Source organism: Okeania sp. SIO2B3 (genome assembly GCF_010672525.1).
Classification (GTDB): Bacteria; Cyanobacteriota; Cyanobacteriia; order Cyanobacteriales; family Microcoleaceae; genus Okeania.
On record NZ_JAAHGH010000039.1, the window covers coordinates 1 to 57,671 of the forward strand.

Annotated in this window: 41 protein-coding genes (1 of these 41 running past the window's edge); 25 read left to right on the forward strand and 16 right to left on the reverse strand. The window is 36.6% G+C overall.

All coding sequences use genetic code 11. From position 1 onward, the window contains the following. The 5 genes from F6K15_RS21895 to F6K15_RS21915 all read right to left on the reverse strand — a co-directional run. A partial coding sequence (locus F6K15_RS21895; RefSeq protein WP_293064264.1) for an amino acid adenylation domain-containing protein occupies positions 1-3,121 on the reverse strand: 3,121 nt, incomplete at its 3' end. Then, on the reverse strand, positions 3,118-9,102 hold the full coding sequence (locus F6K15_RS21900; RefSeq protein ID WP_293064267.1) for an SDR family NAD(P)-dependent oxidoreductase: 5,985 nt from the start codon (positions 9,100-9,102) through the stop codon (positions 3,118-3,120). The genes F6K15_RS21900 and F6K15_RS21895, both read right to left, overlap by 4 nt. Positions 9,103-10,639: 1,537 nt before the next feature. Further along, complete coding sequence (locus tag F6K15_RS21905) at positions 10,640-11,662, reverse strand: DUF3179 domain-containing protein (RefSeq protein WP_293064269.1); 1,023 nt, start codon at positions 11,660-11,662, stop codon at positions 10,640-10,642. Between the two features lie 1,063 nt (positions 11,663-12,725). Beyond that, positions 12,726-14,903, reverse strand: a complete 2,178-nt coding sequence (locus F6K15_RS21910; protein ID WP_293064272.1) for a hypothetical protein — start codon at positions 14,901-14,903, stop codon at positions 12,726-12,728. A gap of 435 nt (positions 14,904-15,338) precedes the next feature. After that, complete coding sequence (locus F6K15_RS21915) at positions 15,339-18,350, reverse strand: GAF domain-containing protein (RefSeq protein WP_293064275.1); 3,012 nt, start codon at positions 18,348-18,350, stop codon at positions 15,339-15,341. Between the two features lie 503 nt (positions 18,351-18,853). On the opposite strand from F6K15_RS21915, the gene F6K15_RS21920 reads away from it, so the two are divergent. The 3 genes from F6K15_RS21920 (at position 18,854) to F6K15_RS21930 (ending at position 21,934) form a co-directional block, all read left to right on the forward strand. Continuing rightward, entirely contained in the window at positions 18,854-20,056 is a 1,203-nt protein-coding gene (locus F6K15_RS21920; protein WP_363268461.1) for a quinone-dependent dihydroorotate dehydrogenase, read from the forward strand. Between the two features lie 478 nt (positions 20,057-20,534). Further along, positions 20,535-21,194, forward strand: coding sequence for a vancomycin high temperature exclusion protein (locus F6K15_RS21925; protein WP_293064277.1), 660 nt, complete (start codon positions 20,535-20,537; stop codon positions 21,192-21,194). A gap of 101 nt (positions 21,195-21,295) precedes the next feature. Beyond that, a complete protein-coding gene (locus F6K15_RS21930; protein WP_293064280.1) occupies positions 21,296-21,934 on the forward strand; it encodes a transaldolase family protein in 639 nt (212 codons plus the stop codon). A 425-nt stretch (positions 21,935-22,359) separates the two neighbouring features. Here F6K15_RS21930 and F6K15_RS21935 read toward each other — a convergent pair whose 3' ends face one another. Continuing rightward, positions 22,360-22,914, reverse strand: a complete 555-nt coding sequence (locus F6K15_RS21935; RefSeq protein ID WP_293064283.1) for a carboxymuconolactone decarboxylase family protein — start codon at positions 22,912-22,914, stop codon at positions 22,360-22,362. A gap of 739 nt (positions 22,915-23,653) precedes the next feature. Between F6K15_RS21935 and F6K15_RS21940 the strand changes: the two genes are divergently transcribed. From F6K15_RS21940 to hisA, 3 genes are all read left to right on the forward strand, one after another. After that, positions 23,654-24,325, forward strand: a complete 672-nt coding sequence (locus F6K15_RS21940; protein ID WP_293064286.1) for a TetR/AcrR family transcriptional regulator — start codon at positions 23,654-23,656, stop codon at positions 24,323-24,325. A 199-nt stretch (positions 24,326-24,524) separates the two neighbouring features. After that, positions 24,525-25,169, forward strand: coding sequence for a DUF2459 domain-containing protein (locus F6K15_RS21945; RefSeq protein ID WP_293064288.1), 645 nt, complete (start codon positions 24,525-24,527; stop codon positions 25,167-25,169). 35 nt (positions 25,170-25,204) lie between these two features. Next, positions 25,205-25,978 (forward strand): 1-(5-phosphoribosyl)-5-[(5-phosphoribosylamino)methylideneamino]imidazole-4-carboxamide isomerase, encoded by a 774-nt coding sequence (gene hisA / locus F6K15_RS21950; RefSeq protein ID WP_293064290.1) that lies wholly within the window; start codon positions 25,205-25,207, stop codon positions 25,976-25,978. A 392-nt stretch (positions 25,979-26,370) separates the two neighbouring features. On the opposite strand, the gene F6K15_RS21955 is transcribed toward hisA, so the two are convergent. The 4 genes from F6K15_RS21955 to F6K15_RS21970 all read right to left on the reverse strand — a co-directional run bounded on the left by F6K15_RS21955 (position 26,371) and on the right by F6K15_RS21970 (position 30,899). Continuing rightward, positions 26,371-26,997, reverse strand: a complete 627-nt coding sequence (locus F6K15_RS21955; protein ID WP_293064292.1) for a class I SAM-dependent methyltransferase — start codon at positions 26,995-26,997, stop codon at positions 26,371-26,373. A 36-nt stretch (positions 26,998-27,033) separates the two neighbouring features. Continuing rightward, positions 27,034-27,666, reverse strand: coding sequence for a uracil phosphoribosyltransferase (gene upp, locus F6K15_RS21960; RefSeq protein WP_293064295.1), 633 nt, complete (start codon positions 27,664-27,666; stop codon positions 27,034-27,036). Positions 27,667-29,126: 1,460 nt separating this feature from the next. After that, on the reverse strand, positions 29,127-29,501 hold the full coding sequence (folB, locus tag F6K15_RS21965; protein WP_293064297.1) for a dihydroneopterin aldolase: 375 nt from the start codon (positions 29,499-29,501) through the stop codon (positions 29,127-29,129). A gap of 9 nt (positions 29,502-29,510) precedes the next feature. Next, positions 29,511-30,899: a URC4/urg3 family protein gene (locus F6K15_RS21970; protein ID WP_293064300.1), complete on the reverse strand. Its 1,389-nt coding sequence runs from the start codon at positions 30,897-30,899 to the stop codon at positions 29,511-29,513. Positions 30,900-31,063: 164 nt separating this feature from the next. Between F6K15_RS21970 and folK the strand changes: the two genes are divergently transcribed. The 7 genes from folK (at position 31,064) to F6K15_RS22005 (ending at position 38,479) form a co-directional block, all read left to right on the forward strand. Then, positions 31,064-31,579, forward strand: coding sequence for a 2-amino-4-hydroxy-6-hydroxymethyldihydropteridine diphosphokinase (folK, locus tag F6K15_RS21975; protein WP_293064303.1), 516 nt, complete (start codon positions 31,064-31,066; stop codon positions 31,577-31,579). 29 nt (positions 31,580-31,608) lie between these two features. Then, on the forward strand, positions 31,609-32,331 hold the full coding sequence (gene tmpR, locus F6K15_RS21980; protein ID WP_293064306.1) for a bifunctional dihydropteridine reductase/dihydrofolate reductase TmpR: 723 nt from the start codon (positions 31,609-31,611) through the stop codon (positions 32,329-32,331). Between the two features lie 205 nt (positions 32,332-32,536). Next, positions 32,537-33,409 carry a dihydropteroate synthase gene (locus tag F6K15_RS21985; RefSeq protein ID WP_293064308.1) on the forward strand — a complete coding sequence of 291 codons (873 nt, stop codon included), beginning with the start codon at positions 32,537-32,539 and terminating at the stop codon, positions 33,407-33,409. An 818-nt stretch (positions 33,410-34,227) separates the two neighbouring features. After that, positions 34,228-34,791 (forward strand): SDR family NAD(P)-dependent oxidoreductase, encoded by a 564-nt coding sequence (locus F6K15_RS21990; protein WP_293064311.1) that lies wholly within the window; start codon positions 34,228-34,230, stop codon positions 34,789-34,791. Positions 34,792-35,011: 220 nt separating this feature from the next. Beyond that, entirely contained in the window at positions 35,012-35,419 is a 408-nt protein-coding gene (gene queD, locus F6K15_RS21995) for a 6-carboxytetrahydropterin synthase QueD (protein WP_293064314.1), read from the forward strand. A 350-nt stretch (positions 35,420-35,769) separates the two neighbouring features. Continuing rightward, positions 35,770-37,107 (forward strand): cytochrome P450, encoded by a 1,338-nt coding sequence (locus F6K15_RS22000; RefSeq protein WP_293064317.1) that lies wholly within the window; start codon positions 35,770-35,772, stop codon positions 37,105-37,107. Positions 37,108-37,879: 772 nt separating this feature from the next. Then, positions 37,880-38,479: a hypothetical protein gene (locus tag F6K15_RS22005; RefSeq protein ID WP_293064320.1), complete on the forward strand. Its 600-nt coding sequence runs from the start codon at positions 37,880-37,882 to the stop codon at positions 38,477-38,479. Between the two features lie 5 nt (positions 38,480-38,484). On the opposite strand, the gene F6K15_RS22010 is transcribed toward F6K15_RS22005, so the two are convergent. Genes F6K15_RS22010 through F6K15_RS22025 form a run of 4 tightly spaced genes read right to left on the reverse strand, consistent with a single transcriptional unit; the run spans position 38,485 to position 43,043 of the window. Beyond that, on the reverse strand, positions 38,485-39,981 hold the full coding sequence (locus F6K15_RS22010) for a P-loop ATPase, Sll1717 family (RefSeq protein ID WP_293064322.1): 1,497 nt from the start codon (positions 39,979-39,981) through the stop codon (positions 38,485-38,487). Between the two features lie 14 nt (positions 39,982-39,995). Next, positions 39,996-41,366 carry a KGGVGR-motif variant AAA ATPase gene (locus tag F6K15_RS22015; protein WP_293064324.1) on the reverse strand — a complete coding sequence of 457 codons (1,371 nt, stop codon included), beginning with the start codon at positions 41,364-41,366 and terminating at the stop codon, positions 39,996-39,998. After that, positions 41,367-41,792 (reverse strand): HEPN domain-containing protein, encoded by a 426-nt coding sequence (locus F6K15_RS22020; RefSeq protein WP_293064327.1) that lies wholly within the window; start codon positions 41,790-41,792, stop codon positions 41,367-41,369. It lies immediately after the preceding gene. Between the two features lie 3 nt (positions 41,793-41,795). After that, complete coding sequence (locus F6K15_RS22025) at positions 41,796-43,043, reverse strand: GTP cyclohydrolase II (protein WP_293064330.1); 1,248 nt, start codon at positions 43,041-43,043, stop codon at positions 41,796-41,798. A gap of 269 nt (positions 43,044-43,312) precedes the next feature. Between F6K15_RS22025 and F6K15_RS22030 the strand changes: the two genes are divergently transcribed. The 7 genes from F6K15_RS22030 (at position 43,313) to F6K15_RS22060 (ending at position 49,216) form a co-directional block, all read left to right on the forward strand. After that, positions 43,313-43,633, forward strand: a complete 321-nt coding sequence (locus F6K15_RS22030; RefSeq protein ID WP_293064332.1) for an ABC transporter substrate-binding protein — start codon at positions 43,313-43,315, stop codon at positions 43,631-43,633. Continuing rightward, positions 43,596-43,841, forward strand: a complete 246-nt coding sequence (locus tag F6K15_RS22035) for a hypothetical protein (RefSeq protein WP_293064335.1) — start codon at positions 43,596-43,598, stop codon at positions 43,839-43,841. The genes F6K15_RS22030 and F6K15_RS22035 overlap by 38 nt, the downstream gene beginning before the upstream one ends. A 75-nt stretch (positions 43,842-43,916) precedes the next feature. Continuing rightward, complete coding sequence (locus F6K15_RS22040; protein ID WP_293064378.1) at positions 43,917-44,129, forward strand: ABC transporter substrate-binding protein; 213 nt, start codon at positions 43,917-43,919, stop codon at positions 44,127-44,129. 705 nt (positions 44,130-44,834) lie between these two features. Further along, positions 44,835-45,407, forward strand: coding sequence for a TerD family protein (locus tag F6K15_RS22045; RefSeq protein WP_293064338.1), 573 nt, complete (start codon positions 44,835-44,837; stop codon positions 45,405-45,407). A 516-nt stretch (positions 45,408-45,923) separates the two neighbouring features. Continuing rightward, positions 45,924-46,673: a class I SAM-dependent methyltransferase gene (locus tag F6K15_RS22050; protein WP_293064341.1), complete on the forward strand. Its 750-nt coding sequence runs from the start codon at positions 45,924-45,926 to the stop codon at positions 46,671-46,673. A gap of 105 nt (positions 46,674-46,778) precedes the next feature. Next, positions 46,779-47,921 carry an aminotransferase class I/II-fold pyridoxal phosphate-dependent enzyme gene (locus tag F6K15_RS22055; protein ID WP_293064343.1) on the forward strand — a complete coding sequence of 381 codons (1,143 nt, stop codon included), beginning with the start codon at positions 46,779-46,781 and terminating at the stop codon, positions 47,919-47,921. Between the two features lie 503 nt (positions 47,922-48,424). Beyond that, on the forward strand, positions 48,425-49,216 hold the full coding sequence (locus F6K15_RS22060) for a class I SAM-dependent methyltransferase (RefSeq protein ID WP_293064345.1): 792 nt from the start codon (positions 48,425-48,427) through the stop codon (positions 49,214-49,216). Positions 49,217-50,260: 1,044 nt separating this feature from the next. Here F6K15_RS22060 and F6K15_RS22065 read toward each other — a convergent pair. Then, on the reverse strand, positions 50,261-50,578 hold the full coding sequence (locus F6K15_RS22065; protein WP_293064348.1) for an STAS domain-containing protein: 318 nt from the start codon (positions 50,576-50,578) through the stop codon (positions 50,261-50,263). 1,839 nt (positions 50,579-52,417) lie between these two features. On the opposite strand from F6K15_RS22065, the gene F6K15_RS22070 reads away from it, so the two are divergent. Further along, the gene (locus tag F6K15_RS22070; RefSeq protein ID WP_293064351.1) at positions 52,418-52,900 is read left to right on the forward strand and encodes a TerB family tellurite resistance protein; all 483 of its coding nucleotides are present in this window, start codon (positions 52,418-52,420) and stop codon (positions 52,898-52,900) included. Between the two features lie 31 nt (positions 52,901-52,931). Next, complete coding sequence (locus F6K15_RS22075; RefSeq protein WP_293064353.1) at positions 52,932-53,348, forward strand: hypothetical protein; 417 nt, start codon at positions 52,932-52,934, stop codon at positions 53,346-53,348. Between the two features lie 460 nt (positions 53,349-53,808). Here F6K15_RS22075 and F6K15_RS22080 read toward each other — a convergent pair whose 3' ends face one another. Continuing rightward, entirely contained in the window at positions 53,809-54,360 is a 552-nt protein-coding gene (locus F6K15_RS22080) for a 3-isopropylmalate dehydratase (protein ID WP_293064356.1), read from the reverse strand. A gap of 1,069 nt (positions 54,361-55,429) precedes the next feature. On the opposite strand from F6K15_RS22080, the gene F6K15_RS22085 reads away from it, so the two are divergent. The 3 genes from F6K15_RS22085 to F6K15_RS22095 all read left to right on the forward strand — a co-directional run. After that, the gene (locus F6K15_RS22085; protein ID WP_293064359.1) at positions 55,430-56,293 is read left to right on the forward strand and encodes a hypothetical protein; all 864 of its coding nucleotides are present in this window, start codon (positions 55,430-55,432) and stop codon (positions 56,291-56,293) included. Between the two features lie 165 nt (positions 56,294-56,458). Next, positions 56,459-56,875, forward strand: a complete 417-nt coding sequence (locus tag F6K15_RS22090; RefSeq protein WP_363268474.1) for an RNA-guided endonuclease TnpB family protein — start codon at positions 56,459-56,461, stop codon at positions 56,873-56,875. A 786-nt stretch (positions 56,876-57,661) separates the two neighbouring features. Continuing rightward, positions 57,662-57,671, forward strand: partial view of an AarF/ABC1/UbiB kinase family protein gene (locus F6K15_RS22095; protein ID WP_293064361.1) — the 5' end (the start) only. 1,670 nt of this gene lie beyond the right edge of the window; only the first 10 of its 1,680 coding nucleotides appear in the window; its start codon is at positions 57,662-57,664; its stop codon lies beyond the right edge, outside the window.

Here is a 57,671-nt window from a genome sequence, read left to right on the forward strand (position 1 = left end):
CTGGTATAGCCTGGTTATCGTAGTTGCTAATCCATCCCCTAGTGTTAAATAAGGGGTCAATTACTTCACTGAGCTGTTCGTATATTTGTTGGTTGAATATATCTTGCCAGCTTTCTACTTGAGTTTCTGATATTTCTGGGTCATAATTATTACTGGTTTGGCTTTCCGTTACTATATATGCAACTAAGCGTTTTTCCCCTAAATTGTCAATCTGTGCTTTGACTGCTGTTTCTTTGACAAACGAATTTTGATTGAGAATTGTTTCTATTTCTGCTGTTTCTATTCGATATCCTCTGATTTTTACTTGGTTGTCAATGCGACCCAAAAATTCTATGTTCCCATCTGGCAAATAACGTACTAAGTCTCCCGTTTTATATAATTTGGTAGTGTTTGAGTCATCAAAGGGGTTAGCTATGAATTTGGCCGCTGTTAACTCTGGGCGGTTGTGATACCCTGTTGCTAGTCCATCCCCTCCTATGTGTAGTTCTCCTGGCACTCCTATGGGAACTGGTTGATTATTGGCATCCAGGATGTATACTTGAGTATTAGATATTGGCTTACCAATAGGTACTGATTTTTCTATCTGGCTGTTAGCTTTGACTGGAAAACAGCAAGTGAATGTTGTATTTTCTGTAGGACCATAACCATTTATTAGTTGACATCCTTCCAGTTGTTCTACTACTTTCTGCACATGGGTTATGGATAATACGTCTCCTCCTGCCAATAGTTGCTTCAATGGTTTTAAGTTTTCTAGTTGCTCTTCTACCATCAACTGGAATAACCCTGCTGTTAACCATAAGGTTGTCACTTGGTTTTCCCTGATAGCTGCTCCTATTTCTGCTAGGGATGGCTGATGGGGTGGCATTAATACTAATGTGCCTCCATTGAGCAGGCTCCCCCAAATTTCTAAGGTGGCTGCATCAAAAGATATAGGTGCTAGTTGTAAAAATACGTCTTCTTTTGTGAGGTTAATATAGTTGGTATTTTTTACCAGTCGTACTACCCCTTGATGTCTGATGTTAACTCCTTTCGGTTCACCTGTCGAGCCGGAGGTGTACATTACATATGCGTGATGTTTTGCTGTTATTGATACTGTTAAGTTTTCTGAATTTGCTGTAGCTAATGTTTGTTGCTCTGTGTCTAGATATATTAATTGAGTTACTGTTTCTGGTAGGTGATGTTGCCATTTCTCTTGAGTCAATATGATGGATAGTTGAGTGTCTTCCACCATATAATTCAGCCGCGACTTAGGATAATTCGGGTCTAATGGCACATAAGCTCCTCCAGCTTTGAGTATGGCTAATAAACCAATTACCATCTCCAAGGAACGCTCATAGCAAACACCCACTAGCACTTCTGCTCCCACTCCCAACTTTTGTAAATAATGAGCCAGTTGGTTGGCTTTGCTATTCAACTGGCAGTAAGTTAGCTCTTGTCCTTCAAATACTACTGCTATTGCATCCGGTGTTTTTTCTACCTGTTCGGCAAATATCTCATGGATACACTTTTCTCTGGGATAATCTGTTTTCGTGTTATTCCATTCCACCAATAACTGTTGCTGTTCGCCGTCACTCATCAAAGGTAGTAGACTAATAGGTTGTTCTGGAGTCCTAACTATTGCCTCTAGTAAAGTTTCATAGTGCGACAACATTCGGCTAATAGTTTCCGCCTCAAACAAGTCTTTGTTGTAAGCACACCATACCTTTAATTCTTCTTTTTCCTGCCATAGATGAAATTCTAAGTCCATCCGCACTGTCATCTCAATTCCAGTCATGGAAAATAAACTCATTTCTAAGTTAGGCAGACTAAAGTTTGACATGAATGCCTCAGCTTGCTGAACGGCAAATGCTACTTGAAATAGAGGGTTATGCTGCAAAGAACGCTCTGGTTGCAATTCATCTACCAATTTCTCAAAAGGTAAGTCTTGGTTAGCATAAGCTTCTATTGCTGTCTCTCGAACTCTATTCAATACCTCCAGGAAACTAGGTTTTCCTTCAAGGTTTGTATACATGACTAGAGAATTAACAAAAAAACCAATCAAACCCTCAATTTCTTGGCGGTTGCGGTTAGCACTAGGCGAACCAACTACTATCTTTTCCTGACCACTATAACGATACAGTAACACTTTAAAAGCTGCTAACAGAGTGATAAATGGAGTTACACCTTGCTGCTGGCTAAGTTGGTTCAATTTGGCTGTCAGTTCTGTAGAGAAACTGTAAACCTGCTCTTCACCCCGGAATGTTTCGATGGCAGGTCGGGGATGGTCTGTTGGCAGTTGCAGTTGGGGGAGTTCTTTGAGTTTTTCCTTCCAGTAGTTAAGTTGTGTTTCTAGGACAGAACCTTGCAACATATCGCGTTGCCAGACTGCAAAGTCAGCATACTGCACTGGTAATTCTGGCAATGCTAAAGGTTGGTTGGTAACTCCAGTTTCATAACAAGCTGCAAGTTCTTCTGCTAATACTGTCATGGACCAGCCATCTGCAGCAATATGGTGTAACACCACTAGCAAGAAATTTTCCTTTTCCCCCAACTTAAATAACTTAGCTCGTATTGGTGGGTCTTGTTCTAGATTAAACTGTTGCTGATTTTCCTGTTGCAGCAACTCTAGGAGTTTTGCTTTCTGTGGAGATGATGTCAACCCACTCAAGTCTACTATTGGCAGTTCTAGTTCATAAGAAGATTGGATTACTTGTACGGGTGCATCATCAATTTCCTTAAATGTAGTTCTGAGAGTTTCGTGACGAGCTATTAGCTGGTTAAGACTCTGCTGTAGAGCTTCTAGCTGTAGTTCACCTTTTAGATGCAACGTCAATGGTATATTATAAGCGTTGCTAACTATGCCTAATTGCTCTAGAACCCACAGTCGTTGTTGAGCAAATGATAATGGTAGTAAATTGTCATTTCGCTCAATAGGTATAAGTGGAGGTTCCTCGTTATCTAGATCCTCTAAATTAGCTTGCTGTAAAAAAGTAATAATTTCTTGCTTATACTCAGTTAGTTGAGTCCGTAGTTCTGAGGTCAAAACTCCTTCTGGTGCTTTACAGCGTAATTTCCCATCCTCAACCCAGAGCTTAATATCTTGATTAACTAGCTCTAATAAAAAGTTCTCTAGTGTTTTCACAGCTCAATTTCCTCCCATTTTTCTTGATTGTTAGAAGCAGTTTGTAGTTGTTTGGCCAAAGATAATTGATTCTTGCTATTTGCCTCAATTTCAATGCTTAACTCAGCTACAGTAGGTTTTTCAAACAACTTACCTACAGGTAGCTTTACCTTCAAAGTTTCCTGCACTCTGGAAACCACTTGAATCATCTTCAGAGAATCACCTCTCAACTCAAAGAAGTTATCGTGAATACCCACACTAGACAAGCCCAAAACTTCCTGGAAAATACCTACAAGCTTGCTTTCAGTATCATTTCTGGGCTGAGTTTGTCGGCGATCGCCAGAACTACGACCACCTACTAACTGTTCTCGATCTATTTCTCCAGTCTCAGTCTGTGGCATTTGTTCCAGTTGCACCCACTGACAATGAGTTGGTTGACCAAAGCGATCGCTCACCTGCCATTCTGGTAATTTCACTTTAGCCAATTCACCAGTCTTTTTAGCTGTAAAGTACCCAGTAAACTGTTGCCTGCTTTCACATTTCCCAGAATATTTTTTCATCAGCGGTTTACTATCATCTAAACCCACTATTAGATTATTCTTTCCATGACCTAAAACTGCTAACAAAGAATATATCCCTTGTAATGGTGAAATTTCATAGTAACCCTTGGCACGACTTTGTTCTTTCATTTGATAACCTTGACTCATACCCGTCTCATCCCACATACTCCATGCCAAACAATAGCTTTGTATATTACTATGAATTCTTTGGCGATCGCAGAAAGCTGTTTGAAAACTATTAGCTGCTGCATAAGCACCCACACCTATTCCTCCAAAGAAACCATTGACTGAGGCAAAATGGATGAACAAACCATCACTATTATGCTCTTTTAGTAATTGATGTAACACCCAAGTTCCTAATACTTTTGGTCGTAACACTTTTGCTAGAGTTTCTTTAGTTTCTGTTAATAGCAGTTTATCCTCTAAAACTCCAGCTAGATGAATTACTCCATCTAATTTACCTCCCCATTTTGATAATGCGTCTGTTACTACCTGCTGCAACTCAGACAAATTGCATATATCTACAGCTTGATATGTTACTGTTCCTAGTTGCTGCAATTGTTGATATGCCTGATTTTTTTCTGATGTTACCAGGTCGTTTTTAGCCACGAGGGAACTTCTACCCACTAATATTAGTTTTGCTTGGTAATGCTCTAACAGATATTTAGCAATTTCTCTACCTATTCCTCCTAAACCTCCACTAATTAGATAAATACCACCCTCCTTAAAAGGCAATTGCTTTTGTTCTGCTGATGCAAAGTTCACTGCTTCTATACCAGATACAAGGCGTTTTCCTTCTCGATATGCTACTTCTGCTACTGGAGAAACATCAAACAATTCTTGCCATAAATAATTGCCATTTATTTCTACCTCTTCTATTGGCAAATCAATGTGACGACAACTTAACCAAGGCATTTCCTGGGGAATAGTTTTTAGTAACCCTAAAACTGTCGATTTTTCACAATCAATTTTATCTGTTGGTAAAACTGACTGACTGTAACTGCTAACACACAATAATTGCACTTCATGTTGGCTACCTTGATTTTTTTCTAATTCTTGAACTAAAGATAACAAACTATAAATCTCTTGGCTATAAGAATCTTCTAGACTTTCTATATTGGCTATTTCTGCTGAATATTCTTTGTATTGAACTAGATATATTATTCTGCTAATAGGTGTTTTTCTTGTTGCTATTAACTTGAATAATTCTTGATAACTTTCTTGTTCTCCAGCCACAATTGAGTAGCTATTTTCATTTATTTGTTTAAATTCTGAACCTGTTTCTATTTGAATATAAGGTTGATTAGTTTTATGTGATTTTTTACATAACCAATTTCCTAATCCCAAACCATCAATAAATACTAAAGTTAAACCCTGACTTACATATTGACTAATTAAAGCTTCTTTTCGACCCCAAACTTGTTGGTAAAACCAGTCAGGAATAGTATTACTATTTTCCAGTAATAAATCGACCTGCTTCTGACTAGACCTAAATTCACCAGCTTCAAAACTTTGTTTGAGTTGTGTACGTTGAATTTTTCCAATTGCTGTTTTGGGAATTATTTCTTGGTCTACAGGAATTAAATAATCTGGATTAATACCGATAGATTTGACTACAGTAGAACGCATTTCTTTGAGCAATTCTTTCAATTCATTATCGTCTGTTTTTTTGGTGCTAAAAAATATAGCTAACTTATCTGTATTAGTTTCAGCATCTCGAATTGCACAAGCCGCAGTATAAGAAACTTCTATTCCTGATAATTCTTCGACAACTGCTTCTATTTCATGGCTATAATAGTTGAGACCGTTAATAATAATAACATCTTTTTGTCGTCCAGTAATTGTTAAATGCCCAGCTTTGAGAAATCCTAAATCTCCCGTATTAAACCAGCCATCTTCTGTAAAAGCTTCTTGGGTAGCAACTGCATTTTGATAATAACCTGATGTGACAGATGCTCCTCTAACTTGTAAAAATCCCACAACACCTTCTGCAACTACTTGCTGATTAACATCAACAATTCTCAAACAAGCACCCGAAATTGGTTTCCCAAGCTCCACAAATTTATCCTCATCAGATGAAGCTTCCAGAGAAAAACTATTTGACCAGGTAATACCAGAACAAGTTTCACACATTCCAAAAGCTGGATGAATAGCTTTTGAGGATAAACCATGAGGACTTAAAAGTTTAAGAAAGTTTCTCGCAGTTTTCGTTACTATTGCTTCTCCTGCATTCACTAAAAATCTCATTGAAGACAAATTCCAGTTTCGTTTTTTGACTTCTTGTATCCGATCGCCAATCAGAGTAAAGGCAAAATTAGGAGCCCAACTAATTGTAGCTTGATAATTGTCAATTAAATCTAACCATTTTAAAGGATTTTGTAAAATCAACTCTGTGGGGACATGAATCTGCTGACATCCTAAATCTACGGCCATTATACTCAAAAATACTAAGGCTCCTACATGATCCATTGGCATCCAGTTCAATGTAACATCCTGACTAGAAAATTGGTTCATTTTAATAGTCCCAACAGACATACTCAATAAATTACAGTGCTTGAGCATGACTGCTTTTGGTTTGCCCGTGCTACCAGAAGTCAGTAACAATATTGCCAAATCTTCTGGCCTACTGTTGTAAATATTCCTATCTGGTTCACACTCTTGTAGCCTTTCCAGTGTTTCTAGCTCCAAGTTTTCTAAATTGGATTTTTGAAACCATTCCTTAATTTTTGGTGCTAACTGACTATCTGTCAATATCAATGGCTTTTCCAACATATACCAGATATTTTCCAGTTTACTCAAAGCGTTATTGCCTTGGCCATCACTACGGACAATTGATACTGGTACTGGTATAAATCCTCCTAACAAACATCCCCAAAATGCACTAATAAAATCTGGGATTTCTTGAAGTTGAAAAATTACTTTATCTTGAGGTTTAAGACCTAATTTTCTCAATCCTGCTAAAATTATTTGTGCATCTTTGAGTAAGTCTCCATAAGATTGAATTGATTCTTTCCCATCGCCGTTAATATAAACTATTCCTCGTTCGGAATGCTGTTGTGCTGCTTTTTGTAGTCCTTCTACTAGGGTTTGTGGCTGATTTTCTCCTATGATTAATTTACCACCATCACTCAAAGCTGGTATAAATTCTGCTTGATTTTCGGTTGGAGATGAAACTTCAACCTCAGACTCTACTGTTGCTGATAATATACCTGCCTTCATTGCATCAGGAACTAAATCTAACACATGAACTGGCCGTCGTACTTTGCTTGTCTTCGGCAATAATACCACTGCTGCTTGTTCTACTTCTGGATGAGAGCGTAGTTTTTCCTCCCATTTTTCTCTTAACTGGGAATCTATTACTTCTATACTTGCTAAACTTTTTTCGTCTATTTGTCCTGATGCTGTTAGGGGTAATGCTGATACCTGTACATAAGCATCTGGCTGCATATTCCTTGGGAACTGTAATTTTAGTTGCTCCAGAATTAATTCTGTAGATAAGGCATTTGATACTTCCAAATAAGCTACTAATTGTTCCTCTCTTACTAAGACATAGCAGTCTTTTACTTCTGGATGCGATCGCAAAGCAACTTCAATTTCTTCAAGATTAATTTGCTTCCCTTTTACTCTTACTAACTTATGGATATCACCCCTCCATTCCAGGAAACCATTTGGTAATCTCCTACCCCACTGTTGAGTTGTTCTAATTAGACCTAGTTGAAAATGTTCGTAGAGTCCACTTGAATTTAAAGGTAGTCCCGATGCAGCGACATATATTTCTCCGTCTACACCAACAGGAGCCAATTGTTTGTTACTATCTAGGACATAAATAGGTAAATTATCTAGCGATAGTGGAGAGATACAGTTGTTGTTATCTGAATTCTGACTTATTTCTAATAGCTTTTGTTGTTCTGCTACCGTTAACAATGATAATTGAGCTACTTTTTGTTCTGGATTACTAACAATCGCTTCTAACAGTGTTTTAATATGGTCTAACCAACGCTTAATTGTAGTATCATCAAATAAATCTACATTGTAATCTAAATTGAACAACAACTCATTTTCTGTTTCCGTAATATCCAAAACTATATCGTAGGGAACAAACCGTTTCGGAACCGATATCAACCTAGTTTTCAATCCATACATATTTGGCCTATTTCTGATGCGGTCTAGGTTAAATAATGTTGATACTAAAATAGGTCTACTTGGGTCTCTTTCAAGAGAGAGTTTAGTCATCAATGTAGGAAATGGATAATCTTGATTTTGATAATCACCTAGTAAAATGTCCCTGGTTTTGATTAAAAATTCTGAAAAAGTCAGAGACTCTTCAATATTACTCCTAATAGGCAACACATTATTACAGTAACCTATCATATTTTCACTACCTTCAAAACTGCGCCCTCTTGCTGGAGTACCTACTACTATATCTGTATCACCTGTAAGTTTACTTAAGAAAATATTATAGATTGCCAAAAGTGACATAAATAGTGTACAGCCTTTCTGCCTACTAACTTTTTTTATTTGTTCAAGCAACTCACCATCTAACTTAAGAGTTTGTCTACTACCCCTATAAGTCATTACTGGTGGACGTAGGCGATCGCTAGGCAAATCCAGAACTGGAATTGAACCAGAAAACTTACTTAACCAGTGTAGTTCACTAGCTGCCATTTTCTCTGTCTGGCTAATTTGGTTTTGCCACTCTATATATTCTCTAAATTGCATTGGTTTTTCTAATTGGCAGACTTTCCGTTCACATTGGGCTGAGTAAAAAGCTGCTATCTCCTGCAAAATTATTTCTATGGACAAACCATCATTAATAATATGATGAATTCTTAACACTAGCCAATGCAGTTTCTCTTCCAATTTAAGAATATAAACTCGCCAGAGAGGGGCTTGCTCAAGATTAAAGGGTTTTTTAATTTTTCCCTCCATCCATTCAGTAACTTTCGCCTCGCGATCCTTAGGCGAAACATTAGAGAAGTCAATCAAGGGAATCTTGATTGTGCTCTCTGGCAATACCTCCTGAAAATCTCCCTCAGAACATATTCTTGTCCGTAGAGCTTCATGGCGTTCTAAAATCTTTGGGATTGCTTGTTCCATTGCCTGAAAATCAAATACTCCCTCTAGCTCAAGACACACTTGGTCAACATAAGCTTGTCTGCTGTTTTCATCAAGTTGGTCTAAAAAACAAAATTGTTTTTGGGCTGCACTCAGAGGAAAGACTACTGATGGCCACCGTTCGGTGTCCTGAATCTCACTTTGGGAGTTTTGATTTTGACCATCACGAAGTAGTTCTAAAATTTCCGTTTTGTATTCCTTGAGTATCGCCAATATTGAGTCCATTGAATCGTTATTGGGAGCATCGTAGCATAATTGTCCTTTTTCACTCCACAGTTCCCAACCTTGCTTATAAATCTCTTGTAAAAACTCTACTAAATTATTCATAATAGGCCAGCTTAAAATTGGTAAATAATAATAAAATGATAGCCCTCAGTATAGCAACTGCCAGGGCAGTTAAGTTATTATGCATTTAAATTAAATTAACTCATAGGGTGACAAGCCCCTCAAAACCATTGTTAAATAAGAGTTAAGACTATAATATGGGTGTTGAAAATCCAAGTTTTTTTTGATCGGGACTTACGCAAATACAATATATATAGTGCATGGTAAATAGAGCGATCGCTGAGACAAATCTCTGCTAACGCTATATTAATTTTAATGCGATCCCCCTAAATTTTCTCACCAAAACCCAGAATAACTGGAGTTGAAGGAGAAAGTTTTTTGATCACTAATTAGGGTTTGCTGATTAACTATAAAAGTATTGACATATAAAGGTTTCAACCTAATAAGGCTGAAAAAAGTGCGCCTGTTTTTGGTAAAGATTGCTCAAAAAACTAGCATTTTGTGCAAGAGTTGGGCAGAAAAATTAAGGGACAATTCTTCCAACTACATCCTCTGTAATTCCCATTTCTCCTGTCTCCTGTCTTCCCCTCCCCTCCCAGGAGGGGCCCGCGGGTGGGTTGTCTCCTACCCTCACCCATAAGACTTTTTCAGCAAACCCTAATTATCCGGACATGATATAAGCCTAAAATATAACGATTGCTTTGGGATGTTCAGAGTTGACAACAGTTAATATCATGTCCGTTGGTATAGTCCTGTGTAAAAGTTGGGGAAATATCTACCGCCATATAAGTAAAATTTTTCCTTTTCTTAAAGCTTCTTGCTTCTTGCTTCTTGCTTCTTGCTTCTTGCTTCTTGCTTCTTGCTTACCTTCTCTATACAAGACCGATGCTACCGGACATGATATAACCAGTTATTTTACTGCCAAAATAACAGAGTTTCCCGTCAGTCAATTGCAATATTTGGAGGTTGGCGATCGTTGTGGTACAATAACTTAGATTTTTCCTTCTGCTTTGATTCAGTTGGAGTCATTTCCATTAGATGTAGTGATCAAATTACGGTCAAGCGATCGCTTGTTTCACCAACGTTGCTAAAGGTGATTATCCAGACTTGAGTTGACAGCGCTTTTCATATTGATCAACCACATCGTCACAATCACGCGGCCAGTAGGGATGTTCCATGGAACGTCCCTACTGTGGTCTACCCTGTATGATAACTAGGGCTTGCTGATTAATTCTAAAAGTATTGACTGATATTGGTTTTAGCGTTTTAGAGTTGAAAAAAGTACCAGCTTTGTGGTGGAAAAAGCTCATGCATGCTAGTATTTTGGGACGATTATGGTAGAAAAATTGAGAGACAAAACGCCCGCTCCTACCTCCTCTACATTCCCATTTCTCCTGTCTTCCCCTCCCCTCCTGGGAGGGGTTAGGGGTGGGTTGGGAGGGGCCCGCGGGTGGGTTGTCTCCAGTATAGCTGTCTCCTACAAAAAGCAAAAAGACTTTCCATACGTAAACCCTAATTATCGGGACATGGTATTAAGTCTTAGCTAAAATCAACATTAAAATCTATCATTGATGGATGACTATTCCTGTGCAAAAAATGCTGGATAAACAAAAGCAAAAGCGGTGGAACTAGGAATAGTTGTACCATCGAATTCTTCAACAATCACAGTTTGCATTTGACTGTCCCATTTTGCACGAATTTTTCGCCCATTAAATTCTACAATTTTTTCTTTTAGTTGCTTAATTTCTGAGTGTAGAAACTGAGCGCTACTACCTGAGAAATAATTTTGAGGTGTTTCTCGGTCTGCTTCCCATACATAACTAATAATAGCCTTGGGATGTTGGTTAATTTGGTCTTGATTTCTGACTGGAAAAATCAACATTTTATCAGTATAGTAGCTGCCATAAGGATAGTTAAAATAGTCACGTTTATAACCTGTTTTTGTAGATAAAATTTTACTATTAGGATGGGCTGCTAACCAATTTTCCAGGGTGGTTTTAATGGCAGAAATTCTATTTAAGTTACTGTTAACATTCCGACCAAGAATACCAATAGCCCAAGGTTGAGAATAAAGAGTATCATTGGAGCGGTTGTACATAACTAAACAACTTTGATAAAGTTTTCCAGAAACTCCATAAGTTGTATTGCCTCGTTCAAATCCGATTATTGTGTCACAAAGAGGGCAATAAGAGACAGTAATATTCATTCCTCCTACTGTATCATTAACAATTTCATGCCAATTCATAATGCCAAAAGGATAAGCAACAGCTTCACCGTTTATTTCTATACCAATTACTGTTTCGTTAGTAGAAAAAGGTGTTGTTGTAGCAGTATCAAATTTGGGATTATCAATAGAGGGAATACCATCTTTTGGCGGTCCGCCGTTCAAAAGTTCAGCTAAATTAATTCGACTATATTTTTGAGGGTCGAGATTTTGTGCTTGAATATCTTGGAGTTCTCTATCTTGATTATTTAGATATTGTGTGAGATGAGAATAGCGTAGTTTAAAGTTATCCCAGCTACCTGCTTGTATGACTATAGAACTTAAACCAAAGCTAGCAAATAAAGCAGTATTGAGAATGATTTTAGCTAGTTTTTTCATAATTCAATAAGGAAATAAGAAGGAAGAAGGAAGAAGGAAGAAGTAATACCAGTTTGATAAATCTTTGCTACAAATATTTAGGTTACTGCTTAGGAGTCAACCCACCCCTCGCCCCTCCCCCTCCCCTAACCCCTCCCAGGAGGGGAGGGGAAGACAGGAGTCAGGAGTCAGAATGAATGGATTTGATTCCATTTCTTATCTAGTAATTTATCTTTTTCGTCCAATAGATATTTCCTACAAATTATTTTAATACTGCTTATTATTTGTAACATTCTTTTTTCACGCTTGGTATAAGAAGTAATATCGTCCGCTTGAATACTTATACTTTGGTGGAAGGAAGACAGAGAGGTTTCTTTCAATTGTGACTTGATTCTATACACAAACGATGCTACTGGACATGATATAATCAGGAAAAAATTTTCCTTCTTCCTTCTTCTTTCTTCCTTCTTCCTTCTGCTATAAAATTACAATATTTTCAATTTTAAGAATGGTGTATATACCTTAAATTAAACTGAGTTAAAAATGAAGTTAAGATAAATAATTAGATTGTGTCCATTTGAATACTTATAAATAAATGTTCAACAATTAATAATTGACAATTACCTCTCCTGAAAATGGATAGGATTCGCGAAAAGTATTTTTTATCTTTATTTCTTCTTCAAAGAAGAGGCTTTAAACCTTAATTACTTAGAAATATTCTTTTTTTCAATTGGTATTACACTTTTTGAAAGTCGTTTATCTAATCAAATCGCATCTATCTAGATATGAAAGTAATAGCTTTATCTAAAAATTTATTTGTTATTTTTGTCTGTTGTCAAATAATATCAAATCCATTTAATTAGCTATACAAACATTCTCCTTCTTCACCATTACCTAATCTTTATAACTGTTTTCTATCCTGAGATTATGTCCAGATAATTAGTGATAGAAAACTTTCTCCTTCTCTTCCTCTTTCTTCCCTCCTGACTCGGTCCTTCCCTTCCCCTCCTGGGAGGGTTAGGGGTGGGTTGACTCCTGACTCCTACCTTCAAAATATTTTATACCGATATTACCGGACTTGATATTACATAATATCTCTCTCAAATTCAAATTCAGAAATTGATTTTTCTCCTTCCTGTTTCTGTTCTCGAACTAAAGGAATTAAATAATTATGAGCTAATTGATAGCTATCTTCTGGTAACTCTGGCAGCAATAAAACTAATCCTCGAGCAACTAATACATCTAAAACTAAATCTAGTTTATTGGCTTCCATTAATAATTCTGATGCTAATTCAGCACGAGTTTTTAGAGGGCGAGTACCATGTTCATTTGTTAATAAGTATAAAACAGATATTGCTGTTCGTCCGTTCAGAAAACCACAATCTTTTATTGCTCCATCTACAAAATTTATTGTGAGTTTTTTGATAGGATTATCTCCTAGTTTATGATATGCTTCAAAAGTTGTAATTGCTTCTTCTTGAAGTTCAGTACCTACTACTTGTAATTCCATCGGACTTACTGTATTATCTGCTGAACTTAAATCTTTTACTACTTGATAAATTAAATCTGGCTCCCAATTTAATTGAGCAGGTTCAATTAAGTTTTTGATAATTTCTTGACTATGATTTGGCTCAAAATTACTTATGTAGTAAAGAATTTCCTTAGATAAAATTTCATAGTTAATTACTGTTTCTAAGTTTGTCAGGCGGTCGCATTCTAATAAGTAATGTAAGTAATTTGTTTGGATAGATAAAACTACTTTAACAAAATTTAAGTTTAAACATTCATATAAAAATTGATAAAGTGGTAGTCTTTGAGCTGGTTTAGGACAGACAGTAAATAACTCTTCAAACTGGTCTAAAATTAATACTTTTAAATTATTTTTTTGATGGTTTTTACGCAATGTTTCTAGTACATATTCTAGATTCCAAGTTGCAGAGTCAGAATTTCTCATCCAATCTGTATAAACTCGCAGTAGTATGGGTGAAATTGCTTGATTATCTTCTGAATTTTCTGCGAGTAGAGTAGGTATTAACCCAGAATTAATTAAAGAACTTTTACCCACACCAGAGACACCATGTATAACTATTAGTTTATGATCCTGGCTTTTGATTCTTGCCACTAAATTATTCACGTCTTCTAGACGACCAGAAACTTTAATTTCTCTAGGAATTATCGGACTACTATCAGATTTTTGTTGTGGTTGTAATGGATTTATTCCGATAAAAGCTTTTAATCCATATTGATGCTCAACTCGTAATTGTTCTTCTTTGATTATGGCAGATTTTCCATATTGGTCTTGGTCAAAATAAAGCTTTTTTAATGCTTTTAATATAGAAATATAAGAGTGTAAATCATGATGGGGGCTTGTTTTTCGTCGCGCTTTTTCTAGTTGATTAACAGTAGCTTGCCACTCTTCTAAATTACTTTGAGATTCACTTAAAATTGAGAAATAAGAATTCTGATCTTGTGCAATTTCTAGAGGATTTGCCATAGATTGATTTTGAATGGCAACTGCTAATTCTGCTAATTGACTAGCATGGTCCCATTTTGACTCGTGCATTGCTGCCTCGGCCAAAAATCCGTAATCTTGAGCAATTTGCTCTTCTGTTCCGTAAGTTAAATGTAGTTCTAAAGCGCGTTGAGCAAGCTTGTATAGATGGCTCCATGCTTCTAATTTTTTCAGAACTTCACCTTGCTGAATGATGAATTTAGCTACTAATTCTTGTCGGTCTATTTGAGCAAATAAATCTAAGCTTTGCTTAAAATTCTTTTGTGCTTGTTGCCAATAATTATTTTTTTGTTCTACTGAAATGTTTAAATTACCTTGATGCTCATAACATAATCCGATATGAAAAAGGACAGCTCCTATTTTTTCTAATCTTTCATTGATTTGTGGAGTGACCACTTCCCCGGGTAAAAGTTTTGTACTTTTTTCCCAGATTAATAGGCTATTTTTAAATTTATTTAATGCTTGCTCTATTTGATTTTTAGCATAATCCTCTCGACCAAGAATAAAATCTATATTGGCAATTTGTAATTGTGATATTTGCTGTCTTTTATAATTACTAGATAAATGTTCAATTGCTGCTTTTAGTTGTTGAGTATCTGTTTCATTCAGGATATTTGAATAGCTTTGAAACTGAATAATATGAGAATCTAAAATATTAGAAAAAATTTTACTGGTACAGTCTTCAATTACACTAATAGCTGTATCATAAATAAGTTGAGCTATATTATTTTTTTTGTATTTGTCAGTCATAGCTAATATTTTTTAATTTTTACTAATAGGCCAGGGAGTTTAAATTTATATTTTTCAATTATGGGAATTAGTTTTAAATTTAATTCATTCTAACACTTTTCAGAATTATAAGTAATATCATGTCCGTTGGAATAGTTACACTTTGGAGAAAGGAAGGCAGAGGGCAGCTATGCTGTTTGCGCAGCATTCCGCACCGAAAGGCAGAAGGGAATATTGGCTCAAGGGTAGAAAGTTTTTTGTTTGCTGATTATCCGAACATTATATAAATAGGTAGTCAAGCAAAATTAATTGTATATTTGACGGTTAGCTTAAGTAGGTAGGAAAAAATATTTTTAGATTGATTTATTGTGCACAAAAGTATATTTTTTATGCCCTACTCCCTAATGACAAATCTTAAATTAATTTTGCACAGGTACTTATGAAATTTTGTAGAAATCAAAGGTGAGCTAAGGGTAAAAGTAACTTACTTTCTACTAAACCACTTTCTTGTAAATTTAACTCCAGTTCTCCTCCCATTTGTTGAATTACTCGCCTACAGATAATTAAATGTTTGCCTGGAGGTGAAACCAAGGGAGAAGGTTCTAATACATCTGGGATAGAAGCAGAGTTAAATTCTGCAATTAATTTTGAGCTAATCTTACCTGCATCAAGAATAGAAATTTCTAGCCATTCTTCATCTAAAATTTGGCATTTTATATCAATTTTTCCTCCTGTTTGAGAACGACGACAGGCACTAATCAAAAGCTCGTAAACAACTAATTCTAACTTAATACTATCTCCATAAATATTCAAATTTCCTTCCCGATGAACTTCTAATTGCAGTTGTCTTTTCTTAACTAGGGAATCAATCCGAATTAGCGATCGCCTCAACAAATTAGCTACAGATACAACATCAAAATTTGCTTGTAAACGCCATTTTTCTTGTTTCAATAATGAAGTAGTAGATGATAAAACATTCCCAATTTGTCGTAATAATTGCTGATAACGTAGATTTGTCAACACATTTTTTTGTTGGGCCGGATTTTCTGATGGAGTATAATGCAATTCACTTAACTGTTTAAAACCAGAACCAACAGTACGGTAAAGTTCTTCTAAACGCCTTTGTTTATACCAATTTAACCACTCTAATTCCTCTCGTTGAGATTCCAAAGTAGTCTTGACTATCAAATAGCGACGAGACCATGCAAACTGAGAAACCAAATTAGTCAATAAATTTTTCAGAGTTTCAGTAGGAGAATTTTGTGGTTGTGGCACTTGTGTTTTTTGCCATAAAATTTTGTGAGGGTCTGCAAGTAACAATATACCCGTTGGTTGATGTTCAACAGCAGTACGCAAAGCAGTTGCTATGACCTGACCGCTATCAAGAATATTGAGCCACCTTAGAGTTTTTGCTGGTACATCACTCACACTCAGATGCAACCAACCATTTGTAGAAATTATTTGTTGAATCCAAGAATCAGTGCGAACTGGAATCGAAATTTTCTCAGTGCTAGTAATATGAGACTCAGGATAACTATAGCTCATAACTCTACCTGTTTGTGATACTGGATACCAGGTAATTAAACCAACTAGGGGAATAGTTTGCAGGTTTATCTCTGCTATTTCCACAATTGCTTGAGCAATAAATTCGAGAAAGTTTCGTTCGAGATGGTCTAGGGATAAATTTCCTAATACACTCTGTTCTCCAACTGGTTCCAAATTTTTCACTTCTTGCAATAATAAGGAGTTGGAAGGGTCGATCGATATTTTTGTTGAATTTGCCTGTATTGTAGTTGGTTGTAAAGTAGTTAAACCAGACTGAAGATATTGCATATATTGCTGCTGCTTGTTTATGATCTGATTAATATGTCTTTGATGCAGGAGAAAACCTAACTGTTGACTGGCAATTTGCACTAATTCTCGTTCATTGCGACTCCAGGTGCGAGGAGTTTCATAACCAATAATTACGAGTCCTTCGGGTTGGTTGTATCGATCGCCTTGATTTTTTGTAATAAATTCTTCTTGCTCCTTTTTCCCCGCTCCTATTGTGCTACACAAGAGAAGAGAACGTACTCCAAGTTTTTCAAAATCTTCCTGCCAAGCACCCAATATATGACTTTCTGACCAATTTTCAATTCCTACTACTTCAGCATTTCGCTCTAGCAAGGTCATATCTTCTTTACTGAGGGGGGGGAGAGCAGTTTTGACTGTTCGACTTTGGGTAGAATGATTTTGATAAACAACTTCAAACTGCCCTCCGTTGCGGATAGTCAACATAAAATATTTAGCACCTAAGCGCTGAGATATTTTTTCCGCTGTTGTTTTTAGGGTTTTCTGCCAATCATCATCACCGTAAATAGCGCGAGTTATGCCTGCAGTTAAGGTTTGGTCTAGTTTAGCTTGACGAATTTTGTCCTGCATTTCTGAGAGGGGAGAAGTTAAAGCTAGCAGTTGACCTACTCCTTGCAAATAGTTTTTTTCATCATCTTGCCATGGACGGTTGTGTTGTTCTTCTACGGCAATAAATCCTAATAATTCGTCTTCTAAGATAATTGGTGCTGCTAATACAGAAGAAGCTCTGATTTGTCGGGTCAGTCTGCGAGTAATATCATTGTCTACAGAAGTGTAATATTCTCCGATACAGATAATTTGTCCAGTTAATAGTACATGATAGAATTCACCTAAATCTTGCAGTGTAATACCAGAAACAGGACGTTTAAAGTCACTCCATTCTACTATTACTTGATGATTACTAGCACGACGCCAAAAATAGCGTCCATTGGGATAATACCAGTAAATATTTGTGCGAGATGGTTGTAAAAATTGATGAGTTATTTCTGCAACTGTTTCGAGGCGTTGATCTAGGGTTGTTAATTTTCCTAATTGAGATAGTAATGAGAGTATTGGTTCATCAGGTCGTTTTGCTTGTTGCTGTTGCCATTCTTTTTCTATTTTTTGTAATGTTTGCCCTAGTTCACCCCAAATTAAAGATAGTAGTGCTTTTTCTTCGGACTCTAAAGAGGTTCCCCACTCTTGTGAACCTATTAAGGCAATACCAAAACATTTTTCTTTGTAATGTATAGGAAAAAAAATGGTACCTTTAATCTGATATGTTTGTGCTATTTTTACCCATTCCCCAACTTGCTTTTCCGCCCTTAAGTCAGCAACTTTAATTGCTTTTATTTCCATTAATACTTGTTCTAATATATCGCCATGACTTATTGTAAATTTTTGTTTGAGAGCAGAAATTTCACCATTGGGAGTAATTCCACCTTTGCCTACTATTTTATTTGCTAATCGATCGTACAGGCATACCCAAATCAAACAACAATCAAATTCTGACTGAAGATAATTTATGACTTTTTTGATGAGGAAATCTAAATCTTCTTCTTCTCTAATTGCTCTAATTATGCTTTCTAAAGCAATCAAATTATTATGATTTTTTTTTGATTTATTTTTTTTGAACATCGATAAATTATCCTCATTATTTAATAGTTATTTTGAGAAGAGAAGAAATAGATTATAGTATGTCAGCTTAATTAGTTAGAGGTCAAAAACTTTCTCTTCCTATGGTCTATTGTCTGATTTATGCTCTCATAACCCATATTCGGCATTCCCTATTACTGTTCATTTATAAGTATTCAACTAGACATAATATTATCAATATTTTTTACTCATAGGTATTAATTTTTATCCGCTAAATCTAGTAAATATGGCTTAATATCAACTTTAGATAAGCCGTGATCAATAAAATATCTTGCTTTTGGTGGTGAGAAACAAAAATTGTCTAAAATTTTCCTGTTGAGACGAGTGCATATCTCTACGTCTTATTGATCAATAATATTCAACTTCACTCGATCTAAATGATATATTAACGATCAATAATTAATTAGTGTGCTTTGATTAAAAAGAGTCTTGTCATCTCAAGATTATACTTTATAAAAATTTGAGTTTTCATTTTTAGTTTTTAATTGTCAACTACTATTTACAATCAAGTGTTAAATATTTATCCTTCTGTCATACTTCCGACTCTATTTTCTGTATTAAAATCCGATCCAGAATGGGTACATCATCAAGCCCTAAATATTCTCAGTTTTATGGATACTAACTCCTCCAGTAAACTAATAAGTGGGTTGCAGACAATGATGCAAAAATCTTTATGTTTTGAGGATATTCGCCTAGAACAAACTTTATGGGGATTAAACTTTAAAAATCCCGTGGGTTTAGCTGCAGGATTTGATAAAGATGGTGTGGCCATTAATGCCTGGCCTCAATTAGGTTTTGGGTTTGCTGAACTTGGTACAGTTACTCTTCATCAACAACCGGGAAATCCTCAACCAAGATTGTTTCGTTTGCCAATGGATCGAGCTGCTTTGAATAGAATGGGATTTAATAATCAAGGTGCTGCTGCTTTAGCTATGAGATTACAATCTCAAGGAAAAAATATTCCAGAGGCTCTCAGATTACAGGAGAATAATTATTCTTTTTATCCGAATTTTTTTCCTTATGGTATAAATATTGGTAAATCCAAGATAACATCTTTAGAGGCAGCAGCAACAGATTATTTAGGTAGTTTTAGATTGTTAAAAGATTGGGGTGATTATTTTGTAGTTAATGTTTCTTCTCCTAATACTCCAGGGTTACGTTCCCTGCAAAATGCCGATAATTTAAGTAAAATCTTAGCAGATTTACAAGCCGAAAATCAAGGAATCAAGCCAATTTTAATTAAGATTGCACCAGATTTAGAAAAGGAAGCGATCGCCTCAATACTAGACCTAATTAAAGCATATCAAATATCTGGTATAATTGCCACTAATACAACTATTAGTCGTGAGGGATTAAAAACTAAAATTCTTGCAGCAACAGGTAAAGCTGTAACTGAAGAAGCAGGTGGAATTAGTGGCGCACCATTAACCCAAAGATCGACAGAAATAATTAAATTCATCTGGCAAGAAACAGAGGGAAAATTACCAATAATTGGTGTAGGTGGTATATTTACTGCGGAAGATGCGTGGAATAAAATTACCGCGGGGGCAAGTCTAATTCAAGTTTATACAGGATGGGTATATCAAGGACCGGGAATGGTCAAACAAATTCTTCAGGGACTACTACAAAAGTTAGATGAAGAGGGATTAAATTCTATTTCTGAAGCTGTTGGTTTAGCAAATAAATAGGTTCTAAGCATTTTCGTTCCGGAATGCTGCGCAAACAGCTATTAGCTGTCAGCTCAAGCACAATAAGACCTCACTTTTGTAGTAAGATTTAACTCTGGCTCAATAAAGCTTTTATCTAATACCAAAAGCCATCGCTGAAGTCCGCAGTTCCTCTGCAGGAGACTAGCTAACGGCTAAGTGCTTACGAAAGTATTTCTTTTTTAATTATGGCTTGCTGATTAATTATCAAACCATTTACAGGTAAAGCTTTGATCCTTCTTGTCTTCCCAAAAAGTGTGCTTGTTTTAGTCTAAAACCCTCAAAAAGTTAGCATAAAAGGCAAACCTTCGGACAGAAAAATTGAGGTACAAAACGCCCGCTCCTACCTCCTATAAATTCCCTATTTCTCCTGACTCGGTCCTTCCCCTCCCAGGAGGGGAGGGGTTAGGGATGGGTTGACTCATACTTTCCATACGCAAACCCTAATTAATTATTGCCTATGTTACCTAAATTATTGTTACTCAATCAACGCTTAGTTATGTGGTTATTAGTATTAACAATACTATTAATTCCTCTGGCTTTAAACTTTTACATCAAAGTAGCTACAAGCAAATATCGCTACAAAAATCCAGAAGAAGTGCCAGCTAAACCTATTGCCATAGTTTTTGGGGCAGGAGTTTGGGAAGATGGTACCCCCACACCAATGTTAGCTGACCGAGTACAAGGAGCGGTTAATTTATACAACATTGGTAGTATTAAAAAAATTTTGATGACTGGTGACAATAGCACCCCTGATTATAATGAGGTAAAAGCTATGGAAGAATATGCTATTAATCATGGTGTATCTGTTGAAGATATTACTCTAGATTATGCTGGTTTTAGCACTTATGAAAGTTGTTATCGGGCAAAAGAAATATTTGGTATTACCCAAGCAGTTTTAGTAACTCAAAACTATCATTTACCTCGTGCAGTTTATACCTGTCGTCAACTAGGAGTAGATGCTCTAGGTTTAGGTACACCAGATTGGGGAAAATTTAGAAATGATTCTATGAGACGTTATTCTATCCGTGAATTTTTGGCAGTCTTAAAAGCATTGTTGGAAGTTCATATTACTCGTCCTAAACCAACTTTTTTAGGACCTTTTGAGGGAATTAGTTAATTAATGGGAAAGGCAGAAATAAACAATTAATAATTAATAATTAATAATTAACAATTACCTCTTCTGTATTGATTTTTTGATGATTTTTAATAGGAGGAAAAATGGTTCTTTATCTTGACTCAGCAATAGTAACAGAAGCAAGAGTTGCCAGTAAATTTGGTTGGATATCTGGGGTGACAACTAACCCAACTTTGCTGGCAAAAAGTGATTTGTCTCCAGAAGCAACATTAAAGGAACTTTCAGAAATTGTTTCAGGAGAATTATATTATCAACTTACTGCTACTAACTTTGATGACATGATGGCGGAAGCGAAAGCTGCATCAAAATTAATTGGTCATAAAATAGTTCTGAAAATTCCGGCAACTGCCACTGGTTTTCAATTGGTATCCCATTTGTCTGAAGATATTGACTGTTCGGTAACCGGAATATATCATCCCGCTCAAGCAGTAGTAGCTGCAGAAGCAGGTGCTAAATATGCGATCGCCTACGTCAACCGGGCAACAAGATTATTGGGAGATGGTTTAAAGTTGGTGCGAGAGATGGCTGAGGTAGTTCAGGGTAGCGGTACAGAAATTTTAGCAGCAAGTGTGAAATCTCCTGATGAGGCTGTGGCCACCTTACTGGCAGGTGCTAATCATCTGACATTACCATTTTCTGTGTTACAAGCAATGACGACCCAGGAATTATCAGAGCAAACTTTTAAAGAATTTAATGAAAAAGGAAGAGGAATTATGTATTAATTGACATTGACACTCCACGGACTAAAGTCGTGTGGATTATTAAGGGTCATAAATTTGACGGACTTTCGTCACGTCAAATTTTACCCTTAATGGCATGGCCAAAGATGTCTCTAATCTGTCCGGGGTAAACCCCCATAAGGTTGCTTTTTATTCCAATATTTGCAGCACCATTGACGCTGGTTTCCCACTTACCGAAATTTTACGATGAGAAAATATCTGTAGGAGGAAGCTAATATGGAGGATAAATTATAGAAATTTCCAAACACAGGCAGAATAATTTTACCCTATTAGCCATTTAGTGTGAATTATTCATGTTTTTACTTCTCGGCCACTACCCTGCTCCCCCACTCAAAAACTTTTCTAAATTTTTTTGAGAAATGGTATAATATCGTATTGGTATTATTTTTTAATTCTGAACTTGAATATTATTCAAATAATAATTCTCTGGCTCCAGCATAACCAGATTCTACTATTTGACAAGCCATTTGTTCATAAACTCCGGACTCATTTGGTGTAGTAGTTGCCAAACCATCTACATAGCGATTAAACATACAAAAAGCTGCTGCAATTAATACTGTGTCGTGAATTTCTCTATCTGTTGCACCTATACTTTTTGCCTTTTGAATATCATCCTCAGAAACTTGTTTGCCACCAAGCTGTACTTTTGCTGCTATTTTCAATAGAGCTTTAAGTTTGTCGGTAATATCTGCATTCTCAACGTTGTCGTAAACTGCATCAACTAAATTACTATTGCGTTTGAGAAGTTGTTTTGCAACCGTACCATGAACACCTGTACAAAAGTTACATTCGTTCAAGTGGGATACATAAGCACCTATTAACTCCCGCTCCTCAACTGATAGGGGTGAGTTTCCTCTCAATAAGGTTTCGCTCAATTCCAACAGTAGTTTGCCTGTATCTGGTCGATATTTCATTAAACCTGCAATGCCTGGAAATCCTGATGGTATATCTATATGTGCCATCTGTCGCTCCTCTTCTGTTTTTGTTAACTAAATGTTTAGTTAGTAACTAAGATAAAGCTTTTAAATGTTGCTTGTCAAGAGTTAACGAAGCAAATGCTAATATTAATTAGGGTTTGCTGAAAAAGTCTTATGGGTGAGGGTAGGAGACAGGAGACAACCCACCCCTCGCCCCTCCCCCTCCCAACCCACCCCTAACCCCTCCCAGGAGGGGAGGGGAGAAATGGCTCGGGAGCGATGAGGTAGGAGCGGGCGTTTTGTAAGAATGATTTTTCTGCCCAAATCTTGCCAAAATACTAAATTTTTGAGTGTTTTAGACTGAAACAGGCGCACTGCAATTCGACCCTAAAAAGGCACTTACCTTTATCTGTAAATACTTTGATATTTAATCAGCAAGCCCTAATTCGCTAAGGATTAAGGCCAAAATATGGCCATATAAATTAGTGTAAAGCTTGGCCTTTTCAGAGCAAGGCATTAACGAAGTCAAAAGTCACAAGCGAGTGTGTAATTCTGAGGTCTCCTACGGGGCGCCTACTGTGCGGAAGTAATTCCGCACACAACCCCTCCAGAATGTAAGACACACTTCATTTCAGTCAGAAGTTAACCCACCCGCGGGGCCCTCCCAGGAGGGGAGGGGAAGTAGGGGATTAAAGCAACCCTCCAAAAACATTTTGCCTTAAAAGACGGGGTTGCGCGACCCAATTATTTTGATAAACTTTTTGGGAGTCTATTTATAAAAGTTGTGAACCATCAAGGCAAAAAAAAACCATCGCCTAACAAGAAAGAAAGGTTGCGTGATCGAGAAGCAACAAAAGCAGAAATTTTAGATGCAGCAGAAGAGGAATTTGCGAAATATGGTTTAGCAGGGGCAAAGATAGATGCGATCGCCGCTCGTACAGGAGTAACAAAAGCCATGATTTACTATTACTTCAAAAGTAAGGATGCTTTGTATCAGGAAGTTTTTCAACGCTTGGTCAGAGAACTTAATCAAATGATTCAGCAGTCGCACCTGGACCAGTTGCCAGCAGAAGTAGCTTTGAAAATGGTAATACGTTCAGCGATCGCCTACGAAGCATCTCATCCGTATAGAGGGAGACTATGGTTCCATGAAGCAATTCAAAATCAGGGTAAATACGGAAAATTAACTGGTTGGCAAGATAGCTTTGTATTTTTAATGGGTATTTTGGAGCGGGGAATAGCAGAAGGAAGTTTCCGGCAAGTTGACCCATTTTTGACAACTATTAATATTCTGGGGATTTGTGTTTTTTATTTTGATGCTCAAGAAAATCTCAGTTATCTCAAACCTGATCGACAACTTTTGAGTCAGGAAATGATTGAAAAACAAACTCAAGAAGTCATCAATTTAGTTCTAGGTGGCGTGCTTTTATATTCAGAAAACTCTAGTAAAGTTTAAAAGACAAAAAAAAGTTAAATTTTTCTATAGTAATTTAATTAGTTTATTTTGGACATCTATAATTAACTTTTAATAATTTGGAAGCTATTCGGGATAGAGGATCGTCATAATGGCTGTTTATATTGATGATCCCTAATCAATAAATCCCCAATATTTTATGTTGAAAAATAGAATTTTTCGATTGGTATTAAGTATTATTTTGTTCATAATCATTTGCTTAATTATTGGTTATTTGACTCCGAGAAATTGGCGCGATAATTCTTGCAATATAAATTTATTAGACCAAGGTATATCTATCTATATTTATAATACTGGTATCCATACAGATATTCTAGTTCCAGTCAGAACTAAAACTTGGGATTGGCAGCAATATTTCAACTTAAAATTAATAGCTAATCCATCAGTTTCCATAAATTATCTAGCTTTTGGCCTTGGCGATCGAGCTTATTTTCTCGAAACTTATACTGGGACATCATTGCCAATTGTGACAATTTTTAAGGCCATGTTCCTACCAACACCCTCTGCCATGAGGGTATTAGCATATAAAAATATTCCTCAACAATATGAAATTAAGTGTGCTATAATTAATCAATCTAATTACCGTAGGCTGATGAAATTCATCAATAATTCCTTCCAGTTAGATGCCCAAGGTAATAAAATAAACCTGCTCGTAGACAATAATTATGGAGGTGGTTTTTATGCAGCAAAAGGTAGTTATTCAATTTTAAGAGCTTGTAATGATTGGACTGCAGAAGGTATGAAATTAGCAGGAATAAAAACTCCTCTATGGTCAGGACTTTCTAGTTCTATTATGTATCATATTAACAGTGGGTGCAACTGTTAAAAAAATAGTAGTTTTGAATACAAAAAATATTTTCTATGAAGATTATTCCCGCAATCGATATATTAGATGGACGTTGTGTACGGTTATATCAAGGAGATTATCAGCGAACGCAAGTGTTTAATGATAACCCAGTTGATGTAGCAAAAAGGTGGGTAGATGAAGGAGCAACAAAGCTACATTTGGTAGACTTAGACGGTGCAAAAGCAGGTCAACCTGTAAATCAAAGGACAATAGAAGCGATTATCAAAGCAGTAGATGTACCAATACAGTTAGGTGGAGGTTTACGCAACTATTCTACAGTGGCAAGTGTGCTTGCTCTTGGTGTCAAACAGGCTATTTTAGGTACTGTAGCGGTCGAACGACCTCAGTTAATATGTAATCTCTGTCAAGAATTTCCTGGTCAAATTATTGTAGGCATTGATGCCAAAGATGGTAAAGTCGCGACTAAAGGGTGGTTAGAAACATCTGAGGTCTCAGCAACTGACCTCGCTCGGCAAATGGCTAAACTAAAAGTTGCGGCGATCGTCTATACTGATATTCGCCGAGATGGTACTCTCAAAGGGCCTAATATACAATCCTTAAGGGAATTAGCTGCTGTCATCAATATTCCCATTATCGCTTCTGGCGGTATTAGTTCAATTACTGATTTGTTAAGTCTGTTAGCATTAGAACCCATGGGGGTAGAAGGTGCAATTGTTGGTCGTGCTTTGTACACTGGTGATATTAGTCTTACAGAAGCAAATCAAGCTGTAGGTCAAGGACGTTGGCAAGATATTCCTCCACATTTAGGATATTCTGCTTTTGCCTAACATCAGATCCGTTTAATTGCATATAGATCCAATTTAGACTGATATAGAATAGGAAATATAGCAGGGAATAGCGGTGCGACCCCGCGTTGGTGGTATACGTACCTGGTAGTGCACTCGGTGTGAGGCAAAAGTGGGAAAACATTTTCCCTGATTAGGTTCATCATCAGTATTTGAGTCAAACACCAACTCGTTCCTTGCTATTGTTTCTGTGTTGATCATTCTCATTCTTGATTCCCTCAAAGTCTAGGATATTTCACAATTCAAATCATAAATTAGTTAGAAAAAATGATTTAATTGCAGTTGAATGCTTAAATATTAAACGGCATCATAATATAACACCAATGCTACTGGATTTGATATCATTAGGTTATTTTTCTAATACCTACAACCTATCACCTACCACCTTCTGACAATTCTTTAGTAAAAATAGTTAGTAATACTGCTCCTAACAAATAGTGATTTGCTTGTAAATTTAATCCAACTTCTTTACCTAATTGTTCGCGAGCTGTTGGACTATAAAGCTTAATTCCACCAGGAGTAATACTCAAAGACTGAAATTCATCTTGCCACTTAAAATAGGAATCAACTAAATAGAAAAATCCTCCTGGGCGTAAAACTCGACTCACTTCATTAAATACTTGCTGAGGATGAGGATAATGTAAAAAACTAATTGTATTAAAAACGGCATCAAATTGTTCATTAGCAAAAGGCATTTCTTCAGCATTTCCTAGTAAAAATGTTACACTTTCTGGATGACGATTACGACTATTAGCTTGATCGACCATTTCGGGAGATAAATCTAAACCAGTACCTTGAAGATTGGGAAATTTAACAGCAAGACGATGCAGAAGTTTTCCAGTACCACAACCTAAATCTAGTACATTTGCTGGACTTGGCAAATTTACATATTCCAGTAATCTTTGATGTACCGCTTGATAAACTACAGATGGAAATAACCAATCATAATTAGGTGCCCAAAGATCGAAAAATTTTTGTTTAGAGGAAGTATTATTTGTCATATAGCAATGATGTTTGAGTTTATAGGAAAATAAATATTATTTCGTTCCATACAAGCGATCGCCTGCATCTCCTAATCCTGGAATAATATAACCATGTTCGTCTAATTTTTCATCAATAGCAGCAGTATATAAAGATACCTCTGGGTGATTTTCATGGAAATGTTGAATTCCCTCTGGTGCTGCCAATAAACACAGAAATCGAATTGATTCTGGGTTAAATTCTTTAATCCGATCGACTGCTGCTACTGCTGAATTTCCAGTTGCCAACATTGGGTCAACTATTAACACATCTCGCTGGTCAATATCATGGGGGACTTTGAAATAATATTCTACAGCAACTAAAGTGCTAGGGTCACGATACAAACCAATATGTCCTACTCTTGCTGTAGGTATTAGCTCTAAAATTCCATCAAGAAGTCCTTGACCTGCTCGCATAATGGAAACAATCACCATTTTTTTTTCAGCAGCTAACATTGGTGCTTCCATTAATGTCATTGGTGTCTGAATTTGTTGATATTTTATGGGTAAATCGCGAGTTACTTCATAAGCTAATAACATTCCTATTTCTTTGAGCAGTTGGCGAAATTGAGCAGTGGTAGTCTCGACTTGACGTAATAATGTCAATTTATGCTGAACTAATGGATGATTAATGATAGTAGTTTTTGTCATTTTATGACCTAGTTGAATTCATCAGGAAGAACTAAGAAGGAAGAAGGAAAAATCTGGCGTTGTCTAATTTTTAAGCTTTTTATGTGTTCTAACCTTTGTTTCAACTGCTATAATTACTGATTAATTAAGTGGGCATAAATCAACATTCACCTCCACTCCATAGTGGATAATTTTTATATTTTTACCGAATAATTAAGGTAAAATGCCTCTCCTTTAAAGGAGAAACAAGGTTTATAAATCAGCTCTAAAATAGAGACCTTTAGAGACTGTTTGTTAGCTAAAGATTATAGGGCTTGCTGATTAAATATAAAAGCATTGACAGATAAGGGTTTTAGCCTTTTTCGGTCGAAAAAAGTGCCTGGTTTTCAGTTGATTTGGCTCAAAAAGTTAGCATAAAAGGCAGGGGGATAGCAAAAAAAATCACTCTGACAAATATATCCGACTATCTCCTTTATAATTCCTCGTTTCTCCTAATTACTCTGTACTCCCCTTTTCCCCTCCTGGGAGGGGTTAGGGGAGAGTTTCCTACTCCTTAAAAAGACTTTTTCAGCAAACCCTAAGTAGGGTGTGTGAGGGCACCCTTACCATTTCTAGAATAATGCTCGCTTTTACACCTCACCCACCGCGTGCTGTGGTATAGTCCCTTACGTGAAATTAACGCACCCTACTGGACCGACACAGCTAAAATGGTGCATTAGAGGAGTAGGGGAGTAGGGGAGTAGGGGAGAAAGATTTTTGTTGAGTTTATCCTACGGATAAGCTGCGAAGATCAGTCCCTCAACCCAACCTACAGTTATTGCAACATTTAAGCCCACATTCGGAACTTCAATTTGTAACATCAAAAGTAGTATGCAAATCCGTAGCTTGGTAAGTATTTATACTATGCAAATCATCTCAATTACTTTTTTCGTTGATCAAATTCCGAGTCAAAAATTTACGCATAAATACTTGCAGTATTGATGACTCAATCACGGCAGCTATGATTTTCTTCTAAAATTCTGTCTCCTGTCTCCCCCTCCCCTCCTGGGAGGGGTTAGGGGTGGGTTGGGAGGGGTTAGGGGTGGGTTGTCTCCTGACTCCTGATTCTATACTACATTTTGTGGTGCGGAATGTGGGTTTAAGGTGAAATAGTCCACTACTAGACCTACTAGACCGACACAACTAAAATGGTAGATTATATCATTGGGGGCGGGTTTATCTAATTTGTTAAGACTCATTAATTTAACGTGGAACCCGTCCCTACTATTGCAACATTTTAGGTGTGTCACGCCACTACGTGATTTAATATTCATTTTACAAACACTCTCTTAGCTGAAACGTCTCTAGAGCAAATTTAGATAGAATTTACAATAGTAGGGAGGTACATTTTTTTAACTTTATTAAATTCTCTAAAAATCAAAATAAAGTATGTACTTTACCACATTAAAAAATCGTCTAAATTAGCAAATTTATTAACTAAATTAGTTATATACTAATGCTTCCTTTGCTCTAGTAATTTCAATAGTAACTTTGCCACTAAAATCCGGTATTGGAGCTGCTAACTTAGTTAAACTAACCTTAACATTTTGTACTAATGGTTCTTTCAAAATAGCCGTAGCGATCGCATCAGCTACTTTTTCTAACAAAGCAAACTTAGAATTTTTCACAAGCTGTTGGACAGTATTAACTATGCTGCCGTAATCTACAGTATCTTCTAAAGCATCGCTTTGACTAGCAGCATTCAAATCTAACCCTAGAATTAAATCTACTTCAAACCATTGTCCCAATACTTTTTCTTCTGGAAAAAACCCGATGTACCCGTAGCAGCGAATTCCAGTAATTGAGATTGAGTCCATAATTACTAATTAAAAAACTGTTCCATCACTTTTTATTTTAATCGGAGGCGCACCATCTTTTCTTAATTCTTTTGCTATTTTTCGCCCTGCGGTCCATGTGCCACCTTGTAAGACTTTTACCAGTGGTAATTCTGAGGCATTTAAGTTAAGTTTTTCTTGAATTACTTGAGCAACTTTGTCTAAAAGACTAATAGTTAGTGCTCTCCATTCTACAATAATTTCTGAGCCTGGTAAATGTTGTTGTTGTACAATCAAAGGATTTTTGATTTTTATTAGTTCCATGTCTATAAATAAGCCACCATTCCGATATTCTGCTAATCCAGTTAAATCATCTAATCCAATTATGTTTAAACCCAATTCTTGTAATGGTTCTAGCAATGAATATGTTAACCATTGAGATAATTTATGAAAAGGTATATATTCATCCCCCAAGCGATCGCTTTTGAGTAGAGAATGAGGCCAAACATCCCCTAAATTAATCCCTGAAATAGTACTGCGCCCTGGCCAAATATCACCTAATCCCTCCAATACAGTATTTAATACTAAAGTAGCTTTAATTACTTCTTTATCTTTTCTGTTCTGTGGCGGGTTTAATACCCCACCATCTACACGGTGCTGAAAATTGTTTGGGGTTTGAGTCCATAAGCAATCTTTCCTTCTGCTTCCCCCCCTTTCAAAGGGGGGTAGGGGGGATACCTTCTTCCTTCTGCCTTCTTCAATGGCCTGATTTTGCCACAAATAATCAACCATATTTCCTGGACGTGGACTATCAATGCCAAATAACTGAGAATTTTGATTTAACACTTGTCCCAAGCGTTGCAGCAATTCCAGACGACCTTCAAGACCCACCAAGGGATTTTCTGGACTAACTTGGAATCCTTGAGTTAAAGTCTGGACATCAATTTGGGAAAGTCCTCTAGTATCTGCTTGCCAGGGAAAATCGGGATTACTAGAAAAAAAACCTTGGCAAAATAGTCGGAAACTACAAACTGCTAGACCTTCCGAACGACTAAATATTAAGCCAGTTTCAGGTTCAGTGTATTGCCAGTTTGCCCCGGCACCTGCATCTAGTAGTACACTAATAATGGCTAAATCAAATTTTACTTTGGCCTTTTCTACAGGCGTGAGTCCAGCCAACATTTGGTCAAGTTCAGCTAGGCGAGGTATATCTCCTACTTGGAAATGTTGCCAACGACTATGGAAGGGTATGTTTAATGTGGGATAGCGATCGTAAATAATATTAATGACATAATTAGCACATTTATCTAGTTGAGTTAAATCGATTCGAAAATTATTGAGTTGGTCTTGACAAGCAAGATTAAATATGCGATTGCACCTTTCTCGAATGGCCTCGGGAGTTCTTAGATATGTAATAATTTCTGGGATTTTTTTATTCATTAAAAGTCAGAGTTAAGGAATATAATATAAATAGTAAGCTAGAAAAAAACTATCACAAGCATGATGCTATTAAGCACAATTTAGTTGATGAGAAACTTGGATAGTTTCTTGTTAGTTTTTCTAAATTTAATTCAGCCAAAAATCAGGTCAAAAATTCCCCAGTAATGTCTAATCAAACTCACTTCAGTCAATCAGAAAAACAAGAGAATAATGTAGCTGTGGCTCTTGGTAGTAATCTCGGTGATTCTTTAACTATTCTCGAAAATGCAATCCAAACTTTATCAAAAACTCCAGGTATTACCTTAAAGACTTATTCTAGCTGGTATCGGACTAAACCTATTGGTCCAGAACAACCAGATTATCTCAATGGTTGTGCATTATTAAAAGTAGAATTAACACCCCATAAACTATTAGAAATTCTCTTAGATGTTGAACAACAATTTAAGCGAGTACGTTTAGAACATTGGGGACCTAGAACTCTAGACCTAGACTTAATCTTATATGATGATTTAATATTAGATACTCCAAACCTGCAAATACCCCATCCTCGGATGAGAGAAAGAGCTTTTGTGCTTGTACCCCTAGCAGAAATAGCTCCTGACTGGATAGACCCAGTATCAGGAAAGGCGATCGCTCAACTTCTAGAAGAGGTAGAATGTGATGGAGTATCTAAACTTTAAACTGGCAAGTTAAAATAGCGATTCTACTAATGATTAAAAAAGCACTTGTTACAGGTTCAGCAGTGGGAATAGGCAGAGTGATCGCTCTAGACTTAGCTAGCAAAGGATTTGATGTAGCATTTCACTATAATAAAAGTGTAGAAGCAGCCAATCAAGCAAGTCAAGAAGCAACAAGCTACGGAGTCAAATCTATTGCTCTACAAGCAGATGTGACTAAACCAGAGCAAGCTCAGTCTCTTGTGGAAAATGCAGCAGAAAAACTAGGAGGGTTATCTGTTGTAGTTAATAATGTGGGCAACTATTTGGAAAAACGAATCAGTCAAACATCTATAGAAGAATGGCATCAAATGCTTGATTCTAACCTAAATTCCACTTTCTATGTTACTCAAGCAGCAATTCCTTACTTGAAAACAGCAGGGTGGGGACGTATCATTAACTTTGCCTTCGCTAGTGCCCAAAATGTGATAGCAAGTAATATACAAACAGCCTATAGAGTTGCTAAGACTGGTATTATAATCTACACTAAGTCACTAGCTAAAGAGTTAATTAAGGACAAAATTACTGCCAATGTCATTGCTCCAGGAGTCGCAGAAAATTCTGTTGGTTTAGACGAAAAAACTATCTCTCTCCTACCAAATAAACGACCCGCAACTTTAAAAGAAATCAGCAATGCAGTTGTTTTTTTTATCACTCCTGAAGCAGATTACATTACAGGACAAGTTTTGGAAGTAGCAGGGGGTATGAGATTGTAGCTGTACATAGATTCCCTAGATTATGATTGCATAGATGTTTTGAAAGTAAGGCTGTAAACCCCTCCTCAACCCCCCCTACAAAAAGAGTTGTTCATAACAGCTATTCCTGGGCAATGGGAGTTAGTAGGGAATTTTGGCCAGACTGAAAATTACTATTTTTGATTACAGGAGTTGAACAATGCTTACTCTAGCAGATATTTGCGAAGTGTATGACAAACATCAGGATGACTACAATACCCAAGTTGAAGAATTCACTATTGGGAATAAAAAGTTTAACTTTAATTCTCAAACAGCGCTTTTAGGAATTATTAATCTTTCCACTGATTCTTGGCATAATCACGCTATCTGTTACACCCCCGAACAAGCTATTGAGCGTGGCAAGGTTTTAACAGCTCAAGGTGCCGACATTATAGATATTGGTGCGGAATCTAGTGTACCAAAGACACAAAGAGTTGATGAGTTTAAACAAAAAAGTTCACTTTTGCCTGTAATTGAAGCTCTTACTCAAGAAGGTGTATTGACTTCAGTTGAAACCTATTACCCTGAACTTGCAAGAATTTGTTTAAAAGCTGGTGCAAAGGTTGTTAACTTTACTGGAACTGAAAATAGTGAAGAAATGTATCGAGCTGTAGCTGATTTCGATGCAGCAATCATTATTTGTTACCTTCAAGAAAAAAACGTTAGAGATGTAAAGGACTTCGATTATACATTAGCTAATGACCCAATAGATTTAGTCTATGATTATTTTGGCAAAGAGATAGAAAAAGCAACTAAACTAGGAGTCAAAAAAATTTTTGTAGATCCAGCAGTCGCTCTTCTTGGCCCTAGAAAAGAAGGTTTATATGCGTCAACTCAGATTAAATATCAAATCAGAAGCCTTTTAAATGCTTTTCGGCTAAGAAAATTAGGGTTTCCAGTTTTACATACGCTCTTCACTGCCAAAGAAATTTTTGGAGAAGAACTCAGAAGTGGTCAAGTTTTTACCTCAGTTTTTGCAGCATTAGGAAAAAATGATATGCTCAGAACTCACGAAGTTTCTAAAGTTAAAGCTGTTTTAGAGTGTATGAGTTTATTTTGACATCCTCCCCGGGGTTGACGCTTTGCTTCGCATAGCTGTCGCTAACACAGGGTGCTGCTTCCTTGGCGGTAGTCTGATGCTTCCCTCCACGTCCGTTTAGAGTTTCCGTTAGCGTAGCTCCTCCGGAGGAGGCGTGCCCCCCGGCAACTAATAACAGTTTAGCATATATCCAATTCACTTGCATGCTCAAATAAAAAGTCGCCCTACAAGGGCGAGGCTTTAAACCCAATTTTTCGGTAAAAGTTTGGATGTTAAGATTTAGCTCACTCCATAGGAAGAATCCAAATTTTTGACGTTGGTGAATTGTAATGCTTTTGCCTCAAATATCTATAGTTTTGCGGTTCATAAGTATTGAAGAGCATTACCTGATCGGCAACCCCAAATTTTTTAATCTCCCTCACTAAGAATAGGTTAGGAATGTCCGTCCGTTTTACAGCACAGAGGATGTCAAAATTTATCTCAGATAAAATTTGTACAACTTAATTTTTACCGAATAATTAATACAGGACTTACGCAAAGACACTATTTATAGAGTAAATTAACTGTTGGACAATAGTTTTGAGTGTTATATATAGCATATCTGCGTAAGTCCTATAATAATTAAATAATTCGCGCCTTGAAGCCTCCCTTTTTAAGGGAAAAAAAGCGGTCGATCTTCGTAGCTTCCCGAAGGGTGGGATGGATGGGTTTCCTAACCATATCCATGAGACTAAGATAAGAAATAATATTACCTTATATTCAATTCCATAACGGTTTTAACCAGAGGTAATTATCAATTATTCATTAATGAAATGGCTCCTAAATTTAGCTTAAGGACAATGATCAAAAAATCACTTGTAACAAGTTCAGCAGTGGGAATAGGTAGAGCGATCACTCTCGACTTAGCAAGTAAAGTATTTGATGTAGCCTTTCATTATAACAAAAGCGTAGAAGCAGCCAACCAAGCAGCTCAAGAAGCAACTAATTATGGAGTAAAAGCGATCGTCAAACAAGCAGATATTACCAAACCCGAACAAGCTCAGTCTCTAGTCGAAAATGCAGCAGCACAATTGAGTGGTTTATCAGTAGTAGTTAATAATGTGGGTAACTACCTGAGAAAACCCATTAGCAAAACATCTATAAAAGAGTGGCAAGAAGTTATTAATTCTAACCTTAATGCCACTTTTTATATTACTAAAGCAGCACTTCCCTATCTCAAAGCAGCAAATGGCGCACGCATAGTTAATTTTGCTTGTGCCAGTGCCCAAAAAATGGCAGCACGCCAGACTAATACAGCTTATATAATTGCCAAAACTGGTATTATCATCTATACTAAATCATTAGCTGTGGAGCTAATAAAAGATAAAATTACTGTTAATGTAGTATCTCCTGGAGTCGCATAAAATTCTTGGGATATAGAAGAAATGATTCCTAAATAACCAGTTAAACGTCCAGCAAAGTTGACATAAATTAACCATGCTGTTTGGTTTTTTATTAACCCTAATTATAATTATATTACAGGGCAAGTTTTGGAAGTTTCTGGTGGTTGGAGTTTGTAGTTATAATTTTTTTATCCAGATTTCTGAAAATTTATATTATTGATTATTTCAACATAAAATCACAATGACATCAAATTCAGAAACTTGGATAATAGGTAAAGAATTTAGATTTGAAGCTTCCCATCAACTACCTAATCATGATGGGAAATGTGCAAGATTACACGGTCATTCTTGGCGCGGCATTATTTATGTTTATGGTAATAAATTAGAAGATTCTGGATCAAAGCAGGGTATGATTATGGATTATGGAGATATAAAAAAATATCTAAAACCCCTACTTGATGATTATTTAGACCATTATCACTTAAACGAAACTACAGGCTTAGTTAATCCTACTAGTGAAGCGATCGCTAAATGGATTTATGAGCAATTAGAAGATAAAATTCCTGGACTTGTAGCAGTTAGAATTGATGAAACTTGTACGAGTCAATGTATTTATTCAAAAGGAAAAAGTAATTTTTTGATTCTATAAAATTAGGAGCGCTATACTAACTTATTACTCCTAAATTGGTTGTGATAAATTTGAGTGTATTTATTTTGTCAGCATTTCCTCCGGAATGCTGACAGCTGAATGCTTACTTTATTTTTTTCAGAAAAAATATTTTTTTGATGTTATGGAAGTTGCTATTTTATTAGGATTAATTTGGGGTAAATGATATTAGGTAAAGGCACTAAATTATTTGTAGTAGGCAAAAAATATAACCTTAGAAATATATAGTTTTTAGAACTAAAAATGCTTCAGTTATGTAAATTTAAATTAATTTGTCACAGGTACTTATGATTGGTAAGATTGCCAAATTATTACTATAAATAAATAACAAAATGAAATTACTTAGTATATTCATTTTACTTAGTATCACTACTACCGTGTTGGCCTTGATAATCTTAAGTTTTCCCTGGAGACATCCCTTGCTCACAAACCTACAGATGAAATCTTTATTAGGTGCATTTCGGATATTATGGGGAATTTATTTTCGAGGCAAGTACAGTTATACTCAAGTCACCTTGATTGAGTCAGAAAAATATGTTTTACCAACAACATTAAAAGAGTTTGCCGATACTGAAAAAAATATCATCAGACAACCTTCTCGTCCAGTGGGCATGGAATATTTCTTTGCTGGTTTTGTCTACCCATTCTTACCCCTTGACTTAAGCGGTTCTGAGACCCCTAGTTGGCAGCGAATAATGCAGGGGTTTAAGGCCATTATGTCCCACTTCGAGCTTGAGGACAGATGTGGAGCGATCGCTACAACGCAAGTGTATAAGTTAACGAATTTAGAAGAAGAGTTAGTTATAGATAACATTTTGCGTTGCTTGATTGTAGATATAATGTGGTGTGCTATTTTGGATGTTGAAACAAAGGATGATAGCTGGGAGTTAAATACTAAGCAACTTCTATACAACCTGATTGAAGATATTTCCCTTTGCTTTACAGAAAATCTAGACCCTGACTGGAAACAACGTTTGGAATGGTGTAAACATCTTGCCCACTTCTTTGAAGAGGGTGGGAAAAATAGTAGCAATTTGGATTTTTTGGTTCAGTTAAGAATTACTTATTCTTTATCAATGCAAGAATGGTTAACAGCTATTGTTATGGAATTTTTTGTCACCCCTGCTTTAGAAATTAGTGAGGTTATTACTAATATTTTTAAAGAATATGAAGACCATCCAGAAATTCTAGAACGTGCTGTTAAGGATAAGAAATATCTGAGAGCTGTGATTTTGGCAATAGCTTGTAAGTATCCTGTTCTAGAAAATATGTTTCGCGTAGCTGATGGTAAGGATGTGCCCTATCATATTAATGTTGAAGTTGCTGATCAAACTGACTTACAATTTAATCCAGAAGATTTCTGCTCAAATAGTCCTCCCCCCTACCAATGGATCGGTTTTGGTAGTGGCCCTCGTGTTTGTAAGGGGCGTGTTCTGGCTATAAATATTATTGAATCTATAATAAAAGCTATCTACACCAAGTTTGAGGGATGGCCTAAAATGGAAATTAGCAGTGGTAGGCGGGTACATCCTAGTGTTTCGTTAGATGAGCGATTTTTACGTCTTTATGGCAGGGCATGGGTTGGCCGTGTTTTTTATAGGATAGATAAAGTCATCCGACCTTCTTGCCCTCCTGCTCGCTTATATTTACCAGATTCTCTTTTTTCCTGATTAGGTTCAAGCTATAGCGCTGCGCGCAGGCAACAGGCAACAGGCAACAGGCAACAGGCAACAGGCAACCCACCCCTCGCCCCTCCCCCTCCCAGCTATCCCTGATAAGGAACTCCTGAAACCCTTGTAGGAAGGTGGGGAAGAGGGGGAAGAGGGGGAAGAGGGGGAAGAGGGGGAAGAGGGGGAAGTAAGAATTTTGTCTACAGTCCTCACACTTGCGTGTATTTTTCAATACAATTTTCTCCCGAAAAAGCCGCTCTTAGACTTACACATAACTTGTCTTTTTTGTCTACGTTTTATGTTAAGAAAGATGTTTATAAAGCATAGCCCTCCCAGGAGGGGAAGAAAAAGCGGATAATATAAAACTTTTAGTTATTGGACAATTCCTGTAATTTGTAAATATGCCAGCGCACATTGCTATACAACCCACATTCCGCACCACAAAATGTAGCATAAACATATAAGTCAAAAGTCAAAAGTAAGAAATAAAAGTAAAGTGGTCAATAGGAGTCAACGATTTAGTAAGTATTTATGCTGAATATTTAACTGACAATTTGACTCTTGATAAAGGTAAATGAAGATAATTTATATAGTATCTGTACCTAAGCAAGCTACGGATTTTATACTAACTTTCATGTTACAAATTGAAGTGCGGAATATGGGATTAAAAATTTGACAAAATGGGTATTGTATGATTTTTGGAGATGGCGATCGCTATGCCAATCAGCAGTATAAGATATACTAAAAGGTTAGAGGCTAGGGAATTAAAAAAATGGTCAACCAAAAACAACCTATCTTAAATAACGATGAAGTTAAACAACTTTTTATTAAAGGCGTTAACATTTTTTTAGCAGGGTCAGCAATTGCATTAGTATTTGGATTTATGATTTGGTTTGTCCATGGAACTATTATGGTTTCTGACCTATCAGAGAAAATTGTTGCTAAAGGTTGGGGTGCTTTAATTGCACTAATGGCTGTATTTTTATCTTTTATTGTACCTTCAATTGTTACTCTTTTCGGATTTGCGGTAATGGCATTATTGGTGTGGTGGTTATCTCGGGTTTTTTCCCAATATGAAGAATTTCAACCTACTGCTTTAATTGTTTATCAATTAGTAGCACCTGTGGGAATGATAGCTGCTTTAATATTAGCTTCACCAGTGTTGATTTCCTATGCAGTTATTCGTTTATTTAATGGTAGTGGACAAGCATTAATTTCGGAAGTGAAAGAAGCATCAAGTATTCTCTTGCCACTTGAATCTGATAATAAATTTATGAGTGGAACTCCAGCAGTTGAAACTCAATATTTAACAAGGGAAAAATTGATGAGTGAAACTCAAGTTAAAACTCAATATTTAGAAGGAGAAAAATAATTGTTTTATTTCGGACGTTTAATTCCACCTTTACGTTTAACTTCAAAACCATATCTATAAATATCTGGCATATTAATTCGCCGATCTGAGTGACGAATTTCCACAATACCTAATTGTTCTAAGTATTTTAAAATTTCTTGGGGTTTTTTAGAAGGTGGTTCTTGATTCCATTCTGTCTTTTTTAGTAACTTGAGAAATTTTTCTTCTTCAGTTAGAAGTGTTAAACCTTTGAGTTCTTCTCTTAAAGCATCTAACCAGGGGTATTCTTCCTTTGTAAGTTCTTCTATTCGATCTTGAGAAGTATCCATTAAAGCTCCTTGTAAGTCAGAAGGTTCTAATAAGCAATTTTCTGCTAAATCTTTTTCGTCAAATTTTTCTAATCTACGTTTTGCTGCTAAGGAGAATAGCTTTAAAAAAGAGCGTGGAGCAATGCTACGTTTTGCATCTTGAAGGTGATTAGGAATCCAATTATAAGTGTAACCTTTTCTAGAATTATTGCCCATAAATACTCCGACAATTTTTTCCATTAATAATTTAAAACAAGACTCATCTGATGCTGGCAATATGCCTAGTGTTTCATCCTTTTTTGAAGTTAAACCAGGAACTATTTGTAAATAATCATTCATTTCTTTTCTAGAGTTAGCTAAACGCTTAACAAATACTTGATATAACCATGAAGTTTTCCACTCTAAACTAATTTTATGTCCACTGAGTTTAGAAGCATCTGGAAATCCTAAAAAATTTTCTCCAAATAAATCTGTGCGTAGAAATATTTTGGGTCTAATTCGTTCCCAACGACGCCATCTATCTAGCCAAAATGCTAATAGTTCGGCGATAGGAGCGCCCAGTTTTATATAAGAAGGAACAATTCGATCTAGTTCATCATAAGTGATAAATAACCAGCGGTCGCTTGCCAACAATTCCTCATCTAATTTATCCAAAGCATAGTTGATACTTTCAAAGTTCTGGTGAGCATCTGGAAACCAGCGGGAAAGTAATGATAAATTTTTAGTTAAACTATCTCGAATTTCCTCTGGTATTTCCTCACCCCAACTATGATTTGATAATTCTTTTTCTTGCTGAAATATTACTCCTACTATTAATCCTATCCAAAAAATACGCCAATCAATTCTATCCTTGTCTTTCATGTATTTTTCTGTTATTTCTGGTGCAGGAAATTTTTTTTCCCCAGTCTTAGTACGACCATATCCAGCAATCCATATTGTTCTTTCTAAAGGGGGTAAACCTCTAATATTTAAGTTTTTTACTAAAGCTTGACGACCAGGAGAGTTTGCTAGTAAACGAAAAAATTCTGTTTTACCAACACCTCTACCACCTAATATTAAAAATGTGTCAACTTCCAAAGCCATTCGGTAGTTAGGTAAGGGTAAAAAATTTTTGAGGAATATCTTTTCATCATTACTTTCATGTTCAGCTCTACCTTCTCCTGGTGCAACATTAGCCATAATTTCTAATAGCTTTTTTTTATCAAAGTTAGTCATTTTCCTACCTGATTTTATTTCTTCAATTTACGCTGACAAATACTGCAAAGTCTTTCTGCAAGTTCTTGATAAGGTTTACCTGTTAAAACATTAATAATATTTGACAAACGACGCTCCTCATCCGGAGTAGAATCTCGCTCAAATAAACTTATTTCTTTACGCAAATCACTTTGCCAATCTATAATTATTGGGTAAAAATTAGCTTCTAGATCGTTGGAGTTAGGAACATCTTCTTCCCTATAGTAATTTTTTTGAAAAACAATGTAAGCTTGCTCTCGAAAATCTCTAAGTTCCTGCTCCATTCCTGGTACACCTAATCCCGGAGCTAGAGCATGGACAAGCAAAACTGGCAGCGGTTCAGGAGCTAAAGGTCTTGCTAGACGACGAATAACATGAGTTAAACCTTTCCAACTTTGACGAGATTGAGTGCCAAAAATGACTGCTGCATGGGATAAGTCAGCGATCGCCAGTCCACCAAGATCGTGAAACCCGGTTCTGGTATCTAGCAAAATAAAGTCTAACTTTCCCACTGCATTAAGTTCTTTGAACATATTTTGCCAGGTTTCTAGCAGTTGATTATTAGCGTTGAGCAAATTTTGAAAATCTAGTCTTGCCAACTTTTCCAGATAGTTATCGTCCACGCTACCAGCTCCCAGTAAACTCAAACTCTCTCCGGTATCTCCCAACAATTTCGGCTCGTTGACTAATTTCAAATGAGTGCGGAGTTTCCAGTTTTTACTCTGGATATTTTTCTCTAACAAATAATCGATCACCCCAGGAATGCTCTCCTCTGATGCAGAGGAGAAAACAGTCGATAGACCAGGAGATTCTAAATCTAAATCGACTATAGCTATACGATGACCATGACGAGCCAATGTCAGAGCCGTTGCTACTAATGTTGTTGTGCGACCAACTCCACCCTTAAAGGAAAAAAATGAAACTATTGCTGGTTTGTGCCCTTCATCTACCACTTTCTGCGACCAAGGAGGCTGACCTACATTTTTATTTGTCCATGCTTGCTTCGCTACATGACGCTCTAACACATACCAATGAGGTTTATTTCCATCATCCCATTCTGCCAAAACCCTTTCTTGACAGATGACATCAATCAAGGCTTTATAACCATCTTTTTCGCCCTGTGGTAGCCAAATATCTTCGCCATAGTAGTTGCCAAGTGTTTTCCTCAGCGAGTTTTCTAGGTCATTTAGGATATCATCTTCTAGCTTACTGTTATTTAAAGGTTCCAGAAAAATCCTAATTTTCCCCACAACATCCCGAATTATAGTTATGGATTCTAGATTTTGTGTTAGTTTGTCTTTTATGGGAGATTCCGCAAAACATTCCCGCACTTTTTCAAATGTTGCACTGAAAGTTATATCAATCATCTAAATTTCCCCACTGGAAATTCTGCCATCCAAAATTAATCTAGGAATAATCTCATTATAGATTTTTCCAGCTCGTTTAACTGCCTCTATTGCTTGACTTTCACACCATAAGTCTGACTTGGCATAGCGTCGCTCTGGATGATCGTCCGCTAAGACTGTCCCGTTTGTACGCGAAATTGGTAGTTGAGTATCAAGAATGGGATACATTACCCGTAACCTCTCAACAGCTTTGCCTTGAAGTTCTGTTAAATCATGGCCGAATTTGCTACAAGCTTGATTTTGAATATATTGCTCTACTATAACTTTAAAAGCACATTCTACCACATAACCTGCCAAATAAACAGCATTATCCCAACGATTTTGAGCCAGTAAAATTTCTGCATCATGTAAATGCCTTTCCGCAGCTTGAATAAATGAATCTTCCATGTTTTAATCAGCTAAATTTCTCCCTTTAATCTCTGACAAAACATTCTCATCCGGCACCTCCCCATCTGTATAATAACCCGCCGCTTTCTTCGCCGCAATTTCCACTTGCGCATCTTCTGGCACCAAGTCATCAGGAATAGGTACTCGCTCTACTATCTCAATGCCAGAATTAACAATAGCATTATATTTCATATCGCTCATCGACACCAAACGGTCAATCTTACTCACACCCAACCAATGCAAAACATCTGGCATCAATTCCTGAAACCTCATATCTTGTACCCCCGCTACACATTCAGTCCGAGCAAAATAAGCATCCGCGCGATCGCCTCCTTCCTGTCTTTTCCGAGCATTGTAGACCAAAAATTTAGTCACTTCTCCCAATGCTCTCCCCTCTTTACGGAAATAAACTATCACACCGACTCCTCCCTCTTGCGCTGTCTGAATACAAACTTCAATGCCATGCACCAAATAGGGGCGACAAGTACAAATATCAGAACCGAAAACATCTGAACCGTTACACTCATCGTGAACCCTGACTGCCAATTTTTTAGTAGGGTCAGAAACATCAGCAACATTTCCGACTATATATACTGTCGTACCACCAATAGGAGGCAAAAATAAATGTAAATCTGGGCGCGTTACCAACTCTGGGAACATTCCACCCATTTGTTGAAACAACACCCGACGCAAGTCACTTTCTTCCACATTCAGTCGTTTAGCAATTCCTGGCAAATGCCAAACCGGGTCGATCGCTGCTTTTGTTACCAATAAATTGCCATTATCTTTAACAATATTACCATCAACTTTCAATACACCCCTAGCAACAGCATCCTGTAATTCTGGCATATTAATATTTGCCTTCGTGACTGCAATAGTAGGTCGGATATCGTATCCCTGCTCATAGTAAGATGCAAAAACTTCTTCCACTACCGCCCCCCAAGGATCGAGACAGACAATTTTATCGGGGTTATACCAGCTCCGATGAGGTCCAATGCGTTCTGCTGGAGCAGTATTAGTCAAGTCAGCACGGTGATTTGATTGTAGTTTACCAGAAGCGATCGCCAAAGCACGATAAACAGCATAAGAACCGGAGTGAGTACCAATCACATTACGATGCTTAGGATTACTCAAAGACCCGATGGCAGGTCCCCGCTCTATGGGGTCTTGAGCGCCCCACTGCACCGGAATAGTTTTTTTGTCCGCAGGACCAGGATGAGATGTTAATACAATATGTTTATGCTTTGCCATTTTTTCTTAACTTTGAGATAATAATTACGTCATTAATTTTAATAAAATTAAGCATAGCATAATGTAACAAAGAAGAACTTCAAGACCTTTTAATTAAAATTAAATAACATGAATTTATATTGCCATAGTATTCTATAATTAAGTGAGTATTTCTCCATTAATACAGCACTTTTAAGAAGTGTGAGGTATAGTTTAATCCCTGTTTCCTATTCTCTGGTGACTTTGTCAACTAAATAACCATAGTCAAATATTAAGTTAAATAGATTCTGATGAATTATATTAATCGTCGTCAATTTATTAAGTATAGTAGCCTCGCTATTAGTACCAGCATATTAACAAGTTGTGCTACTCCTAACAACTCCAATTATACTGCTGAAAATAACAAAAATCTTGACAAAGTAACCTATGGAACTAATTGGTATGCTCAAGGCGAACATGGAGGCTTTTATCAAGCAATTGCTACAGGTATTTATGAAGATTATGGATTAGATGTTACTATTAAAATGGGCAATGCTCAGGTGAATGGAACTCAGCTATTAGTAGGAGGAGCAATTGACTTTTATATGGGGGTTTGGTATAGAGGCAATTAGTTCTGTAGAAGCTGGAATTTCTACCATTACAGTTGCAGCTATTTTCCAAAAATACCCCCAAGTATTAATTGCTCATCCAGGAGTCGGAAATGACTCTTTAGAACAACTAAAAGGCAAGCTTATTTTAGTATCCTCTTTATCCGAAAAAGCTTACTGGCGGTTTCTTTATACGAAGTTAGGTTATACAGACGACCAAAGACGTCCTTAAAATTTTAGTGTAGCTCCATTTTTACTAGATAAAAATGTAATTCAACAAGGTTATCTAACTTCTGAACCTTTTACAATTGAGAAAAAAGGAGGCTTTAAACCTGTCGTTATATTATTAGCAGATTATGACTATCAACCTTACGCTACTACTATAGCAAAAACAACAAAAATGGTAGAAAATAATCCCGATTTAGTGCAGAGATTTGTCGATGCTTCAATTAAAGGTTGGTATAGTTATTTAGAAAATCCTGAACCAGCTAATCAATTAATCAAAAAATATCATCCATAAATGACAGATGAGTTATTAGTTTATAGCTTAGAAAAAATGAAATAATATGGCATTATTATTTCTGGATATGCTGTAACAAAAGGTATTGGTGCAATGACCGATGAACGGTCATTTCAGTTATCAGTTATCAGTTATCAGTTATCAGTACCTCTGCCTGTTTGCGCAGCATTCCGTAGGAAAGTCAGAGGCTTGAAATATTGAACTTGATTTTTTTTAATCCCCTTGTAGAGCGGTAGCTCGCGGCGCAGCCAAGGGGAGGCTTCAGACCTTATTTTTTGGTGAAAATAATTCTTTGATACTGTTTTAGAAACTGGAGTAATTAAGCCAGATACTAACTATAAAAAAGCTTTAACTTTACAATTTGTTAATCGAGGAGTAGAAGCATATAATTCAACAATCAACAATTAATAATTAATTATTAATTATTACCGAAAAATTTTGGTTTAAAGCCTCCCCTTTTAAGGGGATAATAAAGAAAAATTTTCATCTCTTTGTCAATCCTCTTCTTTCAAGGAGAGGTAATTATTCATTATTCATTATTCATTATTCATTGTTGAACTCTCCTTGAAAACGGATAGGATTAACGCAAATTTGATCCAATCCTCTTATTTATTAAGAAGAAGTAATTCTAAATTCTGAATTATTAATTCTTGAAGATTCCTGTATAATAAAAATTAGCCAATAAAATTATGCAAGAGGTAAATTATGTCTATTAATCTCAGCAAAGGTGAAAGAGTAAATCTTTCCAAAGAATCTCCCAATTTGAAGCAAGCAGGTATTGGCTTAGGATGGGATGTAAATACTACAGATACAGGGGCAGACTTTGACTTAGATGCCTCTATATTTATGTTGGCTGCTAATGGAAAAATTCCGACAGAAAAATACTTTGTTTTCTACAATAACCTCATATCACCAGATAGTTCAGTTAAACATTCAGGAGATAGTAGAACAGGAGAAGGTTCTGGGGATGATGAACTAATAGAAATTGATTTAACAAAAGTAGATCCAACCATTCAAGAAATAATTTTTGTAGTGACTATCCATGAAGCAGATGCCAGGAGACAAAACTTTGGACAAGTTAGAAATTCTTTTATTAGAATCTATGATATGACCACCGAAGAAGAAGTAGCTAAATATGAATTAGAAGAAGATTTTTCACGAGAAACAGCTCTGGAATTTGGCAGACTTTATCGCAAAGATAATGATTGGAGGTTCCAAGCTGTTGGACAAGGTTATAATTCAGGTTTACAAGGATTTGTTGATAAGTATGCGTCTTAGTCTAAATTGTATACAAAATTAGGTAAGAGTAGCCCACTAAGTTTTTCTGAAGTATTGACTAGATAGTTTTGGTTAGTGTAAAATTTAAGTCTAATTGATACTTGAAAAAGTATAATTTCAATAGGAGTAAAGTTTGATGGATAATCTCATCTCATAATGAAATACAAAGTGTCAGAATAATACGGGACACCTTTATATATGTACAATGTCAGCCAAGTTAGCCGTCAAGATGCTAAACTTCCCCAACATCTGCCTCTAAATTGCAAAATACTCTGTACTCTAGAAGGCAAATAGTAATTTAACTATCTGCCACAAGTTAGCTCAATCTAAGATGTGAGGCCAATATTATTTCTCAGGGAAAATAGAGTATTCACCTTTCTTAAATCTGCTCACTATGGGCAGTTAATATTAGGTAATTATCACCCTAAATCTAATTGTAAATACTCTGGAAATAATTGCCTGAAATTTCCCAATTTTACCAGTTCTTTGTCAATTAAATAATAAGGTAAAAAACAGATGAAAGACCTTGATTTTGAAGTCCGAATCCCAGAAGAAATTAACAACCTAGTAATTCAGGAAGAATTCTTTTGGTTAAGCCAAAATGGAAAGGAACGTAAGGTGAAATTACACGACTATCAAGAACTTTACAGCGTTCCACATTTGTACGAATATATAATGGGAAAATTACAAGAGAAATCCCATAGCGTCCTTTCTTCTTTACTGATAAATCAAGTTATCCAAAATGGCGGCAATGTTGAAGATTTAGTAGTGCTAGAAGTTGGAGCGGGGAGCGGAATGGTAGGCAAAGCTCTAACAGATTTGGGAGTCAAATCAATCACTGGAATGGACATTGTTCCAGAAGCAGCAGAAGCAGCAAAAAGAGAGTATCCAGGAGTTTACGAGAATTATTACATTGAAGACCTGACGAATTTAAGTGAAGCAACACGAGAGACCTTAAGCACTAGAGGTTTTAACTGTATTGTTTGCGGTTCTGCTCTTGGGTTTAATCATATTCCTGCCCAAGCTTGGGCTAAAGCATTTAACGCGATCGCCCCCAATAGTTGGGTTGCCTTTAATGTACAGAAAGAACGCTGGGAAGACAAAAGCGAAACTTCCTTTTTAGCGTGGCATCCTTGGGTAGGAGAAAAGAACGTTTTTGAAATTGCTCAGACCCATGACTATCAACATAGATTTTATCTAGATGGACGGTCTCTTTACTATGTAGCCATCATTGGCAAAAAGCTAGGCAATATATCTCAAAGCTAACTCAAGAGCGCGGGAACTAAATTTAAATATCCTCAAATTAGGATATTGGCTGCCAAGCTATGGGTTTTTCTGGGCAAGAAATGTTTTTTATTTATGGAGAAAACAGTGTCGAAACAAAAAAAAGTGACTTACACGAACAGTTGTATTACACCCATATATCAGAATGCAGCCTATTTTTTTGAAAATACAGAACAGGTCATCAAGTATCACGAAGATGAAGTAAGTCTAGGACGATATGGAAGATATGATAATCCAAATTGGTTAGAATTTGAAAGCAAAATGGCTGCTCTGGATAATTATGAGAGCGCTCTAATGTTTTCATCAGGTATGAATGCGATAGTCACAACTGTATGTAGTTTTATTGAACAGAACGATCTATTAATTTACACTGGCAAATGTTATAGAAACATTAGAAAGTTTTTTAATCAAGTTTTGCCTAAATGGGGAGTAAAAACAATACCTATAGACCCAACAGATAGCGATGATTTTCTACAGAAATATCACAGTAAGGCCAAAATTTTGTTTGTCGAAATGCCATCAAACCCACATTTATATTTGATGGATCTAGCTAAAATCAAAAGTGAGATTAGCCCTAATACATTATTGATTGTAGATAGTACGCTTTCAACACCATGTAACTTTCAACCCCAAAGGTTTGGGGCAGATTTGACCATTCATAGTTGTAGCAAGTATATTGGAGGCCATGGCGATACTTTAGGGGGAAGTGTAGCCGGATCGCGAGAACTAATCGAACAAATTAGGAATTACCGAAATATTATGGGAGGCATTGCCGACCCCCATACTACTTTTCTGTTGAACAGAAGTTTGGATACCCTGGAAATTAGAATGAGACATTTCAATGAAGCTGGAATGAAAATCGCCAAATATCTACAAGAGCAACCCCTGGTGAAAAAAGTTTTTTATACTGGTCTTGAAAGTCATCCTCACTCCTCTCTAGCCAAAAAATATTTAACCGGACATGGAGGAGTAGTATCCTTTGAGCTAGACGCATCTCAAGAAGTAACTTCAGAATTTGTGGATGCTCTACAAGTTCCTTTTATGGGAACCAACTTTGGCTCTAGTCATGCTATGGTAGAACAATGCAGTGTCTTTACTTACTACCATCTCTCCCCCGCTGAAAAACAAGAGATTGGAATTACTGACAGCTTGGTTAGATTGAGTATCGGTTATGAAAATAGTGACCTAGCGATCGAAGATATAGACAAAGCCTTAAAAAAGATTAAATAGCGTTATTAAAGGAGTCCAGAACGCTTTGTTATCTATGGCAGAGCTTATGAGTTTACAGCACGGCGTTGGTAATTTGAGGTATGATACCATGTCCAGATAAGAGTGCGATAGAACTCCGTGACCTTTACGCGACCAAAAAACTTTCTCCTTCTAGTCTGGGTTTCTTTTTCTTTCTTCCCTCCTGACTTCCCCTCCCCTCCTGGGAGGGGTTAGGGGTGGGTTGGGAGGGGTTAGGGGTGGGTTAACTCCTGACTCCTGACTCCTAAAGAGTTAGGATTAATATCATACACGCGCTTTACCAACGCCTACAGCACTTTGCCCAGATGGTGAGGTACAGTTGAAGACTAATCTATCTTCCCTATTGACTAAAGTGATAAAACTTTGTACCTCACTAACTCTGAAACTGATATAATCACAGTTTTACCAATTTTGCTATTCACAATGATCGGGTTGATGTGGTATATCAAGATAGAACGATCAAGTCAATTTGTTCTGATGGAAAAGTGAACAACTTTTTCGTAACTAACTTATGGAAACTAGAAACAGATATGCAGAAAATGAATTTTGAGATACAACTACCAGAAATCGACAGTGTTCGCAACTTACCCATCCATGAAGAATACTTTTGGTTTAAGCAAAATGGAACAAAACGCAAACTGCGGTTACATGATTATATTGAGGTGTACCAAATTCCCTATCTCTATGAGCATCTGATGGAAAAGTTGGACAGCAAATCCCATACTGTCCTGACATCTTTATTGGTTGAACAATTTACCCAAGCAGGCGGCACCGTTGAAGACATGGTAGTCCTAGATATCGGTGCAGGAACTGGTTTGGTTGGCAAAACTCTAGCCGACTTAGGCGTGAAATCAATTGTGGGAATTGATATTGTTCCTGAAGCAGCACAAGCAGCTCAAAGGCAGTATCCTGGAGTTTATGAGAACTACTATGCTGAGGACTTGACCAAATTAACGCAAATGACTAAGCAGGCATTAAATCTTCGAGGGTTTAACTGCCTGATTTGTTGTTCAGCTCTCAGTCAGGGTCATGTTCCTGCTGATGCTTTAAGTGTAGTTTATAATCAGGTTGCCCCTAATGGATTTATTGCCTTCAATGTAGCCCAGTATTTCTGGGAAGATCATACTGAGACTGGGTTTCGGCAGCAGCACTCTTGGGTAGAAGATCAAGCCATTTTTGAGATTATGCAGATGCACCCCTACCGACACCGATTTTATACGGACGGACGCCCTCTAGAATATTTAGCCATTGTCGGTCGTAAACGGTCTAGTTTCTAGAAAACTAGCTGTCATAAAGTCTCGGTCTCAGTTGGTTGTGACCGAGGATTAATTAAATTAAACCTGAAGAAATAGACAATTACTTACTCAAGCATAATTTTGTTAAAGCTTGGGATACCTTCTGTCAGACTACGGCGTTAGTTATGACTTTTATATTAATAAGAAAATAGGGAATAGGGAATAGGGAATAGGGAACAGGGAGAAGGAATTGATAATTTATAGATAATAATTGATTCTATTTTTAATTTTTGGAGATGTCTATTCAACCAGACATGATATAAGTTCTGATTGATCATGTAAATATAGTTGTACTAATTTTACGATCATTTCACTACTCTTATTCCAGCTAAGTGTAGCCATCACATACAGTAGTCAGTAGTTATTTCAGTTCTCAGTTAGCCTGCTAGGGTCGGAGCTACGCTAACAGTTATCAGTACCTCTGCAATAAGGAGGCTTGAAATATGGAATCTTCTTTTTTTATCCTCTTATAAAGAGGAGGCGTAACTACCCAAATTTTTCGGTGAAGAAGCAATCAGTCAAATCCATTCAGGAGCATTGACTTAATCAGAGAATAATGATATAATACGTATTTAAGTATACTTTTTGAGAAATGCGGTTGGCTTGACCGTTGATGCCTGTGGACGGAGTGCTGCTGACAGTTCCGGTGGAAGCAGGAAGTAAACATTAAAATGTCACTAATTATGACGTTTTATATCGGTTTTATGAAGCAGTATATCCTGCGCATATAATTTGAGGTGTTAGTATTTATTATACCCATCATCAGGAAATCAGGTATAGCAATACTTTTGATAATTGGTATTAATTACTAGGGATTATACAAACAATCAATCTATTCTTGTTTGAACTCCCCGGTCTGAAATCTTGTTGTATAGTTAGGGAAAAAATTCCTCCGATAATACAAGAGTGACATTCTATGAAGTTTTCCTACTTATATACAGTATATAATCCTTCCTTTGTGTTGAGTTGTCAGTTTTAAATCATCAAATAAGTGCTTGCACGGATTGATAATATGAGAACAAACAGTTAGTTTACTACCTGGCTATAGTTAACATTTTTCACATTCTGCTTAATATTAAATTTTCTGTCTAGTCCAGTAAGTTCTAGATAATATTTAACTGGATCGTTCAAATTTATTAGATATAAGTTACAACCATTTTTCTTTGCTATACGATGTAATGTTACCAAAGTCACTAATCCATAATTATTAATGGAATGGATAGTCGCAAGGTCTACTACACAGCAATGCTCTGAGCTATTAGCTAGAATTTGTTTCAACTTCTGTTGTAGCAGAGAACTCTTTTTTTTGTTAAAATAACCTAAAGGACGGATTAAGAGAGCCATGATTTTTTCCTATGTTGCTAATTTGAAATACAAGGTAATTATCTGATATTTTTATGTAGTTAGTAAGTGATTTCCATAAGTATAATTTAGTGATAAAATTAAGTTTGATTAGTGATAAAATTAAGTTTGGTTAGTGATACTTATGTTGACGAACTAATGATATAGATCACAATTGATATTCAGCCGGAAGAAGAAAATTTTAATGACTAATATAATCACTAAAATCAAATAATTGCTATAGCAGGGAAAAGGCAACAGTGGGAAAAACATTTCCCTCCGTAAAATTCACGATCAATTGAGAGCTTAATATCATGTCCGGATAATTAGTGATCAAAAAACTTTCTACTTTTCCTCCTCTTTATTCTTTCTTCTTGCTTCTTTCTTCTTCTTTCTTCCCTCCTGACTCCTGAGGACTGACTCCTGAGGACTCCGTCATTTATTTATAAGTATTCAACCGGACATGATATAATTAATTCTTTCGCCTGCTATGAATAGCTCAGAAAAGCAAATCAGATAGTGATTTTAGCATTTATAGCACAAGGAAGAAGACGTTTAGTTATCTACCAGAGAAGGAAAAATCTTGTATTGCCTGAGTTTTACAGAGGTTTTCCTGCACGGTAGACCACAGTAAGGACGTTCCATGGAACATCCCTACAAGGTTTTGGTTGTGGCGATGTAGTTCATCAACTTGAAAAGCGCTGTAAGCTTTTGATATGTCCGCACCCTTTCCTTCTACTGCTATACATTTCAGAAACAGAAAATGGCAAAAAATTACATTTTTGAGCAAAGAGCAAATAAAAATAAATTGGTAACAGTAGGAGAGTTTCTGGCATGATTTAGGACTTACGCAGTAGAAGGTAGTTTCCGTCATTGCGACCGACACCCGAAGCAATCTCAAATGCAACTTTTTCGTGCCTCGTGCGTAAGCCCTGATGATAAAAATCATACAGCGGTTTTCATTTTGGTAGACCACAGGAGGTTCCATGGAACGTCCCTACAAGGTTTTGTTTGTGAAGATGTGGTTCATCAACTTGAAAAGCGCTGTAAGATATAATAAAAAGAAGATGATCACATTCTTTTCCTAACCTCTAGCTCCTCTATGAAAAAGGTTGAGGATATGTGGCAAGAATTTTAGTATTTCATCTCAATACATCTTGTTGGGTTTACCCTCCTCAAGTCTAACGAAACCTACTGAGATCAAGTCACATTAATTAACCATACCATAGTATCAATTGACATCTCCAGGGGTTGAAACACCCTGAATTCTGTGGCAAATCCACCGCAAATGGGATAAATCCACATTTACTTAAAGCCTGAAGGGCAGACTCCTAAACTCCTCGGCATAGATCGAAATCTAGCTGTGAGTTTACTTTTTTTTTTGTTAGCTTTCACGAGTGGTTTTACTCGCGCTGGTTGGAGCAATCTTCTCGCTGCTCTAGCTGTCTACTTGCTTTTCGGTGCCGAATGCGGAGCTAACAGCCGTCGTAGGAAGTTAATTCCCCGTCTCCTGTCCACCGGAATTTCACCGCAAAGCGCGGTCATGTCATGGCGACAAACCTTGTTCCTTATTCCGCTAGTATAGCAGATTTTTACTTCGCTTTATTACCCGCGTGTCGTTATTCAACCAGCCGTTAAAACAGGCGCTGCGTACTTCCTCCCGACGCTTTTTAAGTTTGGATAATTGCTGTTGTTGGCCTCGTTATCAATGTATGAAGGCCAATCGCATGGTGGGACTTTTCGCAGATTCAGTTAAAAATTGTCAACGATTGGATAATAATTGCTGAGTTGATGATAGGTTAGAACTTTAGCTATAAATAGCCAAAAATTGAGGAAAAATCTATGGCAGTGCAACCACCTCCACCTCCATCTATTACTCCACGCCAGATGAATTTGTTGCGGATTGTTGCTTATATGGCATGGTCTGATGGACAACTGGCGCAAGAAGAAGTGGACTTAATGTTAAATCGATTCAGTAGTCTTTTTGCTACAGGAGATCGACAGCAACAACTTCAGGAAGAATTAAGGGATTATTTCATGCAAAATATCCCATTAGGAGAGTCAATTCCTAAATTAGAATCCCAACAAGAACGGGAACTGGTGCTAAAGTTGGGTTACGAAGTAATTGCTTGTAGTGCTCGTACTCCTGAAGAACCTAATATTAATGAAGATGAGGAAGTTGCTTATGAAAATTTAAAGCAATTACTGAATCTTCCAGGTGATGTAGTGGAGCGTATAGAAAATGAGGCCAAAACTGAACTGAATAACCAAGAGGGAATAGTTGAGATGATGACTCGTGGTTTACAGGAATTTATGCAAAATTAATGGATTGATCTTCAATATTGCAACTCATCTGTTGTTATTTTATTTATCCTTCTTTTACCTTTTCTACAAGATTAAAGTAAAAGAAGGATGGACTGAAATTTGTAAACCACATTTTCATCCAATGGAAACATATTATGAGATACCCGGTGATTCAAACTTTGGAAAAACTCAAAAATGGTCTTTTTTTTGTTCAATGGGTGATGTAGATTTTGAAACTATTGGCTGTAGCTCTATTTATGCATATTATGTTCCTTGGGTTGGTTGTAATTTAGATTTAGATTCTCAACAGTCAAATTATTCAACTAAATTTTATAATTTAGTTACAAATAAAGGTTATTATCAAAAAGCTAGAAATTTTTGTAGTTCTATGGGATATAGAGACGCTCATGGATGGCCTTTAATCATTTGGACATATAATTGGCATAAAGAATGTAGAACTTATAGGTAATCTTACACCAGGAAGGAAGTAGAACAATAGGCTACCCAAAACTTCATTTCCATATCTATTTTCTGATTATAGAACTGTCTAGTATAGTGTCTATCTAGCTTTATTTGTGTAGTGTTATATTTCAAAAATGTTTTTGCTGAGATGAAAAAGATCAACGATTGGTCTACCATACTAAAAATGTGTAACGATCTACTAACTTAAGACGAGAAATATCAGTAATTATAATCGGCTTTAATATTAATTCTACAACTCATAATTAATCAGATTAACTTCAACCCAAGTCGTTAGATCATCATAATTTCTCCAACTCCAACCATAAATTAAAGAAATTACCAATTATATTATATAAAATAATTAATTTTATGCTGGTACTTCTAAAGATTGAGCCTCCATTGAAAATTATCGAAAAATTGAACAGTAAAAAGGAGAGATTAATTTCTCTCCCATTGAAAATAAAAATTTAACTTGGCTTTTGGGAAATCATACCTGTTTGACGTGCATAGGCAAAAAGACCACCAGCATCAATGACAGGTTTTACTTCTCCCAAAGACTTCAACTGATAAGTCTTACCAAGAGTATGATTAGTTAACTGATTTTCTTCAAAATCAATAGTAACTTCCTGACCAGTTTCAAATAACTCACATAGGCGATCTACAGACTCCCAAGGATATAACTCCCCGGTTGCCGAACAATTACGAAAAAAGATGCGAGCATAAGATTGAGAAACTACTGCTTGGACACCAGCAGCACCCAAGGCGATGGGTGCGTGTTCTCGCGAAGAACCACAACCAAAGTTTTCTCCAGCCACAATTATTGGATAATGGGTTTTCATTTCTCCCGGTGAGATAAACTTACCGTAGCGATCGGGTAACCCACATAGAGCATAACTGCCTAACTTTTCATATTCATCTGGCTTGGAAGGAACCAAAGTCAGGTACTCGGCGGGAATAATTTGGTCGGTATCAATATTGTCATCTACTACAAATATCTTGCCACTTAGGGATTGGGCCATAATCAATTTCCTGTTTTCCGTTCTACTGAACTTATCCAAACTTACCGTCAATCCTATCTGTTTTCAAGGAGAGGTAATTGTTAATTATTGCTCTGCTGATTAAATCTAAAAGCATTGACATATAAAGACAAGTGCCTTTTTGGGGCCTTGAAAAATGCCTGGTTTTCCGTCTAAAACGCTCATGAATGGAGTGTATTTTAGGCTCATAGTTGGGCACAAAAATCATTCTTACAATTGTTACTCCTACTTCCTCGCTCCCAAGCCATTTCTCCCCTCCTGGGAGGGGTTAGGGGTGGGTTGTCTCCTGTCTCCTGTCTCCTGTCTCCTGTCTCCTGTCTCCTGTCTCCTGTCTCCTGTCTCCTGTCTCCTACTCCTACTAAAAGACTTTTTCAACAATTAATAATTAATTAATTATTAATTGTTGAACCTTCTATGTCGCAAATTTTAATATCGGACTTTTAACTTTAAGTAGCTAATACCGTAGACCTCTTGCAGAATTACTAGACTTCACTATAGTTGCCGGAAAAGTAGAACAGAAAAGAGAAAAAAAAGGATGAGAACAGATTTAATTTTTCTTGATATTAGGAATAGGAAGTGTATTGTACAACTCTACTTTTAATTAGAAGCTACTCATATTAATGAAACGGCCAGTCGATCGGTACAGCCAAGGTTTTATAGTGGGAATTAAATTATGCAAGGAATATCTTTCATTAATTGATAATGGATAATGGATAATTACCTCTGGTTAAGACCGAGAGGATTGAAGATAAGGAAATATTGTTTCTTTATTTTCCCCTTGTAGAGCGACAGCTCGCGGCGCAGCCAAGGGGAGGCAGAGTAAGCTAAATTATTTAATTAATAATGATTAATGATTAATTATTCGGTAAAAAATTCTAACTCTTTCCCTATCTACATCTTCAGAAAAAGATATAAAGCTATTTATATTTGATTCGATTTTATTGCTTTATTTTGGGTAATAATTGTGAAGTCTTACCAAGAAGGTTTAGACAAATTAAAAATTATATTTAACTATCTGAGTTAACTATTAAATCAATTGCAGTAACTACCAATGACAGATCAAATTAACGATATATTTATACAGGCACGTCAAGGAAGTGTGGCAGCTATTATTCAAGTTCTTAATCAACAGCTTGCTACATTAGATGTAAGAATTAGAGCTATATTCTCTGATGGTGTTTTACAGCTTTTATGCGAAGCATCCCAGATTGAACAGTTGGAACAGTCTAACCTTGTACAGCAAGTTAAGCATACTCTTGAAGATATCTCACCTCGTAATATCCGAAAAGTAAATATTAATAGTAGGATTGTCCAAGAACAGCAATTACTATGGCTTGATGAAATTACTAAAGACCCAAAAGATAAGTTGCTCTGGTCTCAACAAATTACTTTGGCTAGGCCCAATATTTTTAAACAAATAGCACGTCATTTTCAGGCAAATAAGCCTAAATCAATTCCCATATCTCTATCTACAAGTCTCGAACGCGCTCAAATGCAAAAGCAAAATCAATTTCAACTGGGTATGATGGGTGGTTTTTTTCTAAGTCTGTTGATGCTAGTTTTGGGCATCCAAGTTAATAAATGGCTAAACTTTTCTAGGTTAGATAGAATATCAACTATAGAAAATACAAACTTACAGTCTCCCGACCCCACTATTAAAAATTTAGAGGATACTATAGCTGAGTCGAAAGAAGCTTTTGCTCAAGCGGTACGGCTTGCTCAAGAAGCTGCTGCTGATGGTAAAACAGCTCAGTCTCAGGAGGAGTGGACGGCGATCGCCTCCAAATGGCAACAGGCATCACAATTAATGGCCTCTGTTTCTCCAGGTTATTCACGCTATGATGTAGCAGTAAATAGGGCTGAACTTTACCAAAAATACAGCGATATAGCTAAACAAGAAGCTAATAAAAAATAAGAAATTATTTATATTATTTCATTTATCAAAAAGTCAACAACCCTAAGTATTTTAATAAACTGTATAAGAAACTCAGATTATCTCAAAAGTCTCTATCTAGAAAAACATTCATGCTCTAATAATTATCAAAAAGCTAGACTTAAGCTAGCTCGTATTCACGCAAAAATCAAAGATTCAAGGCTTGACTATACCCATAAACTAACCACTCAACTAATTAGAGAAAATCAAACTATTGTAGTTGAGGACTTGGCAGTAAAAAACATGGTCAAGAATCATAACCCACCCCCATCCCCTCCCGGGAGGGGAGCAAGAGGGGTGGGTAGTGATGCGAACTGGGGTGAATTAGTACGACAATTAGAATACAAAGCAGAATGGTACGGCCGAGAGTTAATCAAAATTGATAGATATTTTCCCAGTTCTAAGCGTTGTTCTAATTGCGGGTATGTGGTAGATAAACTACCTCTAGATATTAGAGAGTGGAATTGTCCAGAATGTACAGCTCACCACGATCGAGATATCAATGCAAGTATAAATATTTTGGCTGCCGGGCAGGCAGTGTCAGTCTGTGGAGCGCGCCTTTAGACCCGAAGGGAGTAAATCCCGGAAGGCGGGTGCTATGTTAGCGCAGCTCCTCTGTCAAGAGGCAGCAGAAAGCCCCTATTAGTGATATTAGGGAATCTCGCGCTGTCTCCTAGAGCAGCGTCGGGAGGATGTCAAATTATTTCTGTATTATTTTTATCTTTTTTTTAACAAATTCAAAAAATAATCCGACACCTTATCTTTTAACTCCTGACTCCTTACTTTTGATATCAAATCTGCTCGGGTTAGATATCAAAAAATGTTCCAACCGACGTGCCATTGCCAAACCTTTCTCGATTTTCCCCTCCTGGGAGGGGCAGGGGTGAGTTGGGTTAGGGGTGGGTCTCCACACTATGAATCTAATTATACCAATGCTATTGAATTTGAATATGATATAAAATCCAGTTATATAGTATATGTTGATAATTCTATAATTACTTCAATATTTAATCTCCCCTACTCCCCCACTCCCCTACTCCTCTACTCCCCTACTCCCCCAGGACTAATTCATTGCCTGGGGAGAATATTAAGTATGAAGTACATTTAATTGTGCAAATATACAAATATCTCCATCTCCCATCACCCCATCCCCCCATCACCCCATCCCCCCATCAATTTTTCTAAGCGTGACAATAAATAGACCCTGCCACACTCCTCTACTCCCCTACTCCCCTACTTCCTGGCGCATAGCGCTATAGGTGAAATTGGCATTAATTTACCCATCTTCCTGAATTTTCGTTTCCCAGTTACAATCAATGGACGGTGGATAGATTTACATAACTTTATAGTATGCTCACTC

What these genes read in the sequence shown, in the direction of transcription:
- F6K15_RS21900 (WP_293064267.1), bottom strand. Translation starts at nt 9,102, where the DNA reads ATGAATAATTTAGTAGAGTTTTTACAAGAGATTTATAAGCAAGGTTGG.
- F6K15_RS21905 (WP_293064269.1), bottom strand. Translation starts at nt 11,662, where the DNA reads ATGAAAAAACTAGCTAAAATCATTCTCAATACTGCTTTATTTGCTAGC.
- F6K15_RS21910 (WP_293064272.1), bottom strand. Translation starts at nt 14,903, where the DNA reads ATGACTGACAAATACAAAAAAAATAATATAGCTCAACTTATTTATGAT.
- F6K15_RS21915 (WP_293064275.1), bottom strand. Translation starts at nt 18,350, where the DNA reads ATGTTCAAAAAAAATAAATCAAAAAAAAATCATAATAATTTGATTGCT.
- F6K15_RS21925 (WP_293064277.1), top strand. Translation starts at nt 20,535, where the DNA reads ATGTTACCTAAATTATTGTTACTCAATCAACGCTTAGTTATGTGGTTA.
- F6K15_RS21930 (WP_293064280.1), top strand. Translation starts at nt 21,296, where the DNA reads ATGGTTCTTTATCTTGACTCAGCAATAGTAACAGAAGCAAGAGTTGCC.
- F6K15_RS21935 (WP_293064283.1), bottom strand. Translation starts at nt 22,914, where the DNA reads ATGGCACATATAGATATACCATCAGGATTTCCAGGCATTGCAGGTTTA.
- hisA (WP_293064290.1), top strand. Translation starts at nt 25,205, where the DNA reads ATGAAGATTATTCCCGCAATCGATATATTAGATGGACGTTGTGTACGG.
- F6K15_RS21955 (WP_293064292.1), bottom strand. Translation starts at nt 26,997, where the DNA reads ATGACAAATAATACTTCCTCTAAACAAAAATTTTTCGATCTTTGGGCA.
- upp (WP_293064295.1), bottom strand. Translation starts at nt 27,666, where the DNA reads ATGACAAAAACTACTATCATTAATCATCCATTAGTTCAGCATAAATTG.
- folB (WP_293064297.1), bottom strand. Translation starts at nt 29,501, where the DNA reads ATGGACTCAATCTCAATTACTGGAATTCGCTGCTACGGGTACATCGGG.
- F6K15_RS21970 (WP_293064300.1), bottom strand. Translation starts at nt 30,899, where the DNA reads ATGAATAAAAAAATCCCAGAAATTATTACATATCTAAGAACTCCCGAG.
- folK (WP_293064303.1), top strand. Translation starts at nt 31,064, where the DNA reads ATGTCTAATCAAACTCACTTCAGTCAATCAGAAAAACAAGAGAATAAT.
- tmpR (WP_293064306.1), top strand. Translation starts at nt 31,609, where the DNA reads ATGATTAAAAAAGCACTTGTTACAGGTTCAGCAGTGGGAATAGGCAGA.
- F6K15_RS21990 (WP_293064311.1), top strand. Translation starts at nt 34,228, where the DNA reads ATGATCAAAAAATCACTTGTAACAAGTTCAGCAGTGGGAATAGGTAGA.
- queD (WP_293064314.1), top strand. Translation starts at nt 35,012, where the DNA reads ATGACATCAAATTCAGAAACTTGGATAATAGGTAAAGAATTTAGATTT.
- F6K15_RS22000 (WP_293064317.1), top strand. Translation starts at nt 35,770, where the DNA reads ATGAAATTACTTAGTATATTCATTTTACTTAGTATCACTACTACCGTG.
- F6K15_RS22005 (WP_293064320.1), top strand. Translation starts at nt 37,880, where the DNA reads ATGGTCAACCAAAAACAACCTATCTTAAATAACGATGAAGTTAAACAA.
- F6K15_RS22010 (WP_293064322.1), bottom strand. Translation starts at nt 39,981, where the DNA reads ATGACTAACTTTGATAAAAAAAAGCTATTAGAAATTATGGCTAATGTT.
- F6K15_RS22015 (WP_293064324.1), bottom strand. Translation starts at nt 41,366, where the DNA reads ATGATTGATATAACTTTCAGTGCAACATTTGAAAAAGTGCGGGAATGT.
- F6K15_RS22020 (WP_293064327.1), bottom strand. Translation starts at nt 41,792, where the DNA reads ATGGAAGATTCATTTATTCAAGCTGCGGAAAGGCATTTACATGATGCA.
- F6K15_RS22025 (WP_293064330.1), bottom strand. Translation starts at nt 43,043, where the DNA reads ATGGCAAAGCATAAACATATTGTATTAACATCTCATCCTGGTCCTGCG.
- F6K15_RS22030 (WP_293064332.1), top strand. Translation starts at nt 43,313, where the DNA reads ATGAATTATATTAATCGTCGTCAATTTATTAAGTATAGTAGCCTCGCT.
- F6K15_RS22045 (WP_293064338.1), top strand. Translation starts at nt 44,835, where the DNA reads ATGTCTATTAATCTCAGCAAAGGTGAAAGAGTAAATCTTTCCAAAGAA.
- F6K15_RS22050 (WP_293064341.1), top strand. Translation starts at nt 45,924, where the DNA reads ATGAAAGACCTTGATTTTGAAGTCCGAATCCCAGAAGAAATTAACAAC.
- F6K15_RS22065 (WP_293064348.1), bottom strand. Translation starts at nt 50,578, where the DNA reads ATGGCTCTCTTAATCCGTCCTTTAGGTTATTTTAACAAAAAAAAGAGT.
- F6K15_RS22070 (WP_293064351.1), top strand. Translation starts at nt 52,418, where the DNA reads ATGGCAGTGCAACCACCTCCACCTCCATCTATTACTCCACGCCAGATG.
- F6K15_RS22080 (WP_293064356.1), bottom strand. Translation starts at nt 54,360, where the DNA reads ATGGCCCAATCCCTAAGTGGCAAGATATTTGTAGTAGATGACAATATT.
- F6K15_RS22085 (WP_293064359.1), top strand. Translation starts at nt 55,430, where the DNA reads ATGACAGATCAAATTAACGATATATTTATACAGGCACGTCAAGGAAGT.